General features: G+C 36.7%; 55 protein-coding genes. 22 read left to right on the top strand and 33 right to left on the bottom strand.

Translation table 11 applies throughout. The features are described from left to right. Window positions 1-90: 90 nt before the first annotated feature. From PMI13_RS13765 to atpB, 17 genes are all read right to left on the bottom strand, one after another. A complete protein-coding gene (locus PMI13_RS13765; protein WP_007844773.1) occupies window positions 91-1,470 on the bottom strand; it encodes a dipeptidase in 1,380 nt (459 codons plus the stop codon). A gap of 150 nt (window positions 1,471-1,620) precedes the next feature. After that, window positions 1,621-1,899 carry a hypothetical protein gene (locus tag PMI13_RS13760; RefSeq protein ID WP_007844772.1) on the bottom strand — a complete coding sequence of 93 codons (279 nt, stop codon included), beginning with the start codon at window positions 1,897-1,899 and terminating at the stop codon, window positions 1,621-1,623. Window positions 1,900-1,954: 55 nt separating this feature from the next. After that, on the bottom strand, window positions 1,955-3,103 hold the full coding sequence (locus PMI13_RS13755) for a class I SAM-dependent methyltransferase (protein WP_007844768.1): 1,149 nt from the start codon (window positions 3,101-3,103) through the stop codon (window positions 1,955-1,957). A gap of 36 nt (window positions 3,104-3,139) precedes the next feature. Beyond that, complete coding sequence (locus PMI13_RS13750) at window positions 3,140-3,583, bottom strand: DinB family protein (RefSeq protein WP_007844766.1); 444 nt, start codon at window positions 3,581-3,583, stop codon at window positions 3,140-3,142. A gap of 6 nt (window positions 3,584-3,589) precedes the next feature. Continuing rightward, on the bottom strand, window positions 3,590-4,039 hold the full coding sequence (locus PMI13_RS13745; RefSeq protein ID WP_007844764.1) for a hypothetical protein: 450 nt from the start codon (window positions 4,037-4,039) through the stop codon (window positions 3,590-3,592). 7 nt (window positions 4,040-4,046) lie between these two features. Continuing rightward, a complete protein-coding gene (locus tag PMI13_RS13740; RefSeq protein ID WP_007844762.1) occupies window positions 4,047-5,210 on the bottom strand; it encodes a methylmalonyl-CoA mutase family protein in 1,164 nt (387 codons plus the stop codon). A gap of 111 nt (window positions 5,211-5,321) precedes the next feature. Next, the gene (locus PMI13_RS13735; RefSeq protein ID WP_007844760.1) at window positions 5,322-5,681 is read right to left on the bottom strand and encodes an FtsB family cell division protein; all 360 of its coding nucleotides are present in this window, start codon (window positions 5,679-5,681) and stop codon (window positions 5,322-5,324) included. Window position 5,682: 1 nt separating this feature from the next. Further along, complete coding sequence (gene udk, locus PMI13_RS13730) at window positions 5,683-6,297, bottom strand: uridine kinase (protein WP_007844751.1); 615 nt, start codon at window positions 6,295-6,297, stop codon at window positions 5,683-5,685. Window positions 6,298-6,427: 130 nt separating this feature from the next. Continuing rightward, complete coding sequence (locus PMI13_RS20700) at window positions 6,428-8,278, bottom strand: T9SS type A sorting domain-containing protein (RefSeq protein WP_007844748.1); 1,851 nt, start codon at window positions 8,276-8,278, stop codon at window positions 6,428-6,430. Between the two features lie 130 nt (window positions 8,279-8,408). Then, window positions 8,409-8,714, bottom strand: coding sequence for an ATP-dependent Clp protease adaptor ClpS (locus PMI13_RS13720; RefSeq protein WP_007844743.1), 306 nt, complete (start codon window positions 8,712-8,714; stop codon window positions 8,409-8,411). Between the two features lie 10 nt (window positions 8,715-8,724). Beyond that, a complete protein-coding gene (locus tag PMI13_RS13715; protein WP_007844741.1) occupies window positions 8,725-10,080 on the bottom strand; it encodes a hemolysin family protein in 1,356 nt (451 codons plus the stop codon). Between the two features lie 102 nt (window positions 10,081-10,182). Further along, entirely contained in the window at window positions 10,183-11,046 is an 864-nt protein-coding gene (atpG, locus tag PMI13_RS13710) for an ATP synthase F1 subunit gamma (protein WP_007844739.1), read from the bottom strand. Window positions 11,047-11,114: 68 nt separating this feature from the next. Then, window positions 11,115-12,692 (bottom strand): F0F1 ATP synthase subunit alpha, encoded by a 1,578-nt coding sequence (gene atpA / locus PMI13_RS13705; protein WP_007844736.1) that lies wholly within the window; start codon window positions 12,690-12,692, stop codon window positions 11,115-11,117. Between the two features lie 18 nt (window positions 12,693-12,710). Next, the gene (atpH, locus tag PMI13_RS13700; protein ID WP_007844730.1) at window positions 12,711-13,250 is read right to left on the bottom strand and encodes an ATP synthase F1 subunit delta; all 540 of its coding nucleotides are present in this window, start codon (window positions 13,248-13,250) and stop codon (window positions 12,711-12,713) included. A gap of 2 nt (window positions 13,251-13,252) precedes the next feature. Continuing rightward, entirely contained in the window at window positions 13,253-13,747 is a 495-nt protein-coding gene (locus PMI13_RS13695) for a F0F1 ATP synthase subunit B (RefSeq protein ID WP_007844728.1), read from the bottom strand. A 100-nt stretch (window positions 13,748-13,847) separates the two neighbouring features. Further along, a complete protein-coding gene (locus PMI13_RS13690) occupies window positions 13,848-14,066 on the bottom strand; it encodes an ATP synthase F0 subunit C (RefSeq protein ID WP_007844726.1) in 219 nt (72 codons plus the stop codon). Window positions 14,067-14,115: 49 nt separating this feature from the next. Then, window positions 14,116-15,246, bottom strand: a complete 1,131-nt coding sequence (atpB, locus tag PMI13_RS13685) for a F0F1 ATP synthase subunit A (protein ID WP_007844724.1) — start codon at window positions 15,244-15,246, stop codon at window positions 14,116-14,118. 469 nt (window positions 15,247-15,715) lie between these two features. On the opposite strand from atpB, the gene ffh reads away from it, so the two are divergent. Then, window positions 15,716-17,077, top strand: coding sequence for a signal recognition particle protein (gene ffh, locus PMI13_RS13675; protein ID WP_007844720.1), 1,362 nt, complete (start codon window positions 15,716-15,718; stop codon window positions 17,075-17,077). Between the two features lie 78 nt (window positions 17,078-17,155). Here ffh and PMI13_RS13670 read toward each other — a convergent pair whose 3' ends face one another. From PMI13_RS13670 to PMI13_RS13655, 4 genes are all read right to left on the bottom strand, one after another. Next, on the bottom strand, window positions 17,156-17,791 hold the full coding sequence (locus tag PMI13_RS13670) for an OmpW family outer membrane protein (RefSeq protein ID WP_007844719.1): 636 nt from the start codon (window positions 17,789-17,791) through the stop codon (window positions 17,156-17,158). Window positions 17,792-18,030: 239 nt separating this feature from the next. Further along, entirely contained in the window at window positions 18,031-18,636 is a 606-nt protein-coding gene (locus PMI13_RS13665) for an outer membrane beta-barrel protein (RefSeq protein WP_007844717.1), read from the bottom strand. A 210-nt stretch (window positions 18,637-18,846) separates the two neighbouring features. Further along, window positions 18,847-19,344: a hypothetical protein gene (locus PMI13_RS13660; protein ID WP_007844715.1), complete on the bottom strand. Its 498-nt coding sequence runs from the start codon at window positions 19,342-19,344 to the stop codon at window positions 18,847-18,849. 180 nt (window positions 19,345-19,524) lie between these two features. Next, window positions 19,525-20,481 (bottom strand): PhoH family protein, encoded by a 957-nt coding sequence (locus PMI13_RS13655; protein WP_007844714.1) that lies wholly within the window; start codon window positions 20,479-20,481, stop codon window positions 19,525-19,527. A 131-nt stretch (window positions 20,482-20,612) separates the two neighbouring features. On the opposite strand from PMI13_RS13655, the gene PMI13_RS13650 reads away from it, so the two are divergent. From PMI13_RS13650 to PMI13_RS13615, 8 genes are all read left to right on the top strand, one after another. Next, the gene (locus PMI13_RS13650) at window positions 20,613-21,440 is read left to right on the top strand and encodes an SAM hydrolase/SAM-dependent halogenase family protein (protein ID WP_007844713.1); all 828 of its coding nucleotides are present in this window, start codon (window positions 20,613-20,615) and stop codon (window positions 21,438-21,440) included. A 63-nt stretch (window positions 21,441-21,503) separates the two neighbouring features. Further along, a complete protein-coding gene (locus PMI13_RS13645; protein WP_007844712.1) occupies window positions 21,504-22,808 on the top strand; it encodes a dihydrolipoamide acetyltransferase family protein in 1,305 nt (434 codons plus the stop codon). 181 nt (window positions 22,809-22,989) lie between these two features. Further along, on the top strand, window positions 22,990-23,613 hold the full coding sequence (locus tag PMI13_RS13640; RefSeq protein ID WP_007844711.1) for a hypothetical protein: 624 nt from the start codon (window positions 22,990-22,992) through the stop codon (window positions 23,611-23,613). Window positions 23,614-23,655: 42 nt separating this feature from the next. Continuing rightward, window positions 23,656-25,023, top strand: coding sequence for a chloride channel protein (locus PMI13_RS13635; protein ID WP_007844710.1), 1,368 nt, complete (start codon window positions 23,656-23,658; stop codon window positions 25,021-25,023). Between the two features lie 125 nt (window positions 25,024-25,148). Beyond that, window positions 25,149-25,490 carry a 30S ribosomal protein S6 gene (gene rpsF, locus PMI13_RS13630; protein ID WP_007844709.1) on the top strand — a complete coding sequence of 114 codons (342 nt, stop codon included), beginning with the start codon at window positions 25,149-25,151 and terminating at the stop codon, window positions 25,488-25,490. A gap of 31 nt (window positions 25,491-25,521) precedes the next feature. Next, window positions 25,522-25,824 carry a 30S ribosomal protein S18 gene (gene rpsR / locus PMI13_RS13625; RefSeq protein ID WP_007844708.1) on the top strand — a complete coding sequence of 101 codons (303 nt, stop codon included), beginning with the start codon at window positions 25,522-25,524 and terminating at the stop codon, window positions 25,822-25,824. Between the two features lie 164 nt (window positions 25,825-25,988). Next, on the top strand, window positions 25,989-26,495 hold the full coding sequence (gene rplI / locus PMI13_RS13620; protein WP_007844706.1) for a 50S ribosomal protein L9: 507 nt from the start codon (window positions 25,989-25,991) through the stop codon (window positions 26,493-26,495). Window positions 26,496-26,736: 241 nt separating this feature from the next. Beyond that, window positions 26,737-28,098 (top strand): aldehyde dehydrogenase, encoded by a 1,362-nt coding sequence (locus PMI13_RS13615; RefSeq protein ID WP_007844704.1) that lies wholly within the window; start codon window positions 26,737-26,739, stop codon window positions 28,096-28,098. Between the two features lie 31 nt (window positions 28,099-28,129). On the opposite strand, the gene PMI13_RS13610 is transcribed toward PMI13_RS13615, so the two are convergent. Continuing rightward, window positions 28,130-28,702 carry a thioredoxin family protein gene (locus PMI13_RS13610; RefSeq protein ID WP_007844703.1) on the bottom strand — a complete coding sequence of 191 codons (573 nt, stop codon included), beginning with the start codon at window positions 28,700-28,702 and terminating at the stop codon, window positions 28,130-28,132. Window positions 28,703-28,781: 79 nt separating this feature from the next. On the opposite strand from PMI13_RS13610, the gene PMI13_RS13605 reads away from it, so the two are divergent. The 3 genes from PMI13_RS13605 (at window position 28,782) to PMI13_RS13595 (ending at window position 31,311) form a co-directional block, all read left to right on the top strand. Next, window positions 28,782-29,669 (top strand): lysophospholipid acyltransferase family protein, encoded by an 888-nt coding sequence (locus PMI13_RS13605; protein WP_007844701.1) that lies wholly within the window; start codon window positions 28,782-28,784, stop codon window positions 29,667-29,669. A gap of 4 nt (window positions 29,670-29,673) precedes the next feature. Continuing rightward, complete coding sequence (locus PMI13_RS13600; RefSeq protein WP_007844700.1) at window positions 29,674-30,654, top strand: glycosyltransferase family 2 protein; 981 nt, start codon at window positions 29,674-29,676, stop codon at window positions 30,652-30,654. Window positions 30,655-30,756: 102 nt separating this feature from the next. Then, window positions 30,757-31,311: a 3'-5' exonuclease gene (locus tag PMI13_RS13595; protein ID WP_007844699.1), complete on the top strand. Its 555-nt coding sequence runs from the start codon at window positions 30,757-30,759 to the stop codon at window positions 31,309-31,311. A 51-nt stretch (window positions 31,312-31,362) separates the two neighbouring features. On the opposite strand, the gene apaG is transcribed toward PMI13_RS13595, so the two are convergent. The 7 genes from apaG to PMI13_RS13560 all read right to left on the bottom strand — a co-directional run bounded on the left by apaG (window position 31,363) and on the right by PMI13_RS13560 (window position 40,591). Beyond that, entirely contained in the window at window positions 31,363-31,752 is a 390-nt protein-coding gene (apaG, locus tag PMI13_RS13590; RefSeq protein ID WP_007844698.1) for a Co2+/Mg2+ efflux protein ApaG, read from the bottom strand. A gap of 80 nt (window positions 31,753-31,832) precedes the next feature. Beyond that, complete coding sequence (gene odhB / locus PMI13_RS13585) at window positions 31,833-33,095, bottom strand: 2-oxoglutarate dehydrogenase complex dihydrolipoyllysine-residue succinyltransferase (protein ID WP_007844697.1); 1,263 nt, start codon at window positions 33,093-33,095, stop codon at window positions 31,833-31,835. A gap of 40 nt (window positions 33,096-33,135) precedes the next feature. Further along, the gene (locus tag PMI13_RS13580; protein WP_007844696.1) at window positions 33,136-35,952 is read right to left on the bottom strand and encodes a 2-oxoglutarate dehydrogenase E1 component; all 2,817 of its coding nucleotides are present in this window, start codon (window positions 35,950-35,952) and stop codon (window positions 33,136-33,138) included. Window positions 35,953-36,075: 123 nt separating this feature from the next. Beyond that, on the bottom strand, window positions 36,076-37,116 hold the full coding sequence (locus PMI13_RS13575) for an SRPBCC domain-containing protein (protein WP_034670291.1): 1,041 nt from the start codon (window positions 37,114-37,116) through the stop codon (window positions 36,076-36,078). A gap of 67 nt (window positions 37,117-37,183) precedes the next feature. Beyond that, the gene (locus PMI13_RS13570; RefSeq protein ID WP_007844694.1) at window positions 37,184-38,143 is read right to left on the bottom strand and encodes a hypothetical protein; all 960 of its coding nucleotides are present in this window, start codon (window positions 38,141-38,143) and stop codon (window positions 37,184-37,186) included. Between the two features lie 55 nt (window positions 38,144-38,198). Continuing rightward, window positions 38,199-38,579, bottom strand: a complete 381-nt coding sequence (locus PMI13_RS13565; protein WP_007844691.1) for a helix-turn-helix domain-containing protein — start codon at window positions 38,577-38,579, stop codon at window positions 38,199-38,201. A gap of 527 nt (window positions 38,580-39,106) precedes the next feature. Continuing rightward, the gene (locus PMI13_RS13560; protein ID WP_007844690.1) at window positions 39,107-40,591 is read right to left on the bottom strand and encodes an autotransporter outer membrane beta-barrel domain-containing protein; all 1,485 of its coding nucleotides are present in this window, start codon (window positions 40,589-40,591) and stop codon (window positions 39,107-39,109) included. A gap of 1,110 nt (window positions 40,592-41,701) precedes the next feature. On the opposite strand from PMI13_RS13560, the gene PMI13_RS13550 reads away from it, so the two are divergent. Together PMI13_RS13550 and PMI13_RS13545 are read left to right on the top strand one after the other, a co-directional pair. Then, window positions 41,702-42,502, top strand: coding sequence for a hypothetical protein (locus PMI13_RS13550; RefSeq protein WP_007844688.1), 801 nt, complete (start codon window positions 41,702-41,704; stop codon window positions 42,500-42,502). Between the two features lie 75 nt (window positions 42,503-42,577). Further along, window positions 42,578-43,348 (top strand): hypothetical protein, encoded by a 771-nt coding sequence (locus PMI13_RS13545; protein ID WP_007844687.1) that lies wholly within the window; start codon window positions 42,578-42,580, stop codon window positions 43,346-43,348. An 87-nt stretch (window positions 43,349-43,435) separates the two neighbouring features. On the opposite strand, the gene PMI13_RS13540 is transcribed toward PMI13_RS13545, so the two are convergent. From PMI13_RS13540 to glgB, 4 genes are all read right to left on the bottom strand, one after another. Further along, entirely contained in the window at window positions 43,436-44,704 is a 1,269-nt protein-coding gene (locus tag PMI13_RS13540) for a glucose-1-phosphate adenylyltransferase (protein WP_007844686.1), read from the bottom strand. Between the two features lie 29 nt (window positions 44,705-44,733). Next, window positions 44,734-44,916, bottom strand: coding sequence for a hypothetical protein (locus PMI13_RS13535; protein ID WP_007844685.1), 183 nt, complete (start codon window positions 44,914-44,916; stop codon window positions 44,734-44,736). A gap of 101 nt (window positions 44,917-45,017) precedes the next feature. Continuing rightward, complete coding sequence (locus PMI13_RS13530; protein WP_007844682.1) at window positions 45,018-46,424, bottom strand: glycogen synthase; 1,407 nt, start codon at window positions 46,422-46,424, stop codon at window positions 45,018-45,020. Window positions 46,425-46,426: 2 nt separating this feature from the next. Next, window positions 46,427-48,382 carry a 1,4-alpha-glucan branching protein GlgB gene (glgB, locus tag PMI13_RS13525; protein ID WP_007844680.1) on the bottom strand — a complete coding sequence of 652 codons (1,956 nt, stop codon included), beginning with the start codon at window positions 48,380-48,382 and terminating at the stop codon, window positions 46,427-46,429. A 214-nt stretch (window positions 48,383-48,596) separates the two neighbouring features. Between glgB and PMI13_RS13520 the strand changes: the two genes are divergently transcribed. The 8 genes from PMI13_RS13520 (at window position 48,597) to PMI13_RS13485 (ending at window position 57,518) form a co-directional block, all read left to right on the top strand. Further along, window positions 48,597-49,718: an alpha/beta hydrolase-fold protein gene (locus tag PMI13_RS13520; protein ID WP_007844678.1), complete on the top strand. Its 1,122-nt coding sequence runs from the start codon at window positions 48,597-48,599 to the stop codon at window positions 49,716-49,718. Window positions 49,719-49,722: 4 nt separating this feature from the next. Next, window positions 49,723-51,138 carry a M17 family metallopeptidase gene (locus PMI13_RS13515; protein WP_007844676.1) on the top strand — a complete coding sequence of 472 codons (1,416 nt, stop codon included), beginning with the start codon at window positions 49,723-49,725 and terminating at the stop codon, window positions 51,136-51,138. Window positions 51,139-51,278: 140 nt separating this feature from the next. Next, window positions 51,279-52,490 carry an ATP-grasp domain-containing protein gene (locus tag PMI13_RS13510; protein ID WP_007844674.1) on the top strand — a complete coding sequence of 404 codons (1,212 nt, stop codon included), beginning with the start codon at window positions 51,279-51,281 and terminating at the stop codon, window positions 52,488-52,490. Between the two features lie 31 nt (window positions 52,491-52,521). After that, entirely contained in the window at window positions 52,522-53,235 is a 714-nt protein-coding gene (locus PMI13_RS13505; protein WP_007844672.1) for an alpha/beta hydrolase-fold protein, read from the top strand. A 55-nt stretch (window positions 53,236-53,290) separates the two neighbouring features. Further along, on the top strand, window positions 53,291-54,244 hold the full coding sequence (locus PMI13_RS13500) for an ATP-grasp domain-containing protein (RefSeq protein WP_007844670.1): 954 nt from the start codon (window positions 53,291-53,293) through the stop codon (window positions 54,242-54,244). A gap of 22 nt (window positions 54,245-54,266) precedes the next feature. Continuing rightward, window positions 54,267-55,385, top strand: coding sequence for a carboxylate-amine ligase (locus tag PMI13_RS13495; RefSeq protein ID WP_007844668.1), 1,119 nt, complete (start codon window positions 54,267-54,269; stop codon window positions 55,383-55,385). Window positions 55,386-55,420: 35 nt separating this feature from the next. Then, window positions 55,421-56,254: a type 1 glutamine amidotransferase gene (locus tag PMI13_RS13490; protein ID WP_007844667.1), complete on the top strand. Its 834-nt coding sequence runs from the start codon at window positions 55,421-55,423 to the stop codon at window positions 56,252-56,254. Window positions 56,255-56,333: 79 nt separating this feature from the next. Then, window positions 56,334-57,518, top strand: a complete 1,185-nt coding sequence (locus PMI13_RS13485) for an ATP-grasp domain-containing protein (protein ID WP_007844666.1) — start codon at window positions 56,334-56,336, stop codon at window positions 57,516-57,518. Window positions 57,519-57,671 lie beyond the last annotated feature (153 nt).

Here is a 57,671-nt window from a genome sequence, read left to right as displayed (position 1 = left end):
TACTATACAAAGTATTTTCCTGCTTAAAATGTTTGTTGATTCTCAAGAATAAAAAATCCTTAAGTTTTTTCACTTAAGGATTAAGATTTGCTATTTTGAATAGTTTTCGAAAAATAATGGAATACTCTCTATTCCTTTATAAAAATTGAACAATCCGTAGTGTTCGTTGGGAGAATGTATTGCATCTGAATCTAAGCCAAAGCCCATTAATACTGATTTAGCTCCCAGTACTTTTTCAAACATCGCTGTAATCGGGATACTGCCTCCGCCTCTGTAAGGAAGGACTTCTTTATTAAATGCTGCTTCCATAGCCTGTTTAGCGGCTAAAAATTCCTTTGTATCCGTTGGTAATACATAAGGCATCCCACCATGATGCGGTGTAACTTTTACTTTTACTGTATCCGGAGCAATTTTCTCGAAATATGTTGTGAACTTTTCTGTAATTTCTTCCGGAGTCTGATAAGGAACCAAACGCATTGAAATTTTGGCAGAAGCTTTAGAAGGAATCACCGTTTTAGCCCCTTCACCTGTATAACCACCCCAAATTCCATTACAATCCAATGTAGGACGTATTGATGTTCTTTCCAGTGTGGTATATCCTTTCTCCCCTTCTACGTTGCTTAATCCGATTGATTTTTTAAATTCTTCCGGATTATCCTTCAGCTTATTCATTTCAGCTCTTTCAGCATCAGAAACCATATCTACATTATCGTAGAATCCATCAATTGTAATATGCCCGTCTTCATCAATCAACTGTGCGATCATTCTTGAAAGTACGTGAATAGGATTCGGAACAGCGCCACCATAAAGCCCGGAATGTAAATCCCTGTTTGGACCTTCCACTTCTACTTCTACATAGCTTAATCCTCTTAAGCCTGTAGTTACCGTAGGCTGTTCATTGCTGTAAATATGGGTGTCGGAAATTAAGATACAGTCACAGGCTAATTTCTCCTTGTTTTCATTAACAAAATCTCCTAAGCTTACAGACCCTACTTCTTCTTCACCTTCTAAAATAAATTTAACGTTACAAGGAAGTGTATTTGTTTTCATCATTGCTTCAAAAGCTTTCAAATGCATAAAGAATTGCCCTTTATCATCGGCAGAACCTCTCGCGAAAATCGCTCCATCCGGGTGAAGTTCCGTTTTTTCAATATAAGGCTCGAAAGGCGGCTTTCTCCATAATTCCAACGGATCCGCCGGCTGTACATCATAATGACCATAAATCAGAACAGTCGGTAATTTGCTGTCTAAAATTTTTTCACCAAACACGATAGGATATCCCTTGGTCTGGCAGACTTCTACGTTGTCTGCTCCTGCATTCTTAAGGTGTGCTGCACATACATCTGCACATTTCAACACATCATCTTTATAAGCAGGATCTGCAGAAATAGAAGGAATTCTCAGTAATTCAAATAATTCATCCACGAAACGCTGTTTGTTTTCGTTGATGTAATTTAATGTCTCTTGCATTGTAAAATTTATTTTGTTAAAAGTAAAAAAAATGGATTGCAGGAACAAACAAAAAGAAATGATTTTAAGCATTCTATCAATCAGCTTCAATACCCACAAATAAAAAATGCCCTACATTTTGCAGGACATTTTTATATTGTTTACTAATAATTAGTGTTCAGCTTTTGGAGCTTTCTCAGCTTCTGCAGGTTTTGCAGCGGCAGCACTGTCAGTTTTAGGAGCTTCTGCTTCAGGTTTTGCAGCAGTAGCTGCTTCTTTGTGACCTGTAGCTGCTTCATGACCGTGAGCTTCGCCTCCACCCTGTACATCGTCAGAATATCTTTCTACCCCTTCTTCCAGTTTCAGAGTATTCTTATTTCCCCCCGCTTGTATTTTTTTACAGCTTACGGCTACAGTTGCAATGGCTAAACATATAATTAATTTTCTCATGCTTAAATTTTTGATTGCCCAAAATTAAGAAATCTTGCATTTTACGGCAACATTTTTATATGGATTTTAAAATAATTTTACCTTTTTTGGATTGTGTAAAAATAAGATACTTTTCACCACCATCTTTAATATTATATTTTTTTTTGATTTCTTCAGGTTTTAAAGGATAATTCTTTGAAATGATATTAAACTGCTCTTTCTTTTTAATCTGCTTATTATCAATCTCTTCCATTTCAATTATTCTTCCCGGAAAGTCATTGATCTTTTCATTAAAAGTATAAAGATGGCTATTCGGATGAAGCTTTTTCACATTCATTTTTTCCGAGATTAAATTAAAAACACCTGCTTTTAAAATTGCATGATTGGGAATATAAATAAATCTTTCCGGTTCTGAATATTCTGCTTTTGCATTTTCTTCATCCCCAAACAGAAACGTAAAATTGGGTTCACCGCTTTCCAGATTCACGCAGTTACAGCTAATATTTTCTGAGTTTTCGTTATTCAAAAACACGATGACTTCTTTTACATCATTTTTCAGAGCAACAATATCAATTCTGAAAATACCCGGCAAAACTGATACCAGATACTTCAAATCAATCAGTGGAGACAGCTTTATCACTACTTCTTTTGAAATTGAAAGTAATTTTTCCCGGATTTCGAGAATATTAGGTGACAAATCTTCCAGAAGGAACACTTTGTTTTTTTGTTGGTCTCTCCTTGCCGGATCTAAATAGATGACATCAAAGGTTTCTTCATTTCTATCAAGAAAATCTTCCAGCTTTTGATTGATAAATTCTGCTTTTTTCTCCAGTACATGCCAGTTATGCCTTACAATTTCTAAAAGGTCTGGGTTCTGTTCTATCAGGGTAATCTCTTCAAAATTACGGGACAGGTAATAAGCGTCAATTCCAAAGCCGCTTGTAAGATCTATGAATCTTTTTCCTTTTAAAATTTCAGATTTATACCCTGCTGTTTTTTCTGAGGAAGATTGCTCTAAGCTGAGTTGTGGCGGAAAAATAATTCCTTCCTTCAGTAAAAACGGAAATTTTCTCTGTGCCACCTGCTTTCCTTTTATCTGCTGAACAATTTCCAGCATAGAGACTTCCGGAAACGGGGATTTTTTCAATAATAAAGCATGTAGGTCTGTATTCAGATTTGCATTGATATAATTTTGAATATCCTTATTTAATATTTTTTTTTCCACTGATTTCGTAGATTTACCCAGATGTTTGTGTTTTAATTATCTTTTATAGAAAATATAATCGGTTAATATGGGTTCTATACCGTTTTGTTTTAATAAAGAGTTGATCTGTCCCCGATGATACGTGGAATGATTGATGGCGTGAAAAAGCATCTCAAAAATACTGTTTTCAAATTTTGTTCCTCTGGAGTTCCGGTATTCGATTCTTTGATCCAAATCAGAATCTTTAACAATTCCGATACTTTTCAGAAAATTCTGATGATTGATGGTATTAAGGTCTTCGAAAGGATTGATCTGCCATACTTCGAAATTTTTTTCTCCTAAAATCCTTGAATTCCAGATTTGCTGGGCATTGAGGGTATGACTGATTAAACTGATTATCTTCTCATCTACTTTTGAGATATTTCCGGAAATAAGTTTGATCATTTCCTTGTTATAGTGGTAAGTATACTCAAATAAGTCAATCAGTTTTTCTTTCATCATTCAGAATTATAAGTTTGAATCTTTATGAAGGGTAATTGTATTGGGGGACAATGGATCTATATCTGTATGACCTTCATTTTCAAAATCCATGAAAAACACAATTTCATTTTCTTTAGTGAATTCAATAAGCCCATTTAAAAATTTACTTTCTTCAATTTTGTTATTGTTGTCATTGTATGAAGCAATCAAACTGAATTTAAAAGGTTTTTTGGAAAAATCAACAGTGTATTTTATATATCCTGTTTTGCCTTTGTTCGGACCATCAGGAATTATATAGTTTCTTCCGTCAATAACCATTCCTTCCAATTCAACATTGGCATAGCCATCAGGGAAAAAGGTAAAAGACCTTTTCTTACCGGAATCCGTTCCGCTCCATTTTCCGTGCAGGTTTTCAGCTGTTTGTGAAAAACACATTCCAAAAAACAGAACAAGAAGAAAAAATAAGACTTTTCTCATTGTATTATTATTCAAACATTTCTGCCCAACGGACCGCCTTTATTTCTTTTTCATTATATAAGTCGTCAATTGACTTTTTAGCCTCTAACTTCGGATAAAGGTTTACTCCAATCAGCTTTATTTTACCTTCTTCCACCCATTTCTGTTCTTGTACAGCATGGTCATAAATCTTTTTCTGAATCACACCCTGTTTTAATAGTTCCAGGTAACCTCCTGCTTTTTCAATCTCAATGAATAAGCCCCAGGATTTTTCTGCTATCTGCCGGGTAATGTCTTCAACATAATAACTCCCGTTGGAAGCGTCTTCAAATACATTAATAATGCTTTCATATGCCAGAACAATCTGCTGCTTAAAAGAAATTTCTTCTGAGTTTTCCGTGCTCTTTTCAACCAGATAATTGCTGCTGAAAACAGCATCAGCACCACTGATCATTGCAGAAGCAAGCTCTAATGTGGATCTGATAAGGTTATTTTCCCGGTCTGAAACCGATTTGTTTCTTAAAGAAGTTTCGGCAAACAGGTATGGAATCTCATCCAGTCCGTATTCTTTTGAAAGTTGGTTAAAAACCAGTTTAAAGGCTCTTATTTTAGCCATTTCAAAGAAATAATTCCCTCCGATAGCAATTCTGAAAATCAGTTTATTTAAGATTTCCGGCCCGTAAGCTTCAACGAGCTCTTTAGCTTTTGATAAAGCAATTCCTAGCTGCTGATAGATTGCAGCACCTGCATTTTGATGCAAGGATATGTCTACGCAGATGTTTCTTTTAAAATCTTTTGCAAGCAATTCTTTAACCAGCTGGTCATTAATTACGGCTTCCTTTTCATCAAAAACATCAATTAATGAAAAATACTGGTCTTCATCTTTAGGACTGATGTGTTCGGCCAGGTCTTTATTATTGACAAAAATGGTTTTCTCCTCAAGGTTTTCTACGTTATGATTTAACAGAAAGGCATAAACATCTTCTTCCAGGCTTTCATGGTAGGTAGCCACTAAATGGGTACTTTCTTCTACTTTCGGCAGGTTTGCCAATGGTTTCTGCACGGTGCTATAGAAGGGTTTAACATCAATTCCTTCTAAGTTTTCCTTCTTCAGAATCGTGTAAATATCTTCTGTTTTAAGCTGTTTTTTTACTAAATTTTCCCAATCCGGAAGTATATCTATATTTGACATTGAGTTGAAAGGTATAGGTATTATTATGTGAATGATCAATAGCAAATTAACCTCTTTGCCAGTTTTTAAATCTGATCATTCATTAGCAAAGCAAAATTAACAATTGACTTTTTATTGTTTTTGAGCAATATTCGAGCTGTCTACCACCAGAATAAAGATTTCTTCATCCGGCTTTTTCATAAAGTAGTTTTCTCTGGCGTATTTTTCTTTTTCAGATTTATTGTTCATCAGTTTTTTATAGAAAGCATCGTTTTTTTCGTATTCTTTTTTATAATACTGCAGCTGCTCTTCATATTTACTGATTTCACCATTCAGTTCATTAATTACCAGAAAGGAGGTTTTATCAAAGAAAATCATCCAGACCAGAAACATGCAGATGGTAATGGTGTATTTATTCAAAACATATTTCTGAATAAGTTTGAATGTTTCAGACTTTGGCTGAATATCTTTAATGAGTTTGTTTTCTGCCATTTTAGTGTTTTCTCAACGAGTTTTTAATAACGGTAGTTAAAAAATCAATCGCTACGGAATTTTGTTTCATATTGGGGATGATAAGATCCGCTTCGTTTTTAGACGGCTCTATAAATTCCTGATGCATCGGTTTCAAAGTGGTTTGGTAACGGTGTAATACTTCACTCAGATCTCTTCCCCTCTCCTGTGTATCTCTCCTGATCCGCCTGATTAATCTTTCGTCAGAATCTGCATGAACGAAAACTTTCAGATCAAATTCTTTCAGCAATTCTTTATTCGTCAGTACCAAAATGCCTTCTACTACCAATACATTTTTAGGTTCTACAGTAACGTGGTCTCCGGTTCGGGAATGAGTAACAAAGCTGTAAATCGGCTGTTCAATAGGCTCGTTATTTTTTAAAGCTTTTACATGTTTCAACATCAGTTCAAAATCTATAGACTTGGGATGGTCATAATTTAAAGCTTCCCGCTCTGTTAATGTCAGATTTTGATTATCGTGATAATAATTATCCTGAGAAAGGATGTTCATTCCTTCGATATCAAGCTGCTGAAGTATCTTATCAACAACTGTAGTTTTGCCGGACCCTGTACCTCCTGCAATTCCTATTACAAGCATTATTTTTTAGTTTCTATATAGTTTTTACAAATATACTATTTTAGTTGAATGCAAATAAAATAATGAGTGCTGAATTTGTTTAATAAAAATCCGATGTTTTCACACCGGATTTCATTATCATTTTTAAGTTTTATTTCTTGATAAACTTAGTTGATAAATTTATTCCTTTTATATTCAAAATATAATTTCCTGTCTGAAGATCAGAAACATTTATTGTATTCTTACCATTGATAACGGTGGTTTCCAAAACTTTTCTGCCTTCCATATTATAGATTTCCACTTTTTCTTCTTTTCCTGTTTTCAGAGAAATATGTAAAGTACCTGAAACCGGGTTAGGATAGATCTCAACATTTTCTTTTTTAGAAACATCATCTGTACTCAACAAACAGTTATAGGCTGGTAAAGTATAGCCTGCAGCAGTAAATTCCTGTGTCATTATGCTTACATCACCACAAGTGAACCCGAATTGTCCTACCATATCAATAGCAGCCTGTCTTACGGCAATCGCTGCATCCTGTTGGCCTGTTAATGCATTTGTCATGGATAACCCTTCAAGGAAAGCCCTGTCTGTTTTTTCTTTCCCGATTTGATTGTATATTCTCATCAAAGCAGATGCCCAGATTTGTCCGTCTATATGAATAATTCCTATAAGTCCACCGGGATACGTTTCTGTATAATTTGTAATTCTTCCGTCCCAACATTCGTTGTGCCCGTCCCAGTTGAACATCCAATTGTATTGTGGTGCCGATGAGGGCCATTGGTTTAAACTTCTGCTGTATGACTGAGCCCAATAGTCTGCACATCCCTCACTTAACCCCTGAACCTGGGATAAATTCCCGTTGGTTAACCAATCATGCACTCCATGTCCTAATTCATGTATGATAACGTCAGCATCTTCAGCATCATCTACACAACCTTCCCCAAAAACCAACCTGCCATCCAGGTAATAAGAATTATCATCTCCATTCTTTCCATGGGGATCATACCATAGTATTCCTTCGTTGGTTAATGGTTTACATAAAATATTTAATGTTTCATTGATATACCGTAAGTTATGGTCTACATGCCAGTACACGTTTACCGCTTCGAATCCCTGATTATTTCTGTTAAATAAAAACTGATTGGTTGCCTGGGTAAAAAGCCCTGTAGAAGGAATTTCCAATTCTTTAATTTCTGCATAAGAACCTTTTAACTTATATACCCCTGCTGTTAAATCCAGCTCAGGAATGGTAACCAAAGTTCTTGCTGCATCCAGACTTGCGTTGGTAGCATCATTATTATCCGCATACTGGCCTCCATAAGCTGCCTGCATCTTGGAAAGCGGATCGGGTTCAAAGATATAGCCGGAACCAGACACAAGAGTTTTTTTATTGTCTGTTGTTTTTCCTTTATTTTTTTTCTTAGGTTTCGGATCATCATTGTGACTGTGATGATACAGTGCAACATCCTTCACGCTGATTACATTTCCGTTTTGTGCATCTACAATGGTTTCCCAGCTTCCCGAATGATCATGAGAGTTTGTACGTACCCTGTAAACCAGCTTCGTTTCTCCGGATTCTGTAAGATAAACAAAAAGCCTGGTTTCTTCATAAGTAATCTTACCCTTTGTTTTTGAGGCAATATGGGCTTTTTGAAGAGCTTCAGAAACCTGAACGGAAGGAACCGTATTTATTTCCGTTACATTTTTTTTAAAGCTTTCTGCAGAAGTATAAGTAATTTTCCCTTCTTTGTTGAAATGCAATACAATCTCCGATTGGAAAACCGGTACGTCTTTAATCATTTGCTGGAAACGTAGTGTTTCTCCTGAATTTCCTTTTCTTACAAAGCTTAACTTAAGTTGGGTAAAGTTTTGAATCCCTAAATTTCTGGAATTTTCATTGATCCATTTTTTTGCAGAAGTTTCAAGTGATGATTCCTGGGCTGATAAAGCTGAACAAGACAATATACAGCCTACGATTAACGAATTAATTTTAAATCTCATATGTGTTTTTTATAGCTATTGCTAATTTAAAAAAATTATTGAAACAGCAAATATTTTTCACACTAATGAGATAAAAAATCTAAAAAAACATAAAACAATAAAAAAATCCTAACCAATTGTTAGGATTTTATTAAACTATTTCGCTTGTTAATTCTCTTGAAATTAACTTTTCATGCATTGGCTTCAACAGATCCATTGAGCCTGTTTTTACAGTACATTTGCCTTTATAATGCACCAATATCGTGCATTGTTCAGCCTGTTCGAGAGTATGTTTACAAATTTCGATCAAAGAATCAATTACATAATCAAAAGTATGGATATCATCGTTATGCAAGATCAATTTATAAACATCATCAGTATCATCCAAAACAAGAACTTCTTCTTCATACTGACGCTTCGGATTTTCGTAATCTTTTATACCGTTATAAAAAATCATTTTACTTGCTTTAAATTTCTAATTTGTCTGTCAGATCATTGATGATATTAGGGCCTTCATAAACCAGCTCTACAAGCTCAACACTCTTATTATTCATTTTCAAAATCTTGAAATGATAATTTTCCAGATCAAATTCCTGGTTTTCCTCCGGAATATCTTCCAGTTCGTGAAGGATAAAACCTGCTAATGAATTGTATTCACTTTCTTCTGAAAGCGGCAATTTCTTAGGCAGGTATTCATTGATCTCGTCAAGAGGCTGTGTTGCCTGAACCCAATAGGTATTGTCTGCTATTTTATCTACAAGCTTGTCTTCATCATCTTCTTCATCCTGAATTTCCCCTACCAGCTCTTCCAGAATGTCTTCCAATGTAATAATTCCTTCAGTACCTCCGAATTCATCGATGACAATGGCAAGGTGCTGCTTTTTCTGCTGGAAAATTTTCAATAAATCTGAAATCTTCTTGCTTCCAACCACAAAGAAAGCATCACGCATTAAATTCTTAAGATCATCGTGGTTAAGCTCACCCTTTCCTTTGACATATTCCCTGATAATTTCTTTGGTATAAAAAACACCAATTATGTTATCTATAGAATTGATATAAACCGGAATACGGGAATAGCCGCTTTCCATGATCTTATTGATAATCTCATTGATATCTTCTTCAAAATCTATGGAAGTGATATTCTGCCTTGGAACCATGATCTGCTTTGCGGAATGGTCTGTAAAATCAAATGCATTTTTGATGATCTCATAATTCTCCTCTTCAATTTCTCCACTGTCTGCACTCTGTTTTACCAGAAGCTGAAGCTCTTCTGTTGAATGAATTTCCTGTTCAGAAGCGGGATGTATTTTGATTAATCTTAAAAAAGTATTTGACATTAAATTCATCAACCAGATAAATGGTTTGAATATCGTATAAAATACTCTCAACGGAACTGCTGTTGCCATTGTGGTTGCCTCCGATTTTCTGATGGCAATAGATTTTGGAATAAGCTCACCAAATACAATATGCATTACCGTAATTAAAACAAAACTGGTAACTACCGATACTGAAGTAATTGATGCCTGGCTTAAAGTGATATTAAGAGAGTGGAAAATATTTTCAACTACATGGTGTAATGCACTTTCTCCTACCCAACCGAGGGCAAGGGAAGCTAATGTAATACCCAGCTGTGTAGCAGATAAATACTCATCAAGATGCTTGATAATATGCTCTGCCTGTTTTGCCATAGAGTTTCCTTCTGCGGCTTTTAACTGGATTTGTGAGTAACGAACTTTAACAATTGAAAATTCTGCGGCTACGAAAAAGCCATTAAGTAATACAAGAAACAAGGCTAGCAAAAGCCTGACTATGTCCGAGTCCATTTAAAAAATTATAAAATTTATTTTTACAAAGATATACAAAATAAAAATAACAAAAAAAGCATCGATATACCCGATGCTTTAATATTGTGTTAAAATAATTCTTTAAGAATTTTTCAAAGCTTCTGCTCCGGAAACGATCTCTAAGATTTCGTTTGTAATGGCAGCCTGTCTTGCTTTGTTGTAGAAGATTACTAAATCATTCTTCAAAGCCTGAGCGTTGTCTGTGGCTTTATGCATTGCTGTCATTCTTGCTCCATGCTCAGATGCTACTGAATCTAAAACAGCTTTGAACACCTGAGTTTTGATAGATTTCGGAATTAAATTATCCAAAATTTCATTTTTGTTCGGTTCAAAGATATAATCTGTTTCTAGCTGGGGCTCTGTTGTTTCAGGCATCACGATAGGAAGCAGCTGTTCTTTGGTCACTTCTTGGGTAGCGGCATTGATGAATTTGTTATAAATGATATATACTTCATCAAATTTACCTTCTCTAAAGCTGTTCATTACAGCTTCTGTAGAATTGGAAACCGCATCAAAGTTTAAATTATCGTAAACGGCACTTGCATTTGCATACACGGCACGGTTTCTTCTTACTGCATCGTAAGCTTTCTTACCGATTGTAAGAACTTCAATCTCGTATTGAGAATTATTCTGAAACTGAATATTAAGCTCTTTAACGATGGATGAGTTAAAAGCACCTGCAAGACCTCTGTTTGAAGTTACAGCGATGAAAAGTATTCTTTTAACCTCTCTTTTCTGAGCATACACGGAAACCTGATCAGGATCTGAACTAGAATTTACATTCTGGATGATTTCTTGTAGCTTTTCAGAATAAGGTCGCAACATCACGATCGCATCCTGTGCTTTTTTAAGTTTCGCAGCGGAAACCATTTTCATAGCACGTGTGATTTGCATCGTAGATGAAATTGAAGTGATCCTTCCTCGTATTTCTTTTAAGTTTGCCATTAATTTGAGTTCAAAGTTTAACGCTTAAGGTTTAAAACATTGAATTTCAAACCTTAAACATTGAATTTTTAATTATATTTAGAAGCTAAATCGTTAGCTGCCTGCTTAAGAACGTCTGTGATATCGTTATCGATTTTTCCAGCTTTGATCGCAGCCATTGTTTCAGGGTGCTTAGATCTTAAGAAAGCGATATATTCAATCTGGAATTCTTTTACTTTTCTGATAGGAACATTTCTAAGTAAGTTCTCAGTTCCGGCGTAGATCATCGCTACCTGGCTATCTACAGGAAGTGGAGAGTTTACCGGCTGCTTAAGGATTTCCACGTTTCTTTCTCCTTTAGAGATTACCGCTAGCGTAGAAGCATCAAGGTCTGAACCGAATTTAGCAAACGCTTCCAATTCTTTATATTGAGCCTGGTCTAATTTTAATGTACCGGAAACTTTTTTCATTGATTTGATCTGAGCATTACCTCCTACTCTGGATACAGAGATCCCTACGTTGATCGCAGGACGGACCCCTGAGTTGAACAGGTCAGATTCCAGGAAGATCTGTCCGTCTGTAATAGAGATTACGTTAGTTGGAATATACGCAGAAACGTCACCAGCCTGAGTTTCGATAATCGGAAGGGCAGTTAAAGAACCACCACCTTTTACAATTGGTCTGAGAGATTCAGGTAAGTCGTTCATCTGGCTCGCAATATTGTCATCAGCAATTACTTTTGCCGCTCTTTCCAATAATCTTGAGTGAAGATAGAAAACGTCTCCCGGATATGCCTCACGGCCCGGTGGTCTTCTTAATAACAGGGAAAGCTCACGGTAAGCAACCGCTTGTTTAGATAAATCATCATAAACGATCAATGCCGGTCTACCGGTGTCTCTGAAGAATTCACCGATTGAAGCTCCTGCCATTGCAGAATATACCTGCATAGGAACCGGATCTGAAGCGTTAGCAGCAACGATTACAGTATATGCCAAAGCTCCTTTATCAGAAAGGGTTTTAACGATTTGAGCTACTGTAGAAGCTTTCTGCCCGATAGCCACATATATACAATATACAGGTTTCCCTGCATCAAAGAATTCTTTTTGGTTGATGATCGTATCAATTGCAACAGTAGTTTTACCAGTCTGTCTGTCGCCGATGATAAGCTCTCTCTGTCCTCTTCCTACAGGGATCATAGAGTCGATCGCCACGATACCAGTTTGTAAAGGCTCAGTTACCGGCTGTCTGAAGATAACTCCGGGAGCTTTTCTTTCCAATGGCATTTCGTATAAATCCCCGGTAATAGGACCTTTACCATCGATAGGGTTACCAAGAGTATCTACTACTCTTCCCAACATACCTTCTCCTACTTTGATAGAAGAGATTCTGTTTGTTCTTCTTACTGTATCACCTTCTTTTACTAATTTACTTTCTCCTAAAAGAGCAACACCTACGTTGTCTTCTTCAAGGTTAAGTACAATACCTTCTACATCACTAGAAAATTTCACCAACTCTCCGTATTGTACGTTTTCTAACCCGTATACACGAGCAATACCATCACCGATGGTTAAAACTGTACCTACTTCCTCAACGTTGGATTGAGTATCGAAGTTGGCCAATTGTTGTTTTAAGATCGCAGATACTTCTGCCGGATTTATTTCTGCCATTGTATGGTTGTTTTTTTCTTAATTTAATTGAAAATCTTTTTTAACCTGATTAAGTTTACTTTTCACAGATGCATCTACCTGCTGGTCTCCTACTCTTAAGATGTATCCTCCTAAAATAGCGGGGTTTACATTTACTTTCAAATCGAAGTTTGAGTTACCGTTTACCAGGTTTGTAGATTTCAGGATCTCTTCAATATTTGAATTTGAAAGCTGTGTCGCTGTTGTAAGAGTTATTCTCTGTACCCCGTTGATGTCTTCTACTTTATTGATAAATTCCTGAGCAATATTTCTCAGCTGGTTTTCACGGCCCTGCTTGATCACCAAAGTGATTAAATTCTGAGAAGAAACCGATAAACCTTTAAAAATCTCTTTTGCTACTTCTATTTTCTTTTTAGAATCGATATAAGGTGTAAGGAAGAATTTATTTAAATCTTTCGATTCAGCCATTATCTTTACCACATCTTTCATTTCAGAAAATACAGTAGCTGTTTGTCCGGATTCATTTGTAAAATCCAGTAAACCTTGTGCGTATCTTTTAGCTACTTTAGATGTAAGCATTCTTAGTTAAGATTAGATTTGTTTAAATAATTTTGAACCAACTCGTTCTGAGCTTCGTTGTTTTCTAATTTTTGCTTTAGAATAGATTCTGCAATATTTACAGATAAAGCACCGATTTGAGTTTTAATATCTGCCATTGCAGCATTTTTCTCAGATTCGATGGTTTGTTTTGCAGATTCGATTAATTTGTCTGCTTCTGTTTTAGCAACGTCTTTAGCCTCTCCTACGATTCTGTCTTTAATTTCTCTTGCTTCTTTCAGAATAGCATCTCTTTCGATTTTAGCTTCACGAATGATTCTTTCGTTGTCAGCTTTAAGATCTTCCATTTCTTTTTTAGCCAATTTAGCTTGATTCAATGCATCAACGATAGAAGTTTCTCTGTCATTCACTGCATTTACAATTGGTTTCCAAGCGAATTTTGCTAAAAGAAACAACAGGATAACAAAAGTAAGCGTCATCCAAAACAAAAGTCCAATTCCAGGTTCAATAATTCCCATATCTGTAAATTCTTTTTTTAAGGTGTAATTTTATGGATTGTTTTAAAATTCTTAGCAGCAGCCAACCGCTTCACTGCTAAGAATGTTTTTTTGAGGATAATTACTTGATGAAAGCACCAAAGATGATCGCGATAAGACCAGCACCTTCAATAAGACCAGCAGCAATAAGCATAGCTCCTTGAATCTTACCAGCTTGTTCTGGTTGTCTAGCGATAGCATCCATTGCATGACCACCGATTTTACCAATACCAAGACCTACTCCTAATACTGCTAATCCGATACCTACGTAAATTAATCCTGCTCCAGTTGATAAATCCATAATAAATAAATATTTAGTTAAAAATTATTTTAAAGTTTAGTTTCAGCTCTTAGTGAGCGTGCTCTTCATGGTGACCATGCTCATGCTCGTGCTCTGCTACAGCGATACCGATAAACAATGCTGATAATACGGTAAAGATATAAGCCTGTAATGCAGCTACCAATAATTCCAATACGGAAACGAATAACGCTAATGGTACCGATGCAAATCCCAAGAACGGAGATTTAAAGATAAAGATCAAAGATATAATAGCTAAGATCATAATGTGTCCTGCAGTAATATTAGCGAAAAGTCGCATCATCAAGGCGAACGGTTTTGTAAAGATCCCGATAATCTCGATTGGAACCATAATCGGGTACAATAAGATCGGAACCGGCGGCATAAAGATGTGTTTCCAGTAATCTTTATTCGCACTGAATAATGTAATTAATAAGGTAATGATTGCTAAAACAGCAGTAATCGCAATGTTTCCGGTAAGGTTTGACCCTCCTGGAAAGAAAGGAATCAATCCGAAAAGGTTGTTAAACCAGATGAAGAAGAATGCCGTTAAAAGATAAGGCATATATCTCTTATATTTTACAGACCCAATATTTGGGATCGCCACTTCGTCTCTAATGAATACAATGACAGGTTCCATTACTTTACCAATTCCTTTCGGAAGCTGAGATTTTTTATACCCTCTTGCCATTCCAATGAAAACAATTAGCATAAAGATCACAGATAAAAACATTGATGCTGCATTTTTAGTGATTGAAAGATCAAAGAAAACTTTGTCAGATTTTTGTTTTCCACTGATCATTGAAAATAAAGTTGCTTTTTCAATTCCTTTTGTAGAAACTACCTGTCCTTCTTCTAAAGTATATCCTTCATGCTCATGACCGTGAGCCATCTCGCTTGAAAGGAAAGTGTGCCATCCTGTATTATCCTTAATAATTACAGGAAGAGGAACAGAAACGTGATGTTCTTCACCGTTCTCATCTTTTGTAGTCCATAAATGCCATTCGTTGGAATCACCAATGTGTTCCATGATCATTTTGGTAGCATTGAAGCTCTCTCCTGCCTCTGTGTGCTCTACTTTTTCAGCAGACTTCTCACCCTCAGATTCGTGTTGTGCAGTAGCTAAACCGCTAATAAACACAAACAAAAATGCGAAAAATAATGAAGAAATTTTTCTGTTCATATCTCTTTTTTAATCGTGTGCAAATATATCGATTTTATTAAACTTTACCAATATTAAAAATTGATTTTTATCATCAAAAAAATCAGGATTTGTTAATCTGTTTTATTATAGCTGTATAGATGAATAATGATGCCACAACAAAGCATATCACAATAAAGAGAAAATTTTCTTTTGTTTTATCAATGATCATCAGAGAAATAACAAGCCATACAATATCTTTAGCAATATTTACTGTAAGAAATTTCATCCCCGCATCCGGTTTCATATATAAATATCTTTTGAATATCATATACACAATACAATTAAAGATAACGAGTAATAAAACAATGATACAACTATCTGTGAAATTCATTTTGCAAAAATAAAATTATAATCCGGAAAGAAAACAAATCTCAACATCTTATACATCATATGTAATATATATTATTAAAAATTGCGTATTTTTGCAGACCTATAATTTACAATACATATGTTTAATAGTTTACAGGATAAATTAGACAAAGCGCTTCATAATATTTCCGGACGTGGAAAAATTACGGAAATCAATGTTGCAGAAACCGTAAAAGAAATTCGTAGAGCATTAGTAGATGCCGATGTTAACTATAAAGTAGCAAAAGACCTTACTAAAAGAGTTCAGGATAAAGCTTTGGGACAGAATGTTCTTACCTCGCTTACCCCGGGACAATTGATGACTAAAATTGTTCATGATGAATTAGTAGATTTAATGGGAGGTTCCCAGGAAGGAATCAGTCTTTCGGGGAAACCGTCCGTCATTCTTATTGCAGGTCTTCAGGGTTCCGGTAAGACTACATTTTCCGGGAAACTTGCCAATTATTTAAAAACCAAAAGAAATAAAAAACCTCTACTGGTTGCGTGTGACGTTTACCGTCCTGCAGCGATTGACCAGCTAAAAGTTTTAGGTGGTCAGATCGGTGTTCCTGTTTTTACTGAAGAAGGCTCTACAAACCCTTCCACTATTGCTGAAAATGCAATTAATTTTGCTAAACAAAACAACCACGACGTTGTCATCGTTGATACAGCAGGCCGTTTGGCAATTGATGAGCAGATGATGAACGAGATTAAATCGGTACATTATTTCATTAAGCCTGATGAAACCTTATTCGTTGTAGACTCCATGACAGGTCAGGATGCTGTAAACACGGCAAAAGCTTTCAACGAAGCTTTAAACTTTGACGGTGTTGTTCTTACGAAATTAGATGGTGATACAAGAGGGGGTGCTGCTTTAACAATCCGTTCCGTTGTGGAAAAACCGATCAAATTTATCTCTACAGGGGAAAAAATGGAAGCTTTGGATCTTTTCTACCCTGAAAGGATGGCTGACAGGATCCTGGGAATGGGAGACGTTGTTTCCTTAGTAGAAAGGGCTCAGGAGCAATTTGACGAAGAAGAAGCCAAAAAGCTTCACAAAAAAATCGCTAAAAATGAATTCGGTTTTGATGATTTCCTGAAGCAGATCAACCAGATCAAGAAAATGGGTAATATGAAAGACCTGATGGGCATGATTCCTGGAGTTGGAAAAGCGATCAAAGATGTAGAGATCAGTGATGATGCCTTTAAGCATATTGAAGCAATCATTTATTCGATGACACCGGACGAAAGAAGAAGACCTTCCATTATCAATACTCAGAGAAAGCAAAGAATTGCCAGAGGAGCAGGAAGAAAAATTGAAGATGTAAACCAGCTGATGAAGCAGTTTGAGCAGATGGGTAAAATGATGAAGATGATGCAGGGACCTCAGGGAAAACAGATGATGCAGATGATGAGCAAAATGCCGAATATGCCAGGAATGGGCGGAATGTTCGGAAAATAAAAAGACAATATTTTTATTATAATAAATAAACCCGACTCAAAAGAGTTGGGTTTATTATTTTTAATCTGAATTAACTGATTATTTATCAGATTTCTGTGCTTTTGATTTGATGAAATAAGAAAAACCTACATTTACCCCGAAAGTCTTAACATTCGTTTTTACATCGGTATTCATATACGTTTCTTTATTGGAGAACTGGTCATAAGAAACTCCTAAATTAACCCCTAATGACTGAGTCGCCATATAAGTTACCCCTCCTTTTACTTTCCATGCCAAGCCGTCTGTAGTTGTTTCATCAGAAGTTGAAACACCCATAAAATCACCGTTTCCTTTGTTTTTAACAGAAGCATAACCAATTCCTGCACCCAAGTAAGGAACAAATTTACTGTCATTCGCAAAATAGTAAGTACCGGTAGGCATCACAGAGAAGCTTGTAGTGGTAGCTTTTAAGCCTTCAAATTTTGTAGTTGCAGTAGTGAACCCAAGATCAATCCCAACCGCTAGTTTGTCGATTACAAAATACCCTACAGATGGAGTTACTGAAAATGTATTCACTTTAGGCCCGTCTACAGACTCTCCTCCTGCTTTAACTGTCGTGCTTACATTGTTAAAACCTAAAGTTGTGTTTCCACTGATTACCCAGTCTCCCTTAGTCATTTGAGCATTTGATAATCCGAAAAGTGCAACTGCACCAGCTAGTAATAATTTTTTCATAGTTATAAAAATTTTTAATTCTATATAAACAGCTCCATCAGATTCATTTTATAAGTACCTGATAAAACTTACAGCCGGCAAATTTAACTTAAATTTATTATTAATGATACATTTAATTACAAATAATACAGTAATAAAGCCAATTTTACTTGAGCCGGAATAAAGAATTTTCCCTGACATTAAAAATAAAAAAATTCCTGGGATCGGACCCAGGAATTTAATTTTATATGCTTCGTTTATTATTTTGCAAAAACATACTTAACACCGAATGTAACTGAAGATAAGTTTAATCCGAAGTTATAGTTGTCAGTGCTTTTATCAAGATCTTTATACTTGAAGTTGTTGTAACCGAATTCACCGATTGTAGCTTCGATAGACCAGTTTTTGCTTAAGAAATAATCCAGACCTGGTTTAACATTAACACCGATTGAAGTGAATTTGTTCTCAGAAGAAGCATTTACAGCATCTGCTTCTACTTTATCCTTACCAAATGCCATTGGAACTTCTAACTGACCGAAGAAATATAATTTTTCTCCGATAGTCCAGTATTTTCTAACGAAAGGAGCTACTACAAAAGCGTCAGTAGTTGTTTTAACTTTTGAATCTAATAAAGTTACAGTTTTAGATCCGTTAACGTAACCTACACCTAAACCTACAGCTAAGTTAGTTCCAACAAAATATCCTACAGTAGGAACGATTTTGAAGTCTTCTGTTTTAGCATCAGTATTGTTATCTTGAGTTGAAGTATAGTTTACTTGTCCTGACAAATAAGTAGTTCCTTTTGCAATCTGAGCATTAGATAAACCAAAAAGTGCAATAGCACTCGCTAATAATAATTTTTTCATTTTAAAAAATTTTAATACTTTCTGAGAGCAAATTTACACCTGCCCCATCTAATATTAAAATTTGTTAATGTGATTAATATCATCTAAAAATATTGGTTATTTCTAACATAAATTACACTAAACGTTTGTTTATATTTTATTATCAACATTTTAACAAAAAAAACTCCAATTATGCAATTGGAGTCGAAAAATATTCATTTTCTAATATCTTTACTTAAGGAAGAAATTATATCCTATATTCACTGCACCCACTGACCAGTTAGCTGTATACCATCCCCAATCACGCTTATTGCTGATAGACTGGTATCCAATATACAATTCACCTTTAGACATTTGGTATCCAAACTTAGGATAGGCATAAAAACCGCCGTCTACCCCATCTTTCGTAGAAATTCCGTACCCAAGATCCAGCCCTACAAAAATAGGAGCTCCTGAAAATCTGTATTTTCCTGAAACCGCTACCGGAATGAATCCGAAATCGTCAAAATTATCTTCACCGAAGAAGTGAGAATACCCTGAAGCAACCCCTAAATCAAGGCCTTTCGTAATATTCCACATATAAGCAGCATCAATACCTAAAGTAAATGATGAAGCGTCACTTGCATCTGCTACGGGAATACCAATGTGCCCACCTAGCTTAAAACCTTCCTGAGCCTGAACAGCTCCTCCCAAAAGTGCAAAAGCACCTAATAATAATAGTTTTTTCATTTTAATAATTTTATACTTTTCTACTCAAAATTACTAATTATTTTCCTCATCTGAACCAAATTCAGGCATGACATTCTCCATAATAAGCAAAGAACGAAACAAGCAAAGCTGTTTCGTTCTTTATATTATTTAGATAAGAACTGATAGCGCTTAATCCTAAATCCTAATCCCCGTACTTATTTAATCTCTTAATCTTTTCTCCTCATCATTGTAAGCCAATATAATTTTCCTTACAACAGGGTGTCTCACAACATCCTCTTCCGTAAGATGTACAAATCCAATTTCGTTAACACCATGCAGAATTCTCATAGCTTCTTTTAATCCGGATTGCTGTTTCGGAGGTAAATCTACCTGGCTTGGATCTCCGGTAATAATGAATTTAGCATTCATTCCCATCCTGGTTAAAAACATTTTCATCTGAGAATGGGTTGTATTTTGAGCTTCATCCAGAATCACAAACGCATCATCAAGCGTTCTTCCTCTCATAAAAGCCAACGGAGCCACCTCAATTACTTTTTTCTCGATAAAGCCTTCCAGTTTCTCATGCGGAATCATATCACGGAGCGCATCATATAAAGGTTGTAAATAAGGATCCAGCTTCTCCTTAAGATCACCCGGAAGAAATCCTAAGCTCTCCCCCGCTTCAACAGCCGGCCTTGTCAGGATAATTCTTTTAACCTCCTTATCCCGCAAAGCTCTTGCTGCCAAGGCCACGCTCGTATAAGTTTTACCTGTTCCGGCAGGCCCGATGGCAAAAACCATATCCTTTTTCTCTGTTTCTTTTACCAGCTTTTTAAGATTGGTAGTCTTAGCTTTAATAACCTTTCCGTTTACTCCTTTTACAATAATATCCTGGTCAAAAATCAATTGTTTCTCGTTTTCGTCTTTGATATTGAGAATATTTTCAACGTCTTTCAGCTCAATAGAATTATTTTTCGAAATAAAGCTTACAATATCATTCAGCTTTTGTTTAAGTATATCCAGAGTTTCCTGATTTCCTTTTGCAAGAATATAGTGATCTCTTCCTGTAATTTTAAGGGTCGGAAAGCTTGATTTTATCAGATTGAAATATTGGTTATTAACGCCATAGAAGATTTTTGCATCAATATCTTCCAAATCATATGTTAATTCAAACATGCAAATACATTTTATTTAGATTTTAAATTTAAAGTTTTTTTTCAAATTAATGTCAAATTCTTATCCACAATATTTAGGGCTTTCTTTTTATTTTAGATAAATTTGCAGTTCTATCATTCTATAAATTACCAATGCCAATTATTACCCTTACTTCGGATTTCGGAAATTTAGATTACAGAGCTTCGGCTGTGAAAGGCAAAATTCTTTCCTTGAATCCTGAGGTTAATATTATTGATATTACTCATGATATTCAGGCCTACAATCTTATTCAGACCTCATATATTGTAAGAAATGCTTATAAACATTTTCCTAAAGGAACCATTCACATTCTGTCTGTAGACAGCTTTTTTCACAAATCAAGAAAAAACATTCTCTATAAAGCAGACGGATCCTATTTTCTGGCAGCAGACAACGGTTTATTAAGCCTTATTTTCTTTGATATCAAACCTGAGGCAATTTATGAGATCACCCTGAACAACAGGTTTGATGATGTGGTAAGCTTTACTTCAACAGATGTTTTCGTGCCGGCAGCAGTGCATCTGGCGAATGGCGGGCTTCCGGAAGTTATCGGAAGAAAAGTAAAATCTGTGAAACAACTTTTGTTTCCGAAACCGGTGCATAATGAAGCTGAAAAAATGATTATTGGCGAAGTCATGTATATTGATAATTTCGGAAATATAATTTCAAATATCCATAAAGAATTTTTTGAAAACACAGGTAAAGGATATGAAAATTTCACGATTAAGTTCAGAAATTTAAGCCTTTCAAAGATATTTTCCAGCCATACGGAAGTGGTTTCAAATTGGGAAAGAGAAACTGAATTTCATGGCCAGTCGGCAGCCATTTTCAATGATAGTCAGCTCTTGGAACTTACCATCTACAAAGGGAGCAAAAAAAACGGAGCAAAAACTTTATTCGGTTTGAATGTTGGCGAGAATATTTACATTGAATTTTCTTAAAATTATACATTTCATAAAAAAACCGATTTTTTTTATATATTTGTCAAAATCTAAAAAATAAAAATGGCAGAGTACAAATTATTGCTTCCTTCCATGGGAGAAGGCGTTATGGAAGCTACTATTATCACTTGGTTATTCAATGAGGGTGATACGGTAAAAGAAGATGATTCCGTAGTAGAAATCGCAACGGATAAGGTTGATTCAGATGTTCCAACACCGGTTTCGGGGAAAATTGTGAAAATCTTAAAGCAAAAAGATGAAGTTGCCAAAGTAGGTGAAGCCATTGCTATTTTAGAAATTGAAGGAGAAGGCGGAAACACTGTTTCAGAAGAAATTAAAACTGAAACTCCGGAACCTGATACCGAGACTTTAAAAACGATCGAAGAGCCATTAAAGGTTTCTGCACCATCCAATGTGGAATTCTCAGGAGACCTTTATTTATCTCCCCTTGTAAAATCAATCGCACAACAGGAAAATATTTCTGAAACCGAACTGAAATCTATTAAAGGAAGCGGTTTGGAAGGAAGAATTACCAAAGAAGATATTTTAGCATATGTAACCAACAGAGGAAGCCAGCCTCAGGCAGCACCTGTTCAAGCTGCTTCTACTCCACAGCCGGCTGTTACTTCTGCACCAGCGGCTACAGTTCCTGTTGCTGCAGGTGATGAGATCATTCCGATGGACAGAATGAGAAAGCTCATCGCAGAAAATATGGTTAAAGCAAAGCAGATTGCTCCACATGTTACTTCCTTCATCGAAACTGACGTTACCAACGTTGTAAAATGGAGAAATAAGCATAAAGATATCTTTGAAAAACGTGAAGGTGAGAAATTAACTTTTATGCCGATCTTCGTAAAAGCTGTTGTGAAAGCAATCCAGGATTACCCGATGATTAATGTTTCTATCAATGGAGATAACATCATTAAAAAGAAAAATATCAACATCGGTATGGCCACTGCTTTACCGGATGGAAACCTTATCGTTCCCGTAATCAAAAATGCTGATCAGCTATCTCTTTCAGGACTTGCAAAAGCAATCAATGATCTTGCTTACAGAGCCAGAAACAAAAAATTAAAACCTGAAGATACTCAGGGAGCTACATACACCATTTCCAATGTGGGAAGCTTCGGAAACCTAATGGGAACACCAATTATTCCTCAGCCACAGGTTGCTATTTTAGCGATCGGAGCTATCGTTAAAAAGCCGGCAGTTCTTGAAACTAAAGACGGTGATGTGATTGCCATCAGAAATTTAATGTTTATGTCTCACTCTTATGATCACAGAGTAGTTGACGGATCTCTGGGCGGAATGATGCTGAAGCATGTTCATGATTATCTTCAGAATTGGGATCTGAACACAGAAATATAAGTAATGGCGATTTGCCTGATGCTTAATTATAGATGATAAGTGATGAATGATGAGCGATGAATAATAATAAATAGTTTTACCGCTTGTCATAAAAATATAAAGCCTTCGATTGTATCGGAGGTTTTTTATTGTTGGAATTAGAATTAATAATTTTACCTTTAAAACAAACTATTTTGCACAAATGAATATTAATTTAAGAGATATAAATTATGTCAAATTATTTAGATTTACTGAAACTCAAAAGGAACAGATTTTCAAGATCTATGATAAGCTCTGTGAGAAATATAACGTTTCGGTAATTGACATTAAAGATTCTCCTTTATTTCGATTCCAGCCCATTGTGGAAAACGAGAATTTCACTCCTGAAATTTGTTATGTAATCGAAAATAAAAACCAATCCTCATTTTATCTTTATATTGTAATCAGAACGATTAAACATACACAAAAACACGGTAGCCATATAGAAGAGATCTTAGAAATCTGGGGAATGAAAAAGCTGGATGAAAGCTATGGTGACCTCACTATCAGAAAAGAAACTTTTGCTGACAAAATCGCAAATGTTTTTGGAAATTTTGATATCAGTTTTAAGGACGATAAGAAATTTAATGATACTTTTTCTATTTTAACGGGAAACGAATCAAGAGCAAGATTGTTTTTAAATCCGTCAAGAAGACAACTTATAAAATCTTTTGTTGACGAGGATTTCGAATTGGAACTTAAAAGCAATATCTTAAGTTTTGGCTTACCCAAAAAGCTTACCGTTAAAAGAGCTTTAATGATTTCAAAATTTTTAGAAAAAATATAAATCCCACAGTTTTAACGTATTTTTATATTTCAAAATTAACAAATGCTGAAAATTTTTATTCTCCTCCGAAAAGGCTTAAAAAAATCTTTTGACAATATCCGTAATGAACAGCTGAAGTACAACCTGCTTCAGGCTATCCCTTTTTGGATCGGGTCAGTGATCACCGGATTTTTTGCGGTGATGTATGCTAAAATATTTGCCTGGGGAGAAAACCTCTTAAATTTTATTCTTGATTGGCATGCATGGATGATTTTTATTGTCGCTCCGATTGGTTTCGTCCTTTCATGGTGGCTGGTAAAAGAATTTGCACCTAATGCCAAAGGAAGCGGAATTCCGCAGGTAATGGCAGCCGTAGAGCTCGCTAATCCTAAAGAGCATAAGAAAATAAGAAGTCTGCTAAGTCTTAAGATTATTGTCTTTAAAATCATTTCATCCGTCATTCTTGTCATTGGTGGTGGAGCTGTCGGTCGTGAAGGGCCAACCATACAGATTGCAGGATCAATTTTCCGGAAAGTCAATGAATATCTTCCGGAATGGTGGCCTAAAATTTCCAAAAAAAATATGATCATGACAGGAGCTGCTGCCGGGCTTGCTGCCGCATTCAATACGCCTCTGGGCGGAATTGTATTTGCTGTTGAAGAACTTTCAAAAACCCATATCAATTATTTTAAAACGGCTTTGTTTACAGCTGTTATTATTGCAGGTTTAACCGCTCAGACATTGGCAGGATCTTATCTTTATTTAGGCTATCCGAAAACCAATGATGTGTCTTTAATGGTGATGTTCCCTATTATTTTAGTAGCAGGTATTGCCGGAATTTTAGCCAGTCAGCTGTCTGTAAGCATGCTTAAAATGAATGAATGGAAAAAGAAAAAACTCACTACAGACAGGGCTAATATCATATTTCTGATTATTTGTTCGCTTTTCATAGCCTCTGTAGCCTATTTCATCAGCCGGGAAATCCTGGGCTCCGGTAAAGAAATCATGGAACGCGTACTTTTTACTAAAGACAAACATGAGGACTGGTATATTCCTATCCTCAGAATGGTAGGTCCTGCCCTTTCATTCACTTCCGGTGGTGCCGGGGGAATATTTGCCCCTGCATTGACTGCCGGAGCCAGTATTGGTTCTGTAATTTCAGGTGCTATTCATTTAACCCAAAATGAAACCAATGTAGTCGTTTTAGCCGGAATGGTAGCTTTTCTTACAGGAATCACAAGAGCCCCGTTTACATCAGCCATTATTGTTCTGGAAATGACTGACAGACATTCACTGATTTTCCATCTGATGCTGGCAGGAATGGTTTCTTCCATCGCCTCAATCCTGGTAAGCCGGCATTCATTGTATGATGTGATTAAAGTGAATTTTCTGAAAGAGATCAGAAGTGAAGAGGATCATCTGAAAACTTAAGAACAGTATTGATGGTATTTAATTTATAACTCATAACTCTCAACAAATCTTCAACATCTATTGCATACTTAAAATACTTTCATTAATTTTGCACCTCGAAATAATTAACAAATTTATTTAACATTATGAACAATTACGAAACTGTTTTCATTTTAACTCCCGTTCTATCTGACGCTCAGGTGGAGGAAGCAGTGAAAAAATTTGAAGATCTTTTAAAAGAAAAGAACTGCGAAATCGTTGCTAAAGAAAACTGGGGATTAAAAAAATTAGCTTATCCGATCCAATTAAAAAAGAACGGATTCTACACTTTAATCGAGTTTAAAGGAGAAGGAACTATCGTTGCTGATTTAGAATTAGCATTCAAACGTGACGAAAGAGTAATCCGTTACCTTACGACAAAACTTGATAAGCATGCTATTGATTATGCTATCACAAGAAGATCTAAAGTAAAAGCAGCTAGAGCTTAATTATTAACCCAATTTTTTAAAACGACAAGACATGGCAATAGATGAAATGGCTAAACAAGCCTCAGCTGGAGGAGAATCAGAAGTAAAATTCTTAACTCCACTTGATATCAATACAAAATCTGAAAAGAAATATTGTAGATTCAAAAAATTCGGAATTAAGCACGTTGATTACAAAGATGCTGATTTCTTATTACAATTCGTGAACGAGCAGGGTAAAATTTTACCAAGAAGATACACAGGAACTTCTTTAAAATACCAAAGAAAAGTTTCTGCTGCAATCAAAAGAGCAAGACACCTTGCTTTAATGCCGTACGTAGCTGACTTATTAAAATAAGACAAAAAATAAATAAAAGGAGAGGGTTTACCTTCTTCTTTTGTTGCTGAATAAATAATTAATTCTAACTTGATTTTAGATAAAGATCTCAGACTTTCAGGTAATAACATTCTCTGAATACTACTGGTTTTTAAACTCTAAACTCTAAAAAAAGGACAACAACAATGGACATTATCCTAAAAAAAGACGTAGAAAATTTAGGTCTTGAATTCGACACAGTAAGCGTAAAACCTGGTTATGCAAGAAACTTCTTAATTCCTCAAGGAATTGCTCTTTTAGCTACCCCTAAAAATAAAGCAGCTTTAGAAGCTACTTTAGAGGCTAGAAAAGAAGAAGAAGCTAAATTAGTTGCAGCTGCCAATGCTGTAGTAGATCAATTAAAGAAAACGACGATCTCTATTCCTGCTAAAGTAGGATCAGGTGATAAATTATTCGGATCTATCAACAATGCAGATCTTTCTGCAGCTCTTGCTAAAGCAGGTGTTGAAGTAGAGAAAAAATATATCAAAATTCCTGGTAACACCATCAAGAGAACAGGTAAAGTAACTGCTGTAATCAGATTACACAGAAATGTTGAATACAACTTTGAATTCGACATCGTATCTGACGCACCGGCTGTAGCTCCTGCTGCTCCTGCAAAAAAGGAAGAAGCTAAATCTGAAGAAGCTTAAGAGAGATATTTTCTCAAACCATATAACCACTTCTAATTGAAGTGGTTTTTTTTGATCTTTAAACTGCCATCTCAAAGGCAAAATTTGATTCTGAAAAATATTTAAAACTACCCCGTCTTTTTGCGTTACAAAAATCCACTCCTTCAGGGAAGGGGAATTCAGTACTATTCATCCAATGTTTTGGGCAATAAACATGTGATTTAGGCAAAAGATTTGCTGTATTTTCTGAAATTTAATTTTTATGAATATCCAGGAAATTCTGTTCAGACAGAAAGATTTTTTCAAAACACAAAAAACAAAGAACCTTAAGTTCCGAAAAATGTACCTTGAAAAGCTGAGAGATCTTATTATCGAAAATCAGAGCTTATTAAATGAAGCCATTTATAAAGATTTCGGTAAATCTGAATTCGATACGTTCACAACTGAGATTTCCTTTATTTTAAATGATATCAGGTATTATCTGAATCATTTAAAAGCCCTTGCAAAACCTAAGAAAGTAAGAACCAATCTTGCCAGTCAGATCGGAAAGAGTAAGATTTACCCTGAACCTTTGGGATGTGTATTGGTAATCGGTGCCTGGAATTATCCTTATCAGTTATCCCTTTCGCCAATGATCGCTGCATTGGCTGCAGGAAACTGCTGTATTGTAAAGCCCAGTGAAATTGCAGAAAATACAATGAAAATAATATCAAAACTCATCAATGAAAATTTCCCACCGGAATATATGTATGTTTTTGAAGGCGGAATTGATGAAACAACTGAGCTTTTACAACTGAGGTTTGATAAAATATTTTTCACGGGAAGCACAAAGGTGGGTAAAATTGTATATCAGGCTGCCGCACAAAACCTTACCCCCGTTACATTGGAATTGGGCGGAAAATCTCCTGCTATAGTTACAAAAGATGCCAATCTGGATATCGCTGCCAAACGAATTGTCTGGGGAAAATTCCTGAATGCAGGCCAGACCTGTGTGGCTCCTGATTATATATTGGTCGAAGAATCGGTTCAGGAACAGTTTTTAGAGACCCTCAGAAAATATATCAGGGAATTTAAATACGAACCGGATTCCAAAAACTACACACGGATTATCAATCAAAAGAATTTTCAACGGCTTATAAAGCTTATTGATAAGAATAAAATTTATTTCGGGGGGAACTTTGATCAGGAACAATTATACATTGAGCCAACAGTTCTTACACGGGTCAATTGGGATAATGATGTGATGCAGGAAGAAATTTTCGGTCCAATCCTGCCTGTGATTTCATTCTCCGGCTTTAATCATACTTTAAATAGTCTGCTGGAACTTGAAAAACCGCTTTCCGCTTATCTGTTCACTAATAATTCCGAAGAAAAAGAAGCTTTTATCCAAAAACTTTCTTTTGGCGGCGGATGCATTAATGATGTTGTGATGCATCTGGGAAATGAAAATCTTCCTTTTGGTGGTATCGGAAATTCAGGAACCGGAAATTATCACGGGAAATTCGGCTTTGAAACTTTTTCACATCAGAAACCTGTTTTAGAAAAAACAACATGGGGAGAACCGAATGTAAAATATCCACCCTATTCTGAGAAAAAATTGAATTGGATTAAAAGATTTCTATAAAAAAATAAACCGGGAAATTCCCGGTTTTAATTTACGATTTTGGCGTCCAGCTGTTGAAAAATTCTTTTACTTTTTCTTTGCTGTATCCCTTACCTTCTTCAAGCACATCACTTTGCTGAATGTGAATCATTTTGCCATTCTTATCCAACAGGATAAAAACAGGATACCCAAACTTATCACCCGGATTTCCATACTGGGCAAAGATTTTCTCATTTTTATTATCCGGAGAATAATTCAAGTGATAGTACAGATAATTCTGGTCAACAATATCTTTTAATTCAGGAGTTGTCTGTACAAACTGATTGAATCTCAGGCACCAGATACACCAGTTACCTCCGGCCTGAATAAGAATATTTTTATTCTCTTTTTTAGCCTTAGCTATTAATTCATTGATATCTTTTTGTGCGTCCGCTTTAGGATCGTAAGGTTTAGGCAATTTAGCCTTTTCCTCAGCAGCTTTCTTCTTCGCCTCCAATTCAGCAGCATCGGTTTTTACAAGCAATGCCTTATCTCCCGAGTTTTTATCTTCGGGAGCTTTTTTCACTTCTTGTGAAAAAACAACCATTCCCAGTGCCAGGAAAGCTAAAATTGATAATTTTTTCATACTATAAAATTAAAAAAATATTAGTTATCCATTACAAAAATGAAACCATATTTTTTTTATCACTAAATTTGCCTGTTTTATGAATTTCCTGATCAAAATACTATACCTGATTTCTAAGCTTCCGCTCAAAATATTATATATTTTTTCGGATATTATTTTCTTTTTGAATTATTATATTGTCGGCTACAGAAAAAATGTAATTACACAAAACCTACGCAACTCATTTCCTGAAAAACCTGATGAGGAGATCAGGGCAATTACCAAAAAATTCTATCTCAATTTCTCGGATTATCTTGTGGAAACTGTAAAATCTTTCAGTATTTCCGAAACGGAATCAAGGGTAAGAATGCAGCACATTAACCAGGAGCTGTTTCATGAAGCCAAAAAAGAAGGCAAAAACATCATTTTACTGGCAGGCCATGTTTTTAACTGGGAATGGATCAATGCTTTGGCAAAAGTTATCCCTCAGGAACACTGTCATCCGGTGTACAGAAAAGTAAACAGTGAGTTCTGGGAAAACCAGATGAAAAAAGTGCGGAATAAATTCGGGAATGAAGCATTGGAAGCTAATGAAGTAATCCTTAATATCTTCAGAAATAAAAACAACGGGAATTCTGCTTATATGTTTGTTGCAGACCAGACGCCACATATTTCACATGTAAATTACGGATTGGAATTTCTTAATCAGAGGACTCCGGTCTTTATTGGCTATGACAAACTTGCTACCCGTATGGATCTGGCTTTTATTTATTGCGAAATGAAAAAAGTAAAGCGTGGCTTTTACCAGGTCAATTATCACAGGATTTATCCGGATGGAGAAAAATTTGAGGAAAATGAAGTGGTGAAAAAATTCCATAAATTATTGGAAAATACTTTACACAAGCACCCGGACAATTATCTTTGGTCACACAGGAAATGGAAATATCAGGATTCCATTAAATCATACGGTTCAGAAAAAAATAGATGATTCCATGTCAAAAAAATTAGCAGTCGTCATATTAAACTGGAATGGTAAAAGCTGGCTTGAGAAGTTCCTTCCCAATATAGTCCGTTTTTCTCAGAATGCGGATGTTTACGTTATTGACAACCTTTCTACTGATGACTCTATAGAATACCTGACTACTCACTTTCCGTCAGTGAAAACGGTGAGAAATGATAAAAACTACGGTTTTGCAGGAGGATATAATGAAGGTTTAAAACATATCGGGGCTGAATATTACTGTCTTTTAAACTCTGATGTTGAAGTAACGGAAAACTGGATAGAACCGGTTTTGAATTTATTTGAAAAAAATCCAGAAATTTCAGCAATCCAGCCTAAAATATTGTCTTACCATAACCCGAAGTTCTTTGAATTTGCAGGAGCCGGTGGCGGTTTGATTGACAATCTGGGATATCCATATTGCAGAGGCCGTGTGTTTGATGATCTTGAAGAAGACAATGGGCAGTATGATGATGAGACAGAAATCTTCTGGGCTTCGGGATGTTGCTTTTTTATCCGCTCAAAAGATTTTTGGGAGCAAAATGGTTTTGACGAAAGATTTTTTGCCCATCAGGAAGAAATAGATCTATGCTGGAGATTGATCAATACAGGAAAAAAGATTTATTATACTGGAAAATCCACGGTATATCATGTAGGTGGCGGAACTTTAAATAAGCAAAGTGCTCAAAAAACATATTTAAACATCCGGAATAACCTTTCGATGATGCTGAAAAACCTTCCTTTTCCACAACTGATCTGGCTTATCTTTTCCAGGCTTTGTTTAGATGGTGTGGCAGGAATTTATTTCGGACTAAAAAACGGCTTTCCGCACCTTTGGGCAGTTGTGAGGGCACACTTTGGTTTTTATGCCCAGCTTCCGGAAACCTGGAAACTTCGTCAAACACATCAGATAAATCTGTTCTACCAATCGGAATGGCTTATTTTCAGGCATTTTTTAGGAAGAAAGAATTAGGATGTAGGGATTAGGAAATAAGTGGTATTCCTTAAATTGAATAAGCCCTTTTATTAAACTTTAAACTCATAATTCATAACTCATAATTTATAACTCAAAAAAATGGATTTCTGCGCAATAGATTTCGAAACGGCTACCAATGCCAGAAGCTCAGCTTGTGAAGTTGGGGTTTGTGTTGTACAGGATTCTGTGATTGTGGAAACCAAAACCTGGCTGATCAAACCTCCCAGTTTTCCTTTTTTCAGTCAGTATAATATCGATGTTCATGGTATTTTACCCGAAGATGTAAAGGATGCTCCTACCTTTGATGAGATCTGGTATGAAATAGAGAATATGATGTACGGAACCTTAATGATTGCCCATAACGCCAGCTTTGATGCCGGGGTTTTAAGGGGATGCCTTGACCATTATGGAATGTTTACCCCGAAAATTGATTATCTGTGCAGCATTCAACTGGCTAAAAAATCATGGAATTATCTTCCCAAATACGGATTAAAGCATCTGGCTGAATATCATCAGATCAAATTCAACCATCACCGGGCCGGTGACGATGCAGAAGTATGCGCCAAAATTTCTTTGCTGGCTTTTGAAAAATTATTTCTCAGCAGCAATGAAGAAATTTCGGATGTCATGAAACTAAAGATTAAAAAGCTTTAGAAAATTAATCAGGCATCATGAACACCTTGTACATTTTACTTTGTATAATCATTAATTGCTTAACACTTCAGACAACAGGTTGAATTTAGGAATATCAATCTCAAAATTTTCCTGGGTATCCATGTTTTTAACGAGGTATTTTCCGCTCATATTCCCTACTCCTGAACGAAGCATTACATTGGAAAAATAAGCGAAATTTTCGCCTTTCCGGATCTCGGGAGTTAAACCAATTATTCCGTCGCCTATAATTTCAGTGTATCCGAATCCGACGTCAAAAATCAGCCATTTTCTTTTCAACACTTTTATGGGGAAATCACCGTCATTTTCAATCGTGATGTTATATTTAAAAACGTAACGATTTTCTGATGGGTAACTGTTTTTACTATCATATTCAGGAATTACTGAAACTCTGATATTGGAAGTTATTTTTGAGAACATCATCTTAGTATTTTTTAAATATATACAAAAATCTCGCCTTTTATAGGCGAGATTGTATATTTATATTATAATTTTATTAAAACTTATAATCCAAGGCCTTTTCTTTCGTCACCTCCCATTAATACTTCAACAGGGTTATCGATACCTTCTTTTACCGCTACAAGGAATCCTACAGATTCTTTACCGTCGATAATTCTGTGGTCATAAGACATTGCTACGTACATCATTGGCCTGATTACCACCTGTCCGTCCACAGCAACCGGTCTCTGGATAATGTTGTGCATTCCTAAGATCGCAGATTGTGGTGGGTTGATGATCGGTGTAGACATCATAGATCCGAATGTACCGCCGTTTGTAATCGTGAAAGTACCGCCGGTCATTTCATCAACTGTAATTTTACCGTCTCTTACTTTTGTGGCAAGATCTTTAATGTTGGCTTCAATTCCGCTGAAAGACATATTTTCAGCATTTCTCAATACCGGAACCATTAATCCTTTAGGACCTGAAACTGCAATTGAAATATCGCAGAAATCATAGTTTATTTTGAAATCTCCGTCGATCGATGCATTTACATCAGGATACATTTGTAATGCTCTTGTAACCGCTTTTGTAAAGAAAGACATGAAACCAAGTCCAACTCCGTGCTTCTGAGCAAATTCTTCTTTATATTGCTTTCTTAATCTGAAAATTTCAGACATATCAACTTCGTTGAAAGTCGTTAACATGGCTGTTTCGTTCTTTACAGAAACCAATCTCTGAGCAATTTTTCTTCTTAAAACTGAAAGTTTGGTCGTAGTGGTAGATCTTGCACCTGTTGCAGTGAACGGGCTTCCTCCCAATGCAGGAACTGCTGCCAATTCTGCATCTGTTTTAGTAATTCTGCCGTCTCTTCCTGATCCTGAAACCTGGGCTGCCTCAATTCCTTTTTCATCAAGAATTTTCTTAGCTGCAGGAGACGGAGCTCCGGTTGCATAAGTTTGAGTAGCCGCAGCAGCCGGTTGTGCTGCAGGTTTTGGAGCTTCCTGTTTTACAGGTTCGGCAGCTTTGGGAGCCTCTTCTTGTTTAGGAGCTTCAGCAGCAGGGGCAGCCGCACCTTCCGGTCTGGCAGCATCCATATCAATTAAACAAACTACCTGGCCTACTTGTACCACATCACCTTCTTCTGCTTTTAAAGTGATCACACCACTTTGTTCTGCAGGCAATTCAAGAGTTGCTTTGTCTGAGTCTACCTCAGCGATAGGTTGATCTTTTTCTACATAATCACCATCTTTTACAAGCCAAGTTGCAATTTCAACTTCTGTAATTGATTCGCCCGGTGAAGGAACTTTCATTTCTAAAATTGACATATTGAGTATTTTTTATTTTTTAATTGAATATTATTTATAATTAAGCTGTTACAGGTCTTTTTGCAGGAGCATCATCTCTGTCAAAAACTCTGTTGATTACCGCATTCTGGTTTTTCTCAAACATTTTATGACTTCCCGGAGCCGGAGCACCACTTGGTACAGGCGCAATCACCTGGATTCCCGTATCTCTGAAGTTTCTTAAGATGTAAGACCAGGCTCCCATGTTTTCAGGTTCTTCCTGAGCCCACACCAGCTGTTTTCTGTTTTCGTATTTGCTGAAGATCGCTTCGATAGCATCTGCCTGAAGCGGATATAGCTGTTCGAATCTTACCAATGCGATATTTTCACAGTTTAACTCTTCTTTCTTCGCTAATAATTCGAAGTATAATTTACCTGAACAAAGAACTAATTTTTCTATTTTTTTAGGATCTGCAGTAGGATCATCCAAAACCGGCCGGAAACTTCCGTTTGAGAAATCTTCCAGTGGAGAAACCACTTTCGGATGTCTTAATAAAGATTTCGGGCTCATCACAACCAATGGTTTTCTGAACGTCCATTTCAGCTGTCTTCTTAATAGATGGAAATAGTTGGCCGGCGATGTAACATTCGCTACTATCATATTTTCATTGGCACAAAGGGTTAAGAATCTTTCCAGTCTTGCTGAAGAGTGCTCTGCTCCCTGTCCTTCTGAACCGTGAGGTAATAGCATTACCAATCCGTCCTGAATTTTCCATTTTTCTTCTGCTGCAGCCAGATATTGGTCAACAATGATCTGAGCTCCGTTTACGAAATCTCCGAACTGTGCTTCCCAGATGGTTAACGTATTAGGAGAAACCATTGCATATCCGTAATCAAATCCCAAAACCCCGTATTCTGAAAGGTGGGAATTGAATACATCAAATCTGTTTTCTGAAACGTGTCTCAACGGGATATATTCTTCTTCTGTATCTTCTGTTTTCACTACAGCATGTCTGTGGGAGAATGTACCTCTTTCCACATCTTCTCCGGAAATTCTGACGTTGTGCCCTTCAGTAAGCAATGTAGCATACGCCAACCATTCTCCTAAAGCCCAGTCTAATGAATTTCCCTCGATTGCTTTGATACGGTTTTCAAAAAGCCTTGTAATTTTACTGATGAATTTTTTATCAGCCGGAAGTGTTGACATTTTAATCGCCAGCTCTTTCAGCTTCACTGCATCATATTTAGTATCTACCGGCAACTGAACTGCACCTCTCTTTCCGATAGGATAATTCGTCCAGTCTTCCGCCATAAACAGATCCATTACGTTTTTCTCGATTTCTTTGGAAGCATCAAAGTCTTTATCTAAAAGGGCTTTGAAATCTGTTTCCATTTTCTTAAGAATATCGTTGGAAACTACACTGTCGTTGATTAATTTATCTTTATAAATCTCTCTTGGGTTCGGGTGTTTTGAGATCAGCTTATATAGGTTAGGCTGCGTAAATCTTGGCTCATCACCTTCGTTATGACCATATTTTCTATATCCTAATAAATCGATATAAACGTCTTTCCCGAATTTTGCTCTGAAATCAGCAGCAAAGTGAATCGCATGTACTACTGCTTCGGCATCATCAGCATTTACATGCATTACCGGAGATTCCGTAACTTTTGCAATGTCTGTACAATATGTTGAAGATCTCGCATCTGCGTAATTGGTTGTAAATGAAACCTGATTATTGACCACGATATGAACAGTACCTCCCGTTCTGTACCCTTCCAGGGTCATCATCTGGGCAACTTCATAGGCAATACCCTGCCCTGCAATTGCACCGTCACCGTGAATGACAATCGGTAAGATTTTAGAGTAGTCTCCTTTATATTTGTCATCTACTTTTGCACGGCAGATCCCTTCTACTAAGGCAGCTACAGTTTCAAGGTGAGATGGGTTCGGAGTCAGATTGATAGAAACCTCTTCTCCTGAAGCTGTTTGTATTTTTTTGGAAGATCCCAGGTGATATTTAACGTCACCGGAGAATACATCTTCTTCAAATTCTTTTCCTTCAAATTCAGAGAAAATCTGTTTGTAAGACTTTCCGAAAATATTTGACAATACATTCAGCCTTCCTCTGTGAGCCATCCCTAAAACCACTTCATTCACTCCCAATTGTGAAGATCTTGAAATCAGCTGGTCTAAAGCAGGAATTAATGTTTCCCCTCCTTCCAGTGAAAATCTTTTTTGTCCTACAAATTTTGTGTGAAGATAATTTTCAAATGCCACCGCCTGATTCAGCTTCAACAGGATTTCAGTTTTTTCATTTGCAGAAAGGCTTGGATGGTTTTCGTTTACCTGTAGCCATTTCTTGATAAAGTCTTTTTCTTCAACATTGTTGATGTAGGTGTATTCAACACCGATAGAATCACAGTAGATATTTTCCAGGTGAGTGATAAGATCCTTCAAGGTTGCAGGTTCTTTCATTCCTGTTTCTACTGCACAGTTGAACTTTGTATTTAAATCTTCGTTACTGAGACCGAAGTTTTCGATATCTAAAGTCGGCGTATAATGTCTTCTTTCTCTTACCGGGTTTGTTTTTGTAAACAGGTGCCCTCTCGTTCTGTAAGCCTCAATAAGGTTCACTACCTTAAACTCTTTCTTGATATGCTCAGGAACCTCACCGTTTGAAACCGCCTGAGATATTTGCTGTACTGCCGGGGCAGAATTGGCCAGAGCTTGAATATATTGGATGTTGTCATCATCCCCGTAGTTCTCCAAAGCAAAATCGAAACCTTGAAAGAAGGCTTTCCATGATGGTTCTAAGGAGTCCGGGAATTTTAAGTATTGTTGGTATAAATCCTCAATTAACTGAGAATGAGCTGCGTTTAGGAATGAAAATCTGTCCATTATTACAGTTTATCTATTATTAAATTTTGTTTGTAGAATTAATCTTCAAATTTAATAAAAAAAACCGACTTGGGATAGCCTCCAACTATTAAAAAAAAGCCAAAAGAAATAATTTTCAAGAATTTACTTAAAGACCGATAATGAGAGCTTCACGTTCACATTCTGATCCTCCATCGGGCGCTCAATAAAAGTCTGGCGGATATCCCCGAAACGCATTTCATCCTTTTTGGCCTTCTGGATCAGCTGTTGAATTGCTTTTACTCTTCCTTCATAGCTTCCTTTATAATAGATCACATAATTCTGAGTAGGACTTACCGATCTGAAATTAAAATTGTTATCAGTAACGCCGAATTTTTTAGATAAGGGAATTCCAAGGAAATAGGATACTTCTTTGTCCTTATAATTATCAGCATCCGTGATCATCACCGGAAAACCGAATTCATCATCTTTTTTACCCAGATCCATCGTTACATAGTTGTACACTTTATTGTAATTCATCACAATATTTCTATACAATGCATCTTTTTTGTTGGAGGTGCTTACATTGATTCCCAACAGTAATTTTTCCTCTTCATTTTCCACCATCAGGCTGTCATATTTAATCGCTGCCATCTGGTTGTCTTTCTCTACTTTATTCCCTAAAACATTTTTCAGGTTGACCATGCTTTTATCAATATTTTCGGCAAACCGGTCTTCCGTCCAGAAGTTTTCAACCCTTCTTAAAACAGACAGCTTGGGGGTATGTACATACCAGGTGATTTTCGTTTTTTCGGCAGACAATGCCTTGAATTTCACATCCACCAAAGTCGGGTTTTCATTTTTATCTTCAAAAAGCTGGTATCTTAAAGTAGTGTTTGGATTTTCATAGCGGATAAACATTTCGCCATTGGTATCTTTTTTAGAATCAACATAGCTTATGGCACTTCCCTGCCCTTCGTAAGGGGTATAATAATCGATATCTATCGACTGGGAGCTTTTAAAGAAATTATTCCAGCGCGTGAAATTCTGCAGATTATTAAATTGGGAAAAAACCTTATCCACGGGATAGTCTATCTCTTTTTCGATTTTAAAATTTTTGCTTTCTTCCACAAAATAATACATGGAAAGTGCATAGGCACCTACCAGCAAGAGCATCATTACGGCTATGATTTTAAAAAAACGCATCGCACAAAAGTAAGACAAATAAAAAAAGTGACCAATATGTTGATCACTTTGATTTTATAAAATTCTGTTATTTATTTTCTTTGTAATAAAGCTCTTTCCAAAGTTTTACGAGATCTTCAGCTGATCTGCCCATTATTGGAAAAACTTTTCCACCTTTTATTTTATAATATTTTTCAGGAAATTTGTATTCTATAAGCTGGGTAATCTGTTGAGGAGACAAATGATCCGGAAGATCAAAGCTTACTGATTTATCAAAAATAATATTTGTTGGCTTAAACTTATCTTGTTTATAATAATGCTCATCCCTAGGTTTTATAACAGCTGCCCATTTCCCGTGTGCTGTTTTGTAAACCGGGAAAAACTGATATTTCAGTTGTATTAAGTCACCACAATATTCTCCTACAAAAACTAATATATTATTATAATTCCTAAAATCGTACTCCTTCATACTATTATGATCATAAGCTGTAAAAATAATTGTTGAACTGGGATAATGCTCAGAAAATTCTTGTTCAATTCTGTATTCAGCTTTATATTCACTATCCATCATTTCACCACAATACTGAGATGTATCTACTGATTCTACATTTATTTTCTTTCCAACAAAAACGTATAATTTCGATGGAATTCTCTGATCACATGTTTTAAATGGAATACATGGCATAGGCTTTAGATCAACCACTATCTTGTTTTTTATTATATCCTCAACTTTATATTTCTGAGTAATGTATTTTCTCTTATAAAAATATAATGTATCTGTAACCTTTGCATTTATTATATAATTTCCTAAAGAATCAGGCATGGTTACAAAATTTTTATTATTAGCTAATTTATCATACCCTTCCCAGTTTTTATCCTTAAACGCCTTATCTCTAAACTTTCTTATGGTATCATTTACACTAATTGCAATAAAGTTGTTTAAAGAATCTTTAGCAATGCCTTGAACAGTTACTATTTGAGATCTGCAAATGATTGTGAAGAAAATGAGCAGTAAGAAAATGATTTTTTTCAAAAGTCTTGGTTCCATAATCTATAATTATCATAATAAAACCACCAAATCTGGTGGTTTATTTTTATTAAAATTATTTATTCGTTTCTTCTTTAAGCCTTTTAATTTCTTCTTTCAGTAAAGCTATATATTCCTGAAGATTATCTATAACAGAATCAGGAATGTTGTAATTATTAGTATTGCTTCCATTAATTGGAAAATTATAAAAACCTGCATTATCACTTACAGTATTATACTCGTTGTTTATAATTATTTTAGCTTCATCTTCTTCATAAATTTCCTCCACCGGAATATCCAAAAAGCGGGCAATTTTATCCCATTCCTCTTTTACGATCTTCACATCGCCGTTTTCTTTCCTGCTGTAGTTTGATACATCAGTTGCAAGTATATCAGCAATCTGCTGCTGTGTAAAGCCTTTCTGTTTTCTTACTGTACGTAGTTTTTCTTTTTGCATCGCCCGATTTTTTACAAAAATGCGAATTTATTTTTTATATCTGAAATGTATACCCCTATATTTTATCTTATAATTCCACAATTATTCCTTTGACGGGGTTCTGAAGCGTTCCGTTCCGGTTACAGAACCCCAAAATTGGGGTTCCAAAACCATCCTGTAAGGTTCCAGACCCCGTGCGAAGGGTCCTAAAGCCCGGTAAAGCGGTTCTTTAACCCCAAAATATAGCTTCGGGACCCCGGCAGATGTATCCAAGACCTCACCGGACTATTAAAATAATACTCCGGAGCAGTTCTTACCATTTAAATATTTATCCGGAACTCTGTGAAAAGATTCTGAAACCTTACCGGAATATTCTCACAGCTAAAAGACACGGAATATTATAAATACAAAGAGGCCGGTATGTTGGCCACTTTGTATTATTAAATTACTAATATCCCGATATTATACTGATTCTATTATTGATATGCTCTCTCATTTCTGAAATGGTTGTTTAATAAATATTTGAACAGTATTTTATCAGATGTACATTAATCATTAAACACCAATATGGTCATTTTGGTAAGCATAGCTTCTGTATCTCCGTTATAACCTACGTAATTTGAAGGAAGTTTATTTATTATATGGTTATTAGCCCATGCAGAGTACTGCACCTTAAAAGTATAAGTTCCGGCTGGTAAAGAAATAGATTTTATGAAGGTAGTGGGATGTGGAAGGTTTGTTAATAGAGTACCATTAGGTAAATAAACTCCTCCACTGCCTGAAGATGAATAGGCAGATGAAATTTTCACTCCGTTTTGCAAAAGAGAAAACACTCCCTGCCCTGCAAAACTATTATTAGTAGTTGAGCTATATCCCTGAATTGTAAAAAAGAGTGTTTGTGTCCTTCCGGCAGGAACGGTTAATGTAACACTAACCCCCGGAACATCAGCTGTAGTTCCCTGATTAACTGTAATCTCAGAAGTTCCCTGAACATAGTTAGCAGAAGCCAAGCCTCCTGATACCGATGACATATTTTTCCACTGAGGAGCTGCACCAGGCCCTGAAGAAACAAGTATCTGATCTGCAGTACCGGCGTTTCCTGCGGTAGTGGCATCTCCACCTACATTAAACTCATTGGTTATCTGAAGGCTTCCGTTTACATGCTGGGTTCTCTGAGGGGTGGTAGTTCCTATACCTGTTCTGTTATTGGCGGCATCTACGGAAAGCGTAGTTCCATCCACAGAAAACGCATTGGTTGAAGTTCCTGTAAATGTAAGCGTATTAGCCCCCTGGGTTACAGTTCTGTTACCGGTAAGTGTACCATCTGCAGTATAGATATTTATACCTGTGCCTGTAGAAGCATCCTTCCATATAGGAGCTGCTCCCGGACCGCCTGATGTAAGTATCTGTCCGATTGTACCAGCGCTTCCTGCGGTAGTGGCATTTCCACCTACATTAAGCTCATTGGTTATCTGAAGGCTTCCGCTTACATGCTGGGTTCTCTGAGGGGTGGCAGTTCCTACACCTATACGGTCGTTCTGCGTATCTACAGAGAATACAGTTCCGTCTACATTGAACTGATTAACTGTTGGAGTTCCGGAAGTAAAGCTCAGGGTTTTATCTGCCATGGCAACAGTACGGTTAGCTCCAAGAGTGCCATTGCTCGTATAAATATTATCTGAACTGGTACCAGTGCCTGTACCGGTGTTTATTCTCTGCCATATAGAACCATCAAAATAATAATAGCCTACGTCTACAATTTTAATGGTTTTACCTGCGGGGGTATCATTGGATGCATCTGTAACATAAATCAAAGTTCCGGTTTGTGCTGTTGTATAGGCGGAGGATTTCTGATTAAGATCTAAGAGTGTTAAACGCGGAGATATAAGCCCTTCAGGTGTTCCCGGAATTGCACCTGTGGTTTTGGCGGTAACATCAAGTGTGGCAGCTGGTGCGCTGTTATTGATTCCCACCTGAGCCTTTGAGAGCAAAGCAATTCCCAAAAGACTCACTAAAATAATTTTTTTTTTCATTGCTACAAGGATTATTGTTGTTGCGCAAAGGTATAAACACAAAGAGCTTAGAAGCAAACAAACGGACAATTAAAACACTAAAATACAATTAATTACATATTTATTTTATCTATAATTTAAATGATTTAATCAAGAACAAATTAAAAAAATACACAATAAATAAAATATTATATGTTAAATTTATATTCATTTCAAATATTAAGTAATTTTATACAGGACCATTCATTTTGAATAAATTAGAAAAATTTTCTTTAAATTATTTTTATTAACAAATAACATTCATGTACACTTTGATAAACTGCCATTTTAAAGGCCTTCCAGTAGTATTTTCACCGATAATAATTCAATATATCGTGATGTTCAAAGGATAATTATGTTAAAAAAATGCATTCAGAAAACAATATAAATAAAAAAGTGACCAATATATAAGATCCTGAATTATTAATGATATTTCCTGATCCCTGGCTTCATTAAATATGGAATTCCGGATAATTGCTTTAGCTTCCTCTTTTTCATAAATCAGCAACCTGCTAAAGATCCCGAACACTATCAGAGCATTCCGATAAGAGCAAAAAAGCAATTTAAAACTTAAAATACCTGTCAAAAATATTTTGTCCGAAAACCGGGACAGAATATAAAATGTTGCAGGAAAATTTACCGGATACATTACAGAAATATTTATTCAAAAACAAGTGAGTTACAATGTTTTTAAAATTAACAGTATTAAAATTATTTATTGTTGTAAATCAAATAATTACAATTTAAAATATAACATTTTATTTGAAATATTTTAAAATACATAACAATTATTAACGATCAAAATATTATTGATGTGAATTATTTAATATTACTTTACACAATCAATAAAACACAAAGCATTTTTCACTAAAGCAATCTATTATTTAAATATGAGTTATAGTGGGAATTTTTAAAACCCAACACGATGAAAAAAATAGTCACAGGACCTTTCTGGTCTTCCCAAAATCGATCCAGTCCCCCAAATTATTTTACAGATGGGAGTAAATTCAGGAACAGGCAATAGAGAAAATTTGACACCCAAAAAAGTTTATCATTTTTGACGTCTCTAAACACAATAAAACACAAACTACAATGAAACAATCAAAACAATTTTTCTCACTTATTGGGATCCTACTTGTTACCACTTCTTTCGCACAGGTGGGAATTAATACCGGGCTTCCACAGGCTTCTCTAGACATTACTGCAAAAAACACTACCGGATCGGCTCCGGAGGGCCTCATTGCCCCCAGGCTTACCGGCGACCAGATCAAGGCAGCCGATGCCCTGTATGGCAATGACCAGACCGGAGCCTTTGTTTATGCCACTGCAGCTGTAGGCACATCCAGTACAAAAACAGCACGAATAACAACCCCGGGATATTATTATTTTGACGGTAATATCTGGCAGAAGTTTATAGTATCCGGACCCACAGGCTCTCCAATCTTACCTCATGTGGTTGCCTCCGGATCCGCAACCAGCAATCTGTTCCTTACTGACTCTTCTACACCAGGCGGCGGATATAGAAAAGCTACGTACACCACTATCGGGATCAATGACGGCAGCTGGAGTACGACAAACAACAATTATACGGTAGGCCCCGGTAAGGCCGGCTTTTACCTGATCTCTACACAGGCTATTGAAACCCCGAATAACGGTAACAATTCTTTTGGATGGAATGTAAGGAAAAACGACGGAACCGAATTTACTGTATACCAATCAATGAATGTTGGAGCTAATTATAATAGTGGCGGAACCCTCACGATTTACCTGAATGCAGGTGAGATCGTTGAAATGGGTTTTGAACCTTGTTTCGGCTGTTTCAATGGTTCCGGTGGATTTACAAGCTATACAGTGACCAGAAGGGCTTTCAGCATTACCTATTTGGGATCATAAACAGATACCGTAAGGTAAATTCCCTTATACTAAAGATAAAAACAAAATATCATTTAAAATAAAATTTTGATTACAATGAAAAAACAAATATTTTTAATTTTGGGCATGCTTATTTCAATGGCCAGCCACGCCCAGATGGGTATAAATAATACGGATCCAAAAGCCACGCTGGATGTTACCGCAAAAGCTAATAATGGCACTACCAGTGAAGGTATCATAGCGCCCAGGCTCACCGGTGACCAGATAAAAGCAGGTGATGCACAATATGGCACGGCCCAGACAGGTATCATTGTATATGCCACAGCTGCAGTAGCAGCGTCATCTACGAAAACAGTAAATATCACTTCTGCAGGCTATTATTTTTTTGATGGCAGTATCTGGCAAAAATTTTTAAATAACCTCTCTTCACCCACTTTCTTTATCCCAAAAGTAGTGACAGCCGGTAAAAATGCCAGTGGTAGCAATCAAACCATTAACGGTGCCTCAAGCTTTACTAAACTTACATTCAGCCCCAGCACCAATGACGGCAACTGGAGTACGGCAAATAATAGCTACACAGTACCCGAGGCAGGGTTTTACCAGATTTCTCTTCAGGCGCTTGTAACCCCAAATACAGGGACCAACTCTATTAACTGGATAGCCCGTGTAACTTCAACCTCAGGACAGCAGCGGGTAGTGTTAGCTTCGATTGCAAACTATGCACCAAATTCTGCCATCAACAGGGCAGCAAATATTACATTGAACCTGAGCGCAGGGGATGTTGTCGAATATGGTATTGCCACCGGAGCCGGATCTAATTATGTTGTATCTTCAAGATCTTTCACCATTACATTCCTAGGTTCTTAAAATCTGATTATTCTTAAAACAAAAGCAGCCCGGCATTGTTCCGGGCTGTTTTTTTATATTGCTTATTTTATTTTATCAATGTAAACCTTATCCTATATGTGTTCCGGGTGCTAACACAGCCCCTTTTTTCACCACCACAATACCATCCTGAACAGAATAGGTTCCAAAATCACCATCCGGCAAGTGTTTTCCGCCAATGATTCTTACATTATCCCCGATGTAACAGTTTTTATCGAGAATGGCTTTTTCTATATAACAGTATTTCCCTATTCCCATATTAGGGCGACCGTTTCTGTCATTCAGTACAATTTCGGTGGTATTCTGGTAAAAATCAGCTCCCATCACATAAGAATTGACAATGGTGCTTCCTTTGTCTATTCTTGTTCTGTTTCCGATCACAGAGTTTTCAATTTTATCTGCCATAATGATACATCCGTCTCCAAAAACGGCTTTACTTACATAAGAGCCATTAATTTTCGATGGCGGAAGCATTCTTGCCCTTGTGTATATGGGTGATGAAGAGAATAGATTAAACTGCGGAAAATCCTGGCACAAATCTAAATTGGCTTCGTAAAAAGATTCAATCGTCCCAATATCTGTCCAATAACCTTCAAACTGATAGCTTAAAGTGGTATACTTCCCTATCGAATTCGGGATAATATCTTTTCCGAAATCATCCCCAGCCCCTTCGTCAAACATCTTTTTAAGGATGCTTCTGGTGAAGATATAAATTCCCATTGAGGCCAGATATTCTTTTCCGGTATGCTTATTTTCTTCGGAAACTTCAGATTTCAGATCTCCCAGAATATCATAGCCCGGCTTTTCTACAAATGATGTAATATTCCCTTCATCATCCGAGCTCAGGATCCCAAAGCCTGTTGCATCTTTGGCATTTACCGGAATGGTCGCAATGGTAACATCACCTCCTTTTTCAATATGGAAATCCAGCATTTCCCTGAAATCCATCTGATACAGCTGGTCACCGGAAAGGATTAAAATATAATCGTAATCATACTTTTCAAGGTGCTTCATCGATTGGCGTACAGCATCTGCCGTTCCCTGGTACCAGTTATCATTCTCTACATTCTGCTCGGCAGCGAGGATATCTACAAAGCCCTTGCTGAAGATATCAAAGTGGTAGGAGTTTTTAATATGTGAATTTAAAGAAGCTGAGTTAAACTGCGTCAACACGAGAATTTTATTCAAACCTGAATTGAGGCAGTTTGAAATGGGAATATCTACCAGCCTGTATTTTCCGGCAATAGGAACAGCCGGCTTGGATCTTGAATAGGTCAACGGAAAAAGTCTTGTCCCTCTGCCTCCGCCTAAAACAATGGAAATAACATTACGTTTCATATCTATAATTGCATTTTATTTTATTAAGTCTACTTTTCTGTTCTTAGTGCCCTGAAACATTCTTTATTGTCTGCTTTCAGATTCTCATTATAAACTACAACTTCATATAATCCTTCTTTCAGCTCTTTTACTTCTTTATCTACATCATCAATCTCTATATAATATTTCCTGAGCTCATTTCTGAATAATGGATTGGTAATCAATACATCCATCACCCCTGCTTTATTTATTACAAAATCCTCAACATCCTTACTGTATCTTTCATGCCAGTTTTGCCATATTTTCTTTCTATGGCTGCGTATGTTGCGTTATTTTACTTATTGTAAAGTGCTATATATTTGGCCGCTGATTTCTCCCACGCGAAATCAAACTTCATATTGGCGTAGATAAGATTTTTCATCACATCCTTCTCCTGATAAAGGCTTACCCCTCTGTTCACCGCATGAATGATATCATCAACGCCGGGATAGGTAAAATTCAATCCTGCACCGCCTGTTGAAATATCTTCCACCGTATCTCTCAATCCTCCCGTATATCTTACTACCGGAATGGTTCCGTACCTCATCGAGTACATCTGGTTCAGCCCGCAAGGCTCTACCCTCGACGGCATTAATAAAAAGTCTGCCGAAGCATATATTTTATGGGAAAGATATTCTTTATATCCTAAATCTAAAGCAAAATTGCTGTAGTAAAAGTCATATTCTTTCAGCTTGTTTTCGATATAAGGATTTCCTGATCCAAGAATCATAATATTCAGTGCTCCATAACTTTGTTTTATGCTTTTCCAAACAACGTCAGGCAGCAGATCTGCTCCTTTTTCCGTTGCAAACCTCCCGATGAAGGCAAATAAGGGAAGATCAGGCTTTAAACCATATTCTTTACAAAGCTTTTCTTTGTTTTTCTTTTTCTGTTCTACAGCATTCTTAATCGTAAAATTAAAATCCATCATCGGATCTGTTTCAGGGTTCCAGACTTCGGCATCAATCCCGTTGATAATTCCGTATGCTTTACTGAATTCTTCACGAACCAGACTCTCAAGGCCTCTAAAACTGATAAAAAGCTCTTCCAGGTATCCTTCAGAAACCGTTGTAAAAGCATTGGAACATTTCATCATGCTTGCCAGCGGGTTAATCAATCCGTTCCAGTCCAGCAGTCCCCATTTGTAAGCATCGAAAGATGGCATATAATTGGCCATATTCCAGCTCATCATTCCCTGGTATTCTCCGTTATGGATTGTTCCGATTGTTTTGACTCCTTTCAGAAACTTAAATTCGTAGCAGTGTTCTATCATAAAAGGAACCAACCCGGTATGGTAATCGTGACAATGTAAAATATCAGGACGGATCTCCATAGCACTCAGCCAGTGTAAAACACCATGCTGAAAGGCCAGAAACTGAAAACTTTCATCATCATAGCCATAAGGATTATCCCTGTCTAAAAGCCCCGGAATTCTTACCATATACAGCTCGAAGCCCAAAGCATCGGTTTTTTCCTTCAAAACCTGAACCTGAAGCATATTAGGTCCCTGATGAATAAACCCGTCAAAAATAATGTCAAACCCGTGATCATAAACAAAAGCTTTATTGTACCACGGCATCACTACCTTAGCTTCTATTCCTGTTATTTTATTCTGGTACTTAGGGAGCGCCCCCACAACATCCGCCAGACCTCCTACCTTTGCCACCGGATAACATTCTGTACTGAGATGATAAATAATCATTTTTATCTTTTATGTAGTTTAATTCTTTGTAATTTATACTTTTTGTCTTTTTCTGTTCTCTGCTTTAAAATAATCCCTGCAAGAGGTGGCAGTTTTAAACTGATTGATTTCGGATGGTTCATCCACTGTTCATTTTTTTCTTCAAAAATCTCAGGGTTTACCCCACTTCCATTATACCTCACTTCATCTGAATTAAAAATAACTTTCCAATGGGTTCCCGCATTCACACCGATCTTATAATCCAAAACCTGCGGAGTTAAATTTAATACCACCATCAAAACATCATCTCTTTTTTTCCCTTTCCTCAAATAGATATAGACCGAATTTTCGAGATCATCGGCTTCCACCCATTCAAAACCATGTTTATCAAACTGGCTTTCATAAAAAGCCGTTTCACTTCTATACATATGGTTTAAATCTTTGACGAGAGTCTGCAGTCCTTTATGGATCGGATATTCCAATAAATGCCAGTCTAAACTCCTTGTAAAATTCCATTCACTCGTCTGCCCGAATTCATCCCCCATAAACAGCAGCTTGGCTCCCGGATGCGTAAACATGTAGACATACAACGCACGAAGGTTGGCAAATTTCTGCCATTCATCACCGGTCATTTTATAGATCAGGCTGGCTTTTCCATGTACCACCTCGTCGTGTGACAAGGGCATCATATAATTTTCATTATACATATACACCGAAGCAAAGGTCAGTTTATGATGGTGATATTTCCTGTTCACAGGTTCTTCTTTAAAATAATCAAGGGTGTCATGCATCCAGCCCATCATCCATTTCATTCCAAAACCTACCCCGCCATCGTGTACAGGCTTCGTCAACATTGGGAAATCTGAACTTTCTTCCGCAATGGTGATGATATTATTTCCAAATTCTTTATAAACTGCGGTATTAAACTCCTGCAAAAAAGTTTTGGCTTCTAAATTTACATTTCCACCATAAATATTCGGTTCCCATTCCCCTTCATTTCTTGAATAATCCAGATGCAGCATTGAAGTTACCGCATCTACACGCAATCCGTCTGCATGATAACGTTCAAACCAGAACATGGCATTTGAGATTAAAAACGATTTCACTTCATTCCTCCCATAATTGAAAATATACGACTTCCAATCCGGATGAAACCCTTTTCTCGGATCTTCATGCTCATACAGATGAGAACCGTCAAAACGGTGTAAGCCATTGGCATCTCCCGGAAAATGAGACGGAACCCAATCTAAAATAACACCGATATTATTTTTATGCAGTTCATTAATCAGATACATCAGGTCCTGCGGAGATCCGAAACGGGAGGTAGCTGCATAAAATCCTGTAATCTGGTATCCCCAGCTTGGATCATATGGATATTCCATCACCGGCATGAATTCTACATGCGTAAAACCCATTTCCAGAACATAAGGAACCAGCTTTCCGGCAACATCCCTGTAGTTCAGAAACCGGTCAGGATGATCTCCTTCCCTCACCCACGACCCAAGATGCAGTTCATAAACGGATACCGGTGCATCAAGGCTGTTTTTCTTCCAGCGATTCTCGAGCCATTCCTTATCTGTCCATTCATACCATGTGGTAGAAACCAGTGAGGCAGCCTGTTTATTTTGTTCCCAGCTTAAAGCATAAGGGTCACTTTTCTCTAAAATCTCACCTCTTGCTGTTTCAATTGCATATTTATACAATGTTCCCCAGGTCAATCCTGCAATAAAACCTTCCCAGATACCTGATCCGTCCCAGCGCGGATATAAAATGTGGTCTTTATGATTCCAGTTGTTGAAATTCCCTATCACGGAAACTTTTTCAGCATTTGGAGCCCATACAGAAAAATAAACACCATGAATCCCATTTTTTTCTACGGAATGTGCTCCAAACTTGTCATACAGCTTATAATGCTTACCTTCCCGAAAAAGATATACATCATGTTCCGTAAAAAGCGTATAAGTTTTAACCGAATTCATCAAGACTTGATTCTATTTTTATATATCCCTTGAAACTACGAAAAATATTAACAACGATAGTTAATTATTGTTGAAATAATTGTATTGCTCATCTCTTTCATACACTTGTTTATCAAATATATTAATTTTTCAATCACAGATTTTATAAATTGAAAAATAATCTGCATAAAAAGATTTTTTATAAATTTAGCTGTTAATTTTTTTAAAACACATAATGAAGTTTGAACTTTATACTGAGGAAAACGATAACAGAACGGTGTACATCACCGGAAATTTCAACAACTGGAATCCCAAAGACGTCAACTATCAGCTCAGGCAGTCAGATCCTAACAATTATTTTATTGAGATCGACAGCCAGATCCTTCCGTCTGACGTTGAATATAAATTTACCAAAGGAGGATGGGAAAATGTAGAGCTTGATCAACACGGAAACATTACTCCCAACCGGAAAGCCAGGAAAGAAACGAACAGTGTTTCTGATATTGTGGAAAAATGGCGACTCAACTGGGGCCCTTTTAAAGATGAGTTTTTCCCTATTGCAGAAATAATCTCAGAAGAATTTTACATACCACAGCTTGACCGTTACCGGAAAGTATGGGCTTTACTCCCTTATGACTATTATGTATCCAATAAAAAATATCCTGTTTTATATCTTCAGGATGCCCAGAACCTTTTTAATGAAGGCAGTGGGTACGGAAACTGGGAAATCGATAAAAAGCTTTCCATTCTTGCCGAATATGGCCGTGGTGATGTTATTGTAATTGCCATAGAGCACGGAAGTGAAGAAAGGATCAAAGAATATATTTTTGATAATGATAATATCGCAAACGGTTCGGAAGGAAAAAAATACATCCGCTTTATTACAGATACCTTAAAGCCTTTTGTAGATGAAAATTACCGTACTAAAAAAGACAGGGAAAATACCGGAATCGGTGGAAGTTCTTTAGGTGCTCTGATCAGTATTTACAGCGGGTTTCTTTATCCTGAAGTTTATTCTAAGTTGTTGATCTTCTCGCCCTCTCTCTGGGTAGAGCCGAATAATAATTTTCCGGTGATGAATTTCAGAGTTCCCTTTAAAACAAAAATTTATTTATATGGCGGCGGACAGGAAGGTTCCAAAATGGTAAAAAGAATCCGGGTTTTTGAAGAATACCTGAAGCGATGGGAGAAAAAGAACCTGTTTGATTTTGAATTCCGGACCAGCATCAACCCTGAAGGGACCCACAGTGAGTTTTATTGGTCACAGGAGTTTCCAAGAGCTATCGAATGGTTATTTTATGATAACACAGAAAATCCTGTTGAAGTAATCCCACAACAAAAAAGCATTAAAAATTAACCCTATGAAATTAATCAACAAAAAAAATAAAAATTATACTCAGATCTTCCAGTTATTTACTGAAGAAGAATGGACAAAAAGGAGTAAAAATTACAATAAAAATATTTCCACTTTTTTTACAGGGAAAAAGCATGAGATTTTTATTTCTACTGATAACGAAAGCATTACTTATTTTATCGGTTTAGGAAAATACAGCTTGCAGGACTTTGAAATCCAGCAGGTAGCCAATAAATTTTCACAGGCACAGAAAAAAAATCTTCAGGCTGTCCCTACATTGGTTCTGGCAGAGTTTATCACAGAAAAACAATTTGAACAATTTATAAAAGGCCTGTTGATGGGGACCTATCACTATCCTTTTGACAAGAGCCATCCTTTTTGGAATCCTAAATTTGAGATTCATTTTGAAAGCTTAAGCCAGAAAAAACTGGATCATATCTCTCAAAGAGCTGAAGCTATAAGCAATGGGCAAATCGCCTGCCAGGACTGGCTGAATAAGCCTGCCAATCTTAAAAAACCGGATATTTTCAGTTCTTACCTCAAGAATTTAGCTAAGAAATACGAACTGAAATATACCGCTTTTAACAGAAAGAAATGTGAAGAACTGGGACTGGGAGCTTATCTTGCAGTGAATAAAGGAAGTGCTTATGATGCTGCTTTTACCATCCTGGAATATAAAACAAACGTAAAAACTGCCAAAACATTTGGTTTGGTCGGAAAATGTGTATTGTTTGATACCGGAGGGATTTCGTTGAAAAATCCGGCCAACATGCATTACATGAAATCTGATATAGGTGGTGCTACAGCTGTATTGGGAGCTTTGATCTATGCTGCAGAAATGAAACTTCCGGTAAATATTGTTGCTGTTCTGCCAATCACAGACAATGCCATTTCCGAGAATGCTTATCTTCCGAGTGATGTGATAACTGCTTACAACGGCAAAACCATTGAGGTACTCGATACGGACGCTGAAGGAAGAATGATTCTTGCCGATTCACTTTCTTATCTTGCCAAAAATTATAAGACCGATTTTCTCATTGATTTAGCCACACTGACAGGCAGCTCAGTGAGAATGTTCGGAGACACCTGCGGAGCTTTGTTTTCCAACGATGAAGGCCTTAAAAATCTTTTGGTAAAGACCGGAGATAAAACCAACCAGAGGTTATGGAATCTGCCGTTGTGGGACATCTGGAAAGAAGATATCCAGTCTGATGTAGCTGATCTGAAAAATATTTCAATGAAACCGATCGGAGACTGCATCATTGCTGCCAAATTCTTAGAACAGTTTATTGAAGATCATCCTAAATGGGCACATCTGGATATTGCAGGAGTTGCTTTCGGAAACGTAGGATATGCCCGGGAAAAAGCAGCAACCGGCTTTGGAGTACAATTATTGGCCGATTTAATCGAAAATTATCACTAAAAATTAGTTTATTACAAAAAAACTCTGTATAATTGATAGGAGATTCTCAATAGTTCACCATAATTCAAATTTTAACATTAAATAATTAATGAAAATTTGCTTTTATTTTTGAAAATCCACTAAAAATTAAAAAACATTATATGGAGGAAAAAATTATAGTATGTATTTCGTGCTATTACAAGGGCTATGACTTCATGGATGAGATGAAGAAGCTCGGTAATAAAATAATCTTAATAACATCCGAAAATCTTAAAGAAAAAAACTGGCCGTGGCATGCGATCGAAGAGGTTTTTTATATGCCTGAGATAAAGCCTTCCGTCTGGAACCTGGAACATCTGGTGCAGGGATTTTCCTATCTGATGCAAACCAGGAAAGTGGATGCTGTAGTTGCCCTTGATGACTATGATGTAGAAAAAGCAGCTCTGATAAGAGAAACCTTCCGTATTCCGGGGATGGGACAGACCACCCACCGCTACTTCAGGGATAAACTTGCGATGAGGCAAAAAGCTAAGGATTCGGGAATTAATGTTCCTGAATTTACTGCGGTTTTCAATAATGATGAGGTGAATGCATTCGCAGACAGGGTTTCCGCTCCATGGGTTTTAAAACCACGTTCGGAAGCTTCCGCATCAGGAATTAAAAAAATCATTTCCAAAGACCAGCTTTGGGAAGCGTTGGATGCCCTTGGAGAAGAACGTCACTTTTTTTTACTGGAAAGCTTTAAGCCCGGAGATGTATACCATGTTGACAGCTTAACTTTTAATAACGAAATTACTTTTACTTCTGCATCGAAATACCTCGCTCCTCCCATGCAGGTTTCTCATGAAGGCGGTGTTTTCAGAACAAAAACCCTGGGAAGATATTCTGACGAGTTTAAAGCCCTTGAAGAAGTGAATACAAAGGTGCTTTTGAATTTCGGATTGTTAAACGGTGCTACACATACTGAATTTATACGAAGTAAGGATGACGGAAAATGGTATTTCCTTGAGACATCATCCAGAGTCGGAGGTGCCCATATTCCTGATCTTGTAGAAGCTTCAAGCAATATCAATATCTGGCGGGAATGGGCAAAGATTGAAGATGCTCTTCTGAGAGGCAAAAACTATGAAGTTTCCAAGCCTACAGGCTATTATGCAGGATTAATTGTTGCTTTGATCAAAGATAAGGAGCCGGATTATGAAGAATTTAAATCTGATGAAGTCGTAAAATTCCTGCCGATAGATTATCATGTAGGAATTGTTTATAAATCTAATGATGCCGCCGTTATACAGGAAAGACTGGACTATGCTGCCGAAAAAATCAATGCAGATATGCTGAATATCCTTCCGCCCAAAAACAGACCGAGCAGCTAACACGTATCAATCATAAAATAATTATTTTAAAATGCCGCAAATAGAACATACCGATTACTATTCACATATATTAGGAACCAGCCTTAAAGTAGAGGTTACGGGACATTACGGACATCCTGTTGTGATGTTTCCCACTTCCCAGGGCCTGTACACCCAAAACCATGATTTTCATCTTAACGGAAGCATCAACTGGTTTATAGAACAGGGAAAAGTAAAACTTTATAACGTTCAAACCATCGATGGCTGGAGCTTTTATGATGATAAAATTTCGCCGCAGCAAAGGATCAAAAATTATGAATTGTATGTACAGTTCCTGATCAGAGAATTTATCCCTTATATTCAGAAGCTTCACAATACCCATCGTGTAGCAGTGGCAGGAGCCAGCTTCGGCGGGTATCATGCAGCCAATTTTGCTTTCAGGTTTCCGGATGTGGTTTCCCATTTATTCTGTATGTCGGGAGCTTTCAGTATCCGGAATTTTATGGACGGATATTCTGACGACCTGGTGTATTTTAACTGCCCGAGAGAGTTTGTAAAAAATGATGAAGCCTGGAAATACAAGCATATGCACATTGTTTTAAGCACTTCTGACCAGGACATCTGTAAGGATAAAAACCTGGAAATGGCAGGAATTTTAACGGCAAAAGGGATAGATTACTGGTATGATGAAAGAAAATGGATCAATCATGACTGGCCTTTATGGAGAATGGTTTTCCCTACATTTATAGGTGCTTTTTTTTCCTGAAAAATGATTCAACTCTAAAATAAAATTTAATTATAAAAACCTAAAAACAACAATTATGACAAAAAAAGTGGGAATTCTATTTGGTATGGAAGATACATTTCCCTGGGCGTTCATCGACAAGGTAAATGAATTGGGTGGCGGAGAGATCATAGCAGAACCCGTACATATCGATAAGCTTGAGCAGGGGGCTGATTATGGTTATGCAGTAATCATAGACAGAATTTCGCAGGACGTTCCCTTCTACAGAGCTTATCTTAAAAATGCAGCCGTTAACGGAACCTATGTGATCAATAATCCGTTTTGGTGGAGTGCCGATGAAAAGTTTTTCAACAATGCCCTGATGTCTAAACTGGGAATTCCGCTGCCAAAAACAGTTTTACTGCCCTCACATGAAAGGCCGACCAATACATCGGAAACATCATTCAGAAATTTGAAATTCCCACACGATTGGGAATACATCTTCAATTACGTAGGATTTCCGGCTTATATGAAACCCCATGACGGCGGCGGCTGGAGAAACGTTTACAGAGTGGAGAATCCGGAAGATCTGTGGAATAAACTGAGTGAAACGGAACAACTTGTTATGATGGTACAGGAAGAAATTATTTTTGATGATTACTACAGGGTATACTGTTTGGGTAAGAAATATGTTCACATCATGCCTTATGAACCGAGAAATGCCCATCATCTGAGGTATGCAACCACTCATCAGACCGAAGGCGAAGAACTGGAAAAATTATTAAAAACCATTCATGATTATACCATTAAAATGAATGAAGCTTTAGGATATGATTTTAATACGGTAGAATTTGCAGTAAGGGACGGTATTCCTTATGCAATAGATTTCTGTAATCCTGCACCTGATGCTGATGTAAATTCTGTGGGAGAAGAAAACTTCGCATGGATCGTAGAACACGCCGCCAAACTTGCGATCGAAAAAGCCAAAGAATACGTTCCAGGAAAACCGAATATCTCCTGGGGAACTTTTGTAAAGGACTCTGTAAAATAAAATATTGTAAAAACACAAAAACATGCATCAATTTACTATAGGAATCGAAGAAGAATATCAAATCATTGATGTTGAAAGCAGAGACTTAATCTCTCATGTTTCGAAAATTATTGAAGGCGGAAAAGCGGTTTTAAGTGAAAATTTAAAGCACGAAATGCACGAATCCATGATTGAGATGGAAACGGGGATCTGCCAAAACATTCAGGAAGCCAGGGTTGAACTTACGAATTTAAGAAGACATCTTATCAATACAGCCCATGAGCAGGGCCTTCGTGTTTCAGGAGGTGGAACTCATCCATTTTCAAACTGGGAACATAATACCATCACCAATGGTGAACGTTATAATAAGATCGTAGACGATATGGGTGATGTTGCCCGTGGAAACCTTATCTTCGGACTGCATGTACATATCGGTATCCCGAATCGTGAAGAAGGGGTAAGGATTCAGAATGTAATGCGTTATTTTTTGCCTCACGTTTATGCATTGTCTACCAATTCACCTTTCTGGATCGGACGGAATACAGGCTTCAAATCTTACAGACAGGAAATTTTCGTTAAATTCCCAAGGACAGGAATTCCTAGCTATTTTAATTCTCTGGCAGAATTTGACAGTTATGTAGATCTTCTGGTAAAAACGGGAACTATAGATAATGCCAAGAAAATCTGGTGGGATCTTCGCGTTCATCCGTTCTACCCTACGATTGAGTTCAGAATATGCGATATGCCCTTAAGGATTGATGAAACCGTTTGTATGGCTGCAATTATGCAAAGTCTGGTCGCTAAAATTTATAAGCTTCATCAGCAGAATTTAAGCTTCAGAAGCTACAGAAGGTTATTATTAAATGAAAATAAATGGCGTGCTTCCAAAAGTGGCATTGAAGCTCATCTGATCGACTTCGGAAAAGAAGAATCTGTGCCGTATCCGGATTTATTAAAAGAACTTCTTGAGTTTATAGACGATGTCGTAGATGATTTAGGGTGCCGGAAAGAAGTGGAATATGCATGGACAATTCTGGAAAACGGAACCGGCGCAGACAGACAGCTGAAAATTTTTAATGAGACAGGAGACCTGACAAAAGTGGTTGATTATATGATTTCTGAGACGGAATACGGGATCACACACGGCGAACCCGCTTCATAATATTTTTGGTAACTTTGTAAAAAATATGATGTAGTATGAAAGATATTCGAATTGCTTTGCTTGATATGAACAACAATCATGTTAATCAGGGCTTTAGAAATATAAAAGAGATTTCTGAAGCATTTCAGCAAAGTTCTGATGAAAAAGTAATTATCAATACATTTGATGTAAGATATAAAGATGAAATTCCGAACGTAGAAGATTTCGATATTTTTATTTCTTCCGGAGGCCCCGGAGATCCGCACAGAGAAGGCCTTGAATGGGAAACAAGATATGCAGACTTCCTAAATTCGGTTTACGATCATAATAAGTACAGCGAAAACAAAAAATACCTGTTCTTAATCTGCCATTCTTTTCAGCTGGCAAGCATTCACTGGGATTTAGGAAATATTTGCAAGAGAAAATCTTATTCTTTCGGAGTGATGCCTGTGCATAAAACAGAAGAAGGTGAGCAGGAATTTTTATTCAAAAACCTTCCGAATCCTTTTTATGCTGTTGATTCAAGAGCTTTTCAGTTTATTGAACCCAACCTTGACCGTTTTGAAGAATTAGGAATGAAAATCGTGGCGATAGAAAAATTCCGTCCGCATATCAACCTGGAAAGGGCTGTGATGGCCATCCGTTTTTCAGAAGAGATTTTCGGAACCCAGTTTCATCCGGAAGCCGACCCTGCAAGCATGGTTGAAAACCTGAAAGATGAAAAGAACAAAAATGCGATGATTGAAAACTTCGGAATGGAAAAATATCTTGAAACATTGGACAGAATGGATGATGAGGACAAGATTATCCTCACCCGCAACCAGATTCTTCCGAGATTCCTGCAGTTTGCAAAAAAAAACATTTTGAAGGGAGCGGAAGTAATGGTTTAGAATAAAAATTAAAACAAACTATCCATACAGAAATCGAGCAAAAACTGCTCGATTTTTTAAAATCACAAAGAAAAAGAATATGATCTCAAAATACAGAAAGCAATTTAACCGGGAATTTTCACAGGAAAAATACAGTCATTTCAAAGAAATATTAAAACAGAAAAGCGGACTGGAACCATCTTTCAGGATTTCCGAGAGCCCGGTTTTCCTTACTAAAGAATTTGAAAACAAACTGATCGATGCCAGTGAAAGCATTATTGATCAGATCAAAGCTTTACCCTTTGAAACTCTTCAAAAAGCAATTCCTGAAAACTGCAGAGTTCCCAATGATACTCATCAGCCTCATTTTTTCACGATAGATTTCGGGGTCTGCAAAAGTGAAAACGGAGAAATAGAGCCACAATTGATAGAGCTACAAGCCTTTCCTTCTTTATATGCTTTTCAGAGAATATTAGAGGAAACCTTCTGCGAGGTATACCCGTTTATTTCTGAAATTAAAAATAAAATGCCTCACGAGGAATTTAAAGCCTATTTAAAAGAACTGATTGTGGGAGATGAAAACCCTGAAAATGTAGTTCTTCTTGAAATCTTCCCTGAAAAACAGAAAACGCTCATTGATTTTGTTTTTACTGAAAAATTATTGGGGATAAAAACCGTTTGCCTCACCAAAGTAAAAAAGGAAGGCAGGAAATTATATTACGAAAATAATGGTAGACAAATTGAGATCAAAAGAATCTACAACCGGGTTATTTTCGATGAGCTGGAAAGAATTCCTGATCTGAAAACCGAATTTGATTTCCGTGAAGAGGCAGATGTAAAGTGGATCACCCATCCGAACTGGTTCTTTAAAATTTCAAAATTCCTGTTACCGCTTCTGAAACACAGGTTTGTTCCGAAGAGTTATTTTCTCCATGAGTTCCCGGACCGTGAAAATCTGGAAAACTTTGTTTTAAAACCTTTATTTTCATTTGCAGGAAGCGGTGTTAATTTAAACCCTACAAAGGAAATTACAGATGCTATTGAAGATAAAGAAAATTATATTTTACAGAGAAAAGTAAGTTATGAACCCATTTTTGAAGATATCAACGGGGAATTCTCAAAAGCCGAAATCCGTTTACTATATATCTGGCGTGAAAATGACGACCGCCCTATTCTCCTGGAAAACCTCGGCAGAATGACCAAAGCAGCCATGGTAAATGTAGATTTCAATAAGAAAGATGCCATCTGGATCGGCAGCTCGAATGCCTTTTTCGGGGATGAATAATTTTTTCTAAATTAGCCTATTATGGAAAATAAATCAGGATTTGAAGAATTTGACTCAATAAAAAAACCTCCGAAATTTACCGGAGGTTTTTTGTTTATCTGTCTCGTCCTGAAAAAGGTTGACTACAAAATCATAAAAACAGTCACTCTTATG

This window comes from Chryseobacterium populi (genome assembly GCF_000282115.1).
Classification (GTDB): Bacteria; Bacteroidota; Bacteroidia; order Flavobacteriales; family Weeksellaceae; genus Chryseobacterium; species Chryseobacterium populi.
Note: the sequence above shows the minus strand (reverse complement) of the source record. Positions and strands in the feature narration are given on the sequence as shown.

Excerpts from the sequence above, each read along its gene's own strand:
- PMI13_RS13570 (WP_007844694.1), bottom strand. The coding sequence starts at position 38,143 with ATGGAACCAAGACTTTTGAAAAAAATCATTTTCTTACTGCTCATTTTC.
- atpB (WP_007844724.1), bottom strand. The coding sequence starts at position 15,246 with ATGAACAGAAAAATTTCTTCATTATTTTTCGCATTTTTGTTTGTGTTT.
- PMI13_RS13655 (WP_007844714.1), bottom strand. The coding sequence starts at position 20,481 with ATGTTTGAATTAACATATGATTTGGAAGATATTGATGCAAAAATCTTC.
- PMI13_RS13720 (WP_007844743.1), bottom strand. The coding sequence starts at position 8,714 with ATGATTTTTTATAACGGTATAAAAGATTACGAAAATCCGAAGCGTCAG.
- PMI13_RS13640 (WP_007844711.1), top strand. The coding sequence starts at position 22,990 with ATGAATATTAATTTAAGAGATATAAATTATGTCAAATTATTTAGATTT.
- PMI13_RS13520 (WP_007844678.1), top strand. The coding sequence starts at position 48,597 with ATGAAGTTTGAACTTTATACTGAGGAAAACGATAACAGAACGGTGTAC.
- PMI13_RS13765 (WP_007844773.1), bottom strand. The coding sequence starts at position 1,470 with ATGCAAGAGACATTAAATTACATCAACGAAAACAAACAGCGTTTCGTG.
- PMI13_RS13600 (WP_007844700.1), top strand. The coding sequence starts at position 29,674 with ATGTCAAAAAAATTAGCAGTCGTCATATTAAACTGGAATGGTAAAAGC.
- PMI13_RS13510 (WP_007844674.1), top strand. The coding sequence starts at position 51,279 with ATGGAGGAAAAAATTATAGTATGTATTTCGTGCTATTACAAGGGCTAT.
- PMI13_RS13735 (WP_007844760.1), bottom strand. The coding sequence starts at position 5,681 with ATGGCAGAAAACAAACTCATTAAAGATATTCAGCCAAAGTCTGAAACA.
- rpsF (WP_007844709.1), top strand. The coding sequence starts at position 25,149 with ATGAACAATTACGAAACTGTTTTCATTTTAACTCCCGTTCTATCTGAC.
- PMI13_RS13745 (WP_007844764.1), bottom strand. The coding sequence starts at position 4,039 with ATGAGAAAAGTCTTATTTTTTCTTCTTGTTCTGTTTTTTGGAATGTGT.
- PMI13_RS13580 (WP_007844696.1), bottom strand. The coding sequence starts at position 35,952 with ATGGACAGATTTTCATTCCTAAACGCAGCTCATTCTCAGTTAATTGAG.
- PMI13_RS13715 (WP_007844741.1), bottom strand. The coding sequence starts at position 10,080 with ATGGACTCGGACATAGTCAGGCTTTTGCTAGCCTTGTTTCTTGTATTA.
- ffh (WP_007844720.1), top strand. The coding sequence starts at position 15,716 with ATGTTTAATAGTTTACAGGATAAATTAGACAAAGCGCTTCATAATATT.
- PMI13_RS13660 (WP_007844715.1), bottom strand. The coding sequence starts at position 19,344 with ATGAAAAAACTATTATTATTAGGTGCTTTTGCACTTTTGGGAGGAGCT.
- PMI13_RS13665 (WP_007844717.1), bottom strand. The coding sequence starts at position 18,636 with ATGAAAAAATTATTATTAGCGAGTGCTATTGCACTTTTTGGTTTATCT.
- PMI13_RS13650 (WP_007844713.1), top strand. The coding sequence starts at position 20,613 with ATGCCAATTATTACCCTTACTTCGGATTTCGGAAATTTAGATTACAGA.
- PMI13_RS13605 (WP_007844701.1), top strand. The coding sequence starts at position 28,782 with ATGAATTTCCTGATCAAAATACTATACCTGATTTCTAAGCTTCCGCTC.
- PMI13_RS13490 (WP_007844667.1), top strand. The coding sequence starts at position 55,421 with ATGAAAGATATTCGAATTGCTTTGCTTGATATGAACAACAATCATGTT.
- glgB (WP_007844680.1), bottom strand. The coding sequence starts at position 48,382 with ATGAATTCGGTTAAAACTTATACGCTTTTTACGGAACATGATGTATAT.
- PMI13_RS13695 (WP_007844728.1), bottom strand. The coding sequence starts at position 13,747 with ATGGGAATTATTGAACCTGGAATTGGACTTTTGTTTTGGATGACGCTT.
- PMI13_RS13595 (WP_007844699.1), top strand. The coding sequence starts at position 30,757 with ATGGATTTCTGCGCAATAGATTTCGAAACGGCTACCAATGCCAGAAGC.
- PMI13_RS13670 (WP_007844719.1), bottom strand. The coding sequence starts at position 17,791 with ATGAAAAAATTATTACTAGCTGGTGCAGTTGCACTTTTCGGATTATCA.
- PMI13_RS13760 (WP_007844772.1), bottom strand. The coding sequence starts at position 1,899 with ATGAGAAAATTAATTATATGTTTAGCCATTGCAACTGTAGCCGTAAGC.
- PMI13_RS13545 (WP_007844687.1), top strand. The coding sequence starts at position 42,578 with ATGAAAAAACAAATATTTTTAATTTTGGGCATGCTTATTTCAATGGCC.
- PMI13_RS13610 (WP_007844703.1), bottom strand. The coding sequence starts at position 28,702 with ATGAAAAAATTATCAATTTTAGCTTTCCTGGCACTGGGAATGGTTGTT.
- PMI13_RS13750 (WP_007844766.1), bottom strand. The coding sequence starts at position 3,583 with ATGATGAAAGAAAAACTGATTGACTTATTTGAGTATACTTACCACTAT.
- PMI13_RS13615 (WP_007844704.1), top strand. The coding sequence starts at position 26,737 with ATGAATATCCAGGAAATTCTGTTCAGACAGAAAGATTTTTTCAAAACA.
- PMI13_RS13635 (WP_007844710.1), top strand. The coding sequence starts at position 23,656 with ATGCTGAAAATTTTTATTCTCCTCCGAAAAGGCTTAAAAAAATCTTTT.
- atpH (WP_007844730.1), bottom strand. The coding sequence starts at position 13,250 with ATGCTTACATCTAAAGTAGCTAAAAGATACGCACAAGGTTTACTGGAT.
- PMI13_RS13575 (WP_034670291.1), bottom strand. The coding sequence starts at position 37,116 with ATGCGTTTTTTTAAAATCATAGCCGTAATGATGCTCTTGCTGGTAGGT.
- PMI13_RS13560 (WP_007844690.1), bottom strand. The coding sequence starts at position 40,591 with ATGAAAAAAAAAATTATTTTAGTGAGTCTTTTGGGAATTGCTTTGCTC.
- PMI13_RS13540 (WP_007844686.1), bottom strand. The coding sequence starts at position 44,704 with ATGAAACGTAATGTTATTTCCATTGTTTTAGGCGGAGGCAGAGGGACA.
- PMI13_RS13485 (WP_007844666.1), top strand. The coding sequence starts at position 56,334 with ATGATCTCAAAATACAGAAAGCAATTTAACCGGGAATTTTCACAGGAA.
- PMI13_RS13740 (WP_007844762.1), bottom strand. The coding sequence starts at position 5,210 with ATGTCAAATATAGATATACTTCCGGATTGGGAAAATTTAGTAAAAAAA.
- udk (WP_007844751.1), bottom strand. The coding sequence starts at position 6,297 with ATGCTTGTAATAGGAATTGCAGGAGGTACAGGGTCCGGCAAAACTACA.
- PMI13_RS20700 (WP_007844748.1), bottom strand. The coding sequence starts at position 8,278 with ATGAGATTTAAAATTAATTCGTTAATCGTAGGCTGTATATTGTCTTGT.
- apaG (WP_007844698.1), bottom strand. The coding sequence starts at position 31,752 with ATGATGTTCTCAAAAATAACTTCCAATATCAGAGTTTCAGTAATTCCT.
- PMI13_RS13495 (WP_007844668.1), top strand. The coding sequence starts at position 54,267 with ATGCATCAATTTACTATAGGAATCGAAGAAGAATATCAAATCATTGAT.
- PMI13_RS13690 (WP_007844726.1), bottom strand. The coding sequence starts at position 14,066 with ATGGATTTATCAACTGGAGCAGGATTAATTTACGTAGGTATCGGATTA.
- rpsR (WP_007844708.1), top strand. The coding sequence starts at position 25,522 with ATGGCAATAGATGAAATGGCTAAACAAGCCTCAGCTGGAGGAGAATCA.
- PMI13_RS13505 (WP_007844672.1), top strand. The coding sequence starts at position 52,522 with ATGCCGCAAATAGAACATACCGATTACTATTCACATATATTAGGAACC.
- PMI13_RS13550 (WP_007844688.1), top strand. The coding sequence starts at position 41,702 with ATGAAACAATCAAAACAATTTTTCTCACTTATTGGGATCCTACTTGTT.
- atpG (WP_007844739.1), bottom strand. The coding sequence starts at position 11,046 with ATGGCAAACTTAAAAGAAATACGAGGAAGGATCACTTCAATTTCATCT.
- PMI13_RS13535 (WP_007844685.1), bottom strand. The coding sequence starts at position 44,916 with ATGGATGTATTGATTACCAATCCATTATTCAGAAATGAGCTCAGGAAA.
- PMI13_RS13645 (WP_007844712.1), top strand. The coding sequence starts at position 21,504 with ATGGCAGAGTACAAATTATTGCTTCCTTCCATGGGAGAAGGCGTTATG.
- PMI13_RS13515 (WP_007844676.1), top strand. The coding sequence starts at position 49,723 with ATGAAATTAATCAACAAAAAAAATAAAAATTATACTCAGATCTTCCAG.
- PMI13_RS13530 (WP_007844682.1), bottom strand. The coding sequence starts at position 46,424 with ATGATTATTTATCATCTCAGTACAGAATGTTATCCGGTGGCAAAGGTA.
- atpA (WP_007844736.1), bottom strand. The coding sequence starts at position 12,692 with ATGGCAGAAATAAATCCGGCAGAAGTATCTGCGATCTTAAAACAACAA.
- odhB (WP_007844697.1), bottom strand. The coding sequence starts at position 33,095 with ATGTCAATTTTAGAAATGAAAGTTCCTTCACCGGGCGAATCAATTACA.
- PMI13_RS13500 (WP_007844670.1), top strand. The coding sequence starts at position 53,291 with ATGACAAAAAAAGTGGGAATTCTATTTGGTATGGAAGATACATTTCCC.
- PMI13_RS13565 (WP_007844691.1), bottom strand. The coding sequence starts at position 38,579 with ATGCAAAAAGAAAAACTACGTACAGTAAGAAAACAGAAAGGCTTTACA.
- rplI (WP_007844706.1), top strand. The coding sequence starts at position 25,989 with ATGGACATTATCCTAAAAAAAGACGTAGAAAATTTAGGTCTTGAATTC.